This is a genomic window from Leuconostoc palmae, assembly GCF_019656075.1.
Lineage (GTDB): Bacteria > Bacillota > Bacilli > Lactobacillales > Lactobacillaceae > Leuconostoc > Leuconostoc palmae.
In genome coordinates, this window is record NZ_BPKZ01000008.1 from 57,672 (window position 1) to 103,021 (window position 45,350).

42 protein-coding genes and 1 tRNA gene (1 of these 43 only partly in view) are annotated in these 45,350 nt (G+C 36.1%); 38 read left to right on the forward strand and 5 right to left on the reverse strand.

Annotated features, from left to right (window positions below; translation table 11 throughout):
• From polA to thmT, 5 genes are all read left to right on the forward strand, one after another.
• Positions 1-1,997 carry the 3' portion of a DNA polymerase I gene (gene polA, locus K5Q12_RS05485; protein WP_220742703.1) on the forward strand. 685 nt of this gene lie to the left of the window's left edge, so 1,997 of the gene's 2,682 nt are visible here — the last part of the coding sequence; its start codon lies off the left edge, out of view; its stop codon occupies positions 1,995-1,997.
• Positions 1,998-2,112: 115 nt separating this feature from the next.
• Positions 2,113-2,448: a MerR family transcriptional regulator gene (locus K5Q12_RS05490; protein WP_220742704.1), complete on the forward strand. Its 336-nt coding sequence runs from the start codon at positions 2,113-2,115 to the stop codon at positions 2,446-2,448.
• Between the two features lie 45 nt (positions 2,449-2,493).
• A complete protein-coding gene (gene glnA, locus K5Q12_RS05495; protein ID WP_220742705.1) occupies positions 2,494-3,840 on the forward strand; it encodes a type I glutamate--ammonia ligase in 1,347 nt (448 codons plus the stop codon).
• Between the two features lie 112 nt (positions 3,841-3,952).
• Positions 3,953-4,933, forward strand: a complete 981-nt coding sequence (locus K5Q12_RS05500) for a YitT family protein (protein WP_220742706.1) — start codon at positions 3,953-3,955, stop codon at positions 4,931-4,933.
• Between the two features lie 12 nt (positions 4,934-4,945).
• Positions 4,946-5,131, forward strand: a complete 186-nt coding sequence (gene thmT / locus K5Q12_RS05505; RefSeq protein WP_220742707.1) for a 2-hydroxymuconate tautomerase — start codon at positions 4,946-4,948, stop codon at positions 5,129-5,131.
• Positions 5,132-5,153: 22 nt separating this feature from the next.
• On the opposite strand, the gene K5Q12_RS05510 is transcribed toward thmT, so the two are convergent.
• Positions 5,154-6,128, reverse strand: a complete 975-nt coding sequence (locus K5Q12_RS05510) for a LacI family DNA-binding transcriptional regulator (RefSeq protein WP_220742708.1) — start codon at positions 6,126-6,128, stop codon at positions 5,154-5,156.
• A gap of 177 nt (positions 6,129-6,305) precedes the next feature.
• Between K5Q12_RS05510 and K5Q12_RS05515 the strand changes: the two genes are divergently transcribed.
• Positions 6,306-8,270 (forward strand): sucrose-specific PTS transporter subunit IIBC, encoded by a 1,965-nt coding sequence (locus K5Q12_RS05515; protein ID WP_220742709.1) that lies wholly within the window; start codon positions 6,306-6,308, stop codon positions 8,268-8,270.
• Positions 8,271-8,279: 9 nt separating this feature from the next.
• On the forward strand, positions 8,280-9,545 hold the full coding sequence (locus K5Q12_RS05520; RefSeq protein ID WP_220742710.1) for a glycoside hydrolase family 32 protein: 1,266 nt from the start codon (positions 8,280-8,282) through the stop codon (positions 9,543-9,545).
• A 51-nt stretch (positions 9,546-9,596) separates the two neighbouring features.
• On the opposite strand, the gene K5Q12_RS05525 is transcribed toward K5Q12_RS05520, so the two are convergent.
• On the reverse strand, positions 9,597-9,989 hold the full coding sequence (locus K5Q12_RS05525) for a ribonuclease HI family protein (RefSeq protein WP_220742711.1): 393 nt from the start codon (positions 9,987-9,989) through the stop codon (positions 9,597-9,599).
• 115 nt (positions 9,990-10,104) lie between these two features.
• On the opposite strand from K5Q12_RS05525, the gene K5Q12_RS05530 reads away from it, so the two are divergent.
• Genes K5Q12_RS05530 through K5Q12_RS05555 form a run of 6 tightly spaced genes read left to right on the forward strand, consistent with a single transcriptional unit; the run spans position 10,105 to position 15,901 of the window.
• Entirely contained in the window at positions 10,105-10,506 is a 402-nt protein-coding gene (locus tag K5Q12_RS05530; RefSeq protein ID WP_220742712.1) for an EbsA family protein, read from the forward strand.
• The gene (locus K5Q12_RS05535) at positions 10,484-11,413 is read left to right on the forward strand and encodes an RluA family pseudouridine synthase (RefSeq protein WP_220742713.1); all 930 of its coding nucleotides are present in this window, start codon (positions 10,484-10,486) and stop codon (positions 11,411-11,413) included. The genes K5Q12_RS05530 and K5Q12_RS05535 overlap by 23 nt, the downstream gene beginning before the upstream one ends.
• A 40-nt stretch (positions 11,414-11,453) precedes the next feature.
• Positions 11,454-11,981 (forward strand): bifunctional pyr operon transcriptional regulator/uracil phosphoribosyltransferase PyrR, encoded by a 528-nt coding sequence (gene pyrR / locus K5Q12_RS05540; RefSeq protein WP_220742714.1) that lies wholly within the window; start codon positions 11,454-11,456, stop codon positions 11,979-11,981.
• Between the two features lie 48 nt (positions 11,982-12,029).
• Complete coding sequence (locus K5Q12_RS05545; RefSeq protein WP_220742715.1) at positions 12,030-13,115, forward strand: carbamoyl phosphate synthase small subunit; 1,086 nt, start codon at positions 12,030-12,032, stop codon at positions 13,113-13,115.
• Positions 13,093-15,609, forward strand: a complete 2,517-nt coding sequence (locus K5Q12_RS05550) for a carbamoyl phosphate synthase preATP-grasp domain-containing protein (protein WP_220742716.1) — start codon at positions 13,093-13,095, stop codon at positions 15,607-15,609. The genes K5Q12_RS05545 and K5Q12_RS05550 overlap by 23 nt, the downstream gene beginning before the upstream one ends.
• Complete coding sequence (locus K5Q12_RS05555; protein WP_220742717.1) at positions 15,602-15,901, forward strand: DUF7671 family protein; 300 nt, start codon at positions 15,602-15,604, stop codon at positions 15,899-15,901. Before K5Q12_RS05550 ends, K5Q12_RS05555 begins: the two co-directional genes overlap by 8 nt.
• A 27-nt stretch (positions 15,902-15,928) precedes the next feature.
• Here the strand turns inward: K5Q12_RS05555 and K5Q12_RS05560 are convergent, their stop codons facing one another.
• Complete coding sequence (locus tag K5Q12_RS05560; protein ID WP_220742718.1) at positions 15,929-17,185, reverse strand: MFS transporter; 1,257 nt, start codon at positions 17,183-17,185, stop codon at positions 15,929-15,931.
• 214 nt (positions 17,186-17,399) lie between these two features.
• On the opposite strand from K5Q12_RS05560, the gene K5Q12_RS05565 reads away from it, so the two are divergent.
• On the forward strand, positions 17,400-19,637 hold the full coding sequence (locus K5Q12_RS05565; RefSeq protein ID WP_220742719.1) for a RelA/SpoT family protein: 2,238 nt from the start codon (positions 17,400-17,402) through the stop codon (positions 19,635-19,637).
• Between the two features lie 39 nt (positions 19,638-19,676).
• A complete protein-coding gene (gene dtd, locus K5Q12_RS05570) occupies positions 19,677-20,126 on the forward strand; it encodes a D-aminoacyl-tRNA deacylase (RefSeq protein WP_220742720.1) in 450 nt (149 codons plus the stop codon).
• Positions 20,127-20,148: 22 nt separating this feature from the next.
• Here the strand turns inward: dtd and plsY are convergent, their stop codons facing one another.
• A complete protein-coding gene (gene plsY / locus K5Q12_RS05575) occupies positions 20,149-20,757 on the reverse strand; it encodes a glycerol-3-phosphate 1-O-acyltransferase PlsY (protein ID WP_220742721.1) in 609 nt (202 codons plus the stop codon).
• 214 nt (positions 20,758-20,971) lie between these two features.
• Between plsY and parE the strand changes: the two genes are divergently transcribed.
• The 19 genes from parE to K5Q12_RS05670 all read left to right on the forward strand — a co-directional run bounded on the left by parE (position 20,972) and on the right by K5Q12_RS05670 (position 40,955).
• Positions 20,972-23,035: a DNA topoisomerase IV subunit B gene (parE, locus tag K5Q12_RS05580; RefSeq protein ID WP_220742722.1), complete on the forward strand. Its 2,064-nt coding sequence runs from the start codon at positions 20,972-20,974 to the stop codon at positions 23,033-23,035.
• A 128-nt stretch (positions 23,036-23,163) separates the two neighbouring features.
• Positions 23,164-25,602, forward strand: a complete 2,439-nt coding sequence (gene parC, locus K5Q12_RS05585; RefSeq protein ID WP_220742723.1) for a DNA topoisomerase IV subunit A — start codon at positions 23,164-23,166, stop codon at positions 25,600-25,602.
• Positions 25,603-25,649: 47 nt separating this feature from the next.
• Positions 25,650-26,555 carry a manganese-dependent inorganic pyrophosphatase gene (locus K5Q12_RS05590; RefSeq protein ID WP_220742724.1) on the forward strand — a complete coding sequence of 302 codons (906 nt, stop codon included), beginning with the start codon at positions 25,650-25,652 and terminating at the stop codon, positions 26,553-26,555.
• A gap of 147 nt (positions 26,556-26,702) precedes the next feature.
• Complete coding sequence (rpmG, locus tag K5Q12_RS05595) at positions 26,703-26,852, forward strand: 50S ribosomal protein L33 (RefSeq protein WP_002815032.1); 150 nt, start codon at positions 26,703-26,705, stop codon at positions 26,850-26,852.
• 1 nt (position 26,853) lies between these two features.
• Positions 26,854-27,123, forward strand: a complete 270-nt coding sequence (gene rpsN / locus K5Q12_RS05600) for a 30S ribosomal protein S14 (protein ID WP_004904725.1) — start codon at positions 26,854-26,856, stop codon at positions 27,121-27,123.
• A gap of 310 nt (positions 27,124-27,433) precedes the next feature.
• Positions 27,434-27,910 (forward strand): ribosome maturation factor RimP, encoded by a 477-nt coding sequence (gene rimP, locus K5Q12_RS05605; protein ID WP_220742725.1) that lies wholly within the window; start codon positions 27,434-27,436, stop codon positions 27,908-27,910.
• A gap of 43 nt (positions 27,911-27,953) precedes the next feature.
• Positions 27,954-29,036, forward strand: coding sequence for a transcription termination factor NusA (gene nusA, locus K5Q12_RS05610; protein ID WP_220742726.1), 1,083 nt, complete (start codon positions 27,954-27,956; stop codon positions 29,034-29,036).
• 53 nt (positions 29,037-29,089) lie between these two features.
• On the forward strand, positions 29,090-29,392 hold the full coding sequence (gene rnpM / locus K5Q12_RS05615; protein ID WP_220742727.1) for an RNase P modulator RnpM: 303 nt from the start codon (positions 29,090-29,092) through the stop codon (positions 29,390-29,392).
• Positions 29,376-29,699, forward strand: coding sequence for a L7Ae/L30e/S12e/Gadd45 family ribosomal protein (locus K5Q12_RS05620; protein ID WP_220742728.1), 324 nt, complete (start codon positions 29,376-29,378; stop codon positions 29,697-29,699). The genes rnpM and K5Q12_RS05620 overlap by 17 nt, the downstream gene beginning before the upstream one ends.
• Positions 29,700-32,219: a translation initiation factor IF-2 gene (gene infB, locus K5Q12_RS05625; protein ID WP_220742729.1), complete on the forward strand. Its 2,520-nt coding sequence runs from the start codon at positions 29,700-29,702 to the stop codon at positions 32,217-32,219.
• Positions 32,220-32,273: 54 nt separating this feature from the next.
• On the forward strand, positions 32,274-32,627 hold the full coding sequence (rbfA, locus tag K5Q12_RS05630) for a 30S ribosome-binding factor RbfA (protein ID WP_220742730.1): 354 nt from the start codon (positions 32,274-32,276) through the stop codon (positions 32,625-32,627).
• Positions 32,628-32,719: 92 nt separating this feature from the next.
• On the forward strand, positions 32,720-33,904 hold the full coding sequence (locus K5Q12_RS05635) for an aminotransferase class I/II-fold pyridoxal phosphate-dependent enzyme (protein ID WP_220742731.1): 1,185 nt from the start codon (positions 32,720-32,722) through the stop codon (positions 33,902-33,904).
• 10 nt (positions 33,905-33,914) lie between these two features.
• Positions 33,915-34,448, forward strand: coding sequence for a PTS sugar transporter subunit IIA (locus tag K5Q12_RS05640; protein ID WP_220742732.1), 534 nt, complete (start codon positions 33,915-33,917; stop codon positions 34,446-34,448).
• A complete protein-coding gene (truB, locus tag K5Q12_RS05645; protein WP_220742745.1) occupies positions 34,426-35,334 on the forward strand; it encodes a tRNA pseudouridine(55) synthase TruB in 909 nt (302 codons plus the stop codon). The genes K5Q12_RS05640 and truB overlap by 23 nt, the downstream gene beginning before the upstream one ends.
• A gap of 2 nt (positions 35,335-35,336) precedes the next feature.
• Positions 35,337-36,278: a riboflavin biosynthesis protein RibF gene (ribF, locus tag K5Q12_RS05650; protein WP_220742733.1), complete on the forward strand. Its 942-nt coding sequence runs from the start codon at positions 35,337-35,339 to the stop codon at positions 36,276-36,278.
• Positions 36,279-36,406: 128 nt separating this feature from the next.
• Positions 36,407-37,435 (forward strand): heat-inducible transcriptional repressor HrcA, encoded by a 1,029-nt coding sequence (gene hrcA / locus K5Q12_RS05655; RefSeq protein ID WP_220742734.1) that lies wholly within the window; start codon positions 36,407-36,409, stop codon positions 37,433-37,435.
• A gap of 17 nt (positions 37,436-37,452) precedes the next feature.
• Entirely contained in the window at positions 37,453-38,025 is a 573-nt protein-coding gene (gene grpE, locus K5Q12_RS05660) for a nucleotide exchange factor GrpE (protein WP_220742735.1), read from the forward strand.
• 98 nt (positions 38,026-38,123) lie between these two features.
• On the forward strand, positions 38,124-39,968 hold the full coding sequence (dnaK, locus tag K5Q12_RS05665) for a molecular chaperone DnaK (RefSeq protein WP_220742736.1): 1,845 nt from the start codon (positions 38,124-38,126) through the stop codon (positions 39,966-39,968).
• An 84-nt stretch (positions 39,969-40,052) separates the two neighbouring features.
• Positions 40,053-40,955 (forward strand): DnaJ C-terminal domain-containing protein, encoded by a 903-nt coding sequence (locus K5Q12_RS05670; protein ID WP_220742737.1) that lies wholly within the window; start codon positions 40,053-40,055, stop codon positions 40,953-40,955.
• A gap of 148 nt (positions 40,956-41,103) precedes the next feature.
• Here K5Q12_RS05670 and def read toward each other — a convergent pair whose 3' ends face one another.
• Positions 41,104-41,682 (reverse strand): peptide deformylase, encoded by a 579-nt coding sequence (def, locus tag K5Q12_RS05675; protein WP_220742738.1) that lies wholly within the window; start codon positions 41,680-41,682, stop codon positions 41,104-41,106.
• Positions 41,683-41,737: 55 nt separating this feature from the next.
• Here def and K5Q12_RS05680 point away from each other — a divergent pair, with 55 nt between their 5' ends.
• From K5Q12_RS05680 to K5Q12_RS05695, 4 genes are all read left to right on the forward strand, one after another.
• Complete coding sequence (locus tag K5Q12_RS05680) at positions 41,738-42,010, forward strand: UPF0223 family protein (RefSeq protein WP_220742739.1); 273 nt, start codon at positions 41,738-41,740, stop codon at positions 42,008-42,010.
• Positions 42,007-42,795, forward strand: a complete 789-nt coding sequence (locus K5Q12_RS05685) for an inositol monophosphatase family protein (RefSeq protein WP_220742740.1) — start codon at positions 42,007-42,009, stop codon at positions 42,793-42,795. The genes K5Q12_RS05680 and K5Q12_RS05685 overlap by 4 nt, the downstream gene beginning before the upstream one ends.
• 64 nt (positions 42,796-42,859) lie before the next feature.
• Entirely contained in the window at positions 42,860-44,701 is a 1,842-nt protein-coding gene (gene typA, locus K5Q12_RS05690; protein WP_220742741.1) for a translational GTPase TypA, read from the forward strand.
• A gap of 37 nt (positions 44,702-44,738) precedes the next feature.
• Positions 44,739-44,827: transfer RNA gene (locus K5Q12_RS05695), tRNA-Ser, on the forward strand.
• Positions 44,828-45,350: the final 523 nt, after the last annotated feature.

Sequence of the window (45,350 nt, forward strand, 5' to 3'; positions counted from 1 at the left end):
AGTCAAAGTTAAAAGAAAATTTGATTAATGATAAGGATTCTGCCTATATGGCTAAGCAATTAGCAGAAATAAAGACAGATGCTGTTCTTGAATTGGCCTTAGATGAAATTGAATTTCGCGGTATTGATTTTGATAAATTGGTAGATTTTTATCAAGAAATAGATTTTAAAAAGCAGTTGGCAAAAATTAAAGCCTTGCAAAAATCTGGACAACTCACAAGTAATAAAGAGGATGCCGAAGAAATTATTAACGTTACTGTCTTAGGCGAAAATCATTTAGATATTTTAGAGACACTGACTGGTAAACTCACTGTCCACATTGAACTAGCAGGGTCAAATTATCATACAGATGAAATGATTGGTTTTGTCATTGGTAATGACGAAGTAGGCTATTTTGGCAGTCGCGATACTAAGTTGTTACAGCATGAGACATTAAAATCAATCATTGAGGATAATTCAATTACTAAAAACGTATTCAATGTTAAGGAACAACTTATTTTGTTTAAACGTTTGGGAATTAACTTAGTAGGCGTTAATTTTGACTTTCTATTAGTAGCGTATTTATTGGACACAACAGATAATGACAATGAACTAGCTACATTAGCACAGCGATTTGATGTATATTTGAGTTCTGATGAAGACTTCTATGGTAAAGGTACTAAATTTCTTATACCATCAGATGATAGCGTATTATTACAGCATTTAGCGCATAAGGCTGATACGATTATGAAAGTAGAAGAACCAGCAATAACCGCGTTAAAATTACATCAGCAAACACATTTATACACAGAAATAGAATTACCTTTAGCGCATGTATTAGCAAATATGGAGTACGAAGGTATCAAAATTAATCAAGAGAAATTACTATCAATAGGGAACAGTCTTGAAAAACGGATTACTGAGATAGAATCAAAAATATACGAAGAATCGGGTGAAAAATTCAATATTAATTCACCAAAACAACTCGGCATATTATTGTTTGAAAAGATGGGACTGCCAGTCATCAAAAAAACTAAAACAGGTTATTCAACAGCAGTGGGCGTTTTGGAAAAATTAGCTGATGAATCACCTATCGTTGAGCATATTCTAGAATATCGTCAACTGGCTAAAATAAAGTCTACTTATGTTGTGGGGCTTCTTTCAGTTGTTAATAAAAATGACAGTAAGATTCATACTCGTTTTTTGCAAACCTTAACGCAAACTGGACGGTTATCTTCAGTTGATCCAAACCTTCAAAATATTCCTATGCGATCAGAAGATGGGCGACAAATAAGAAAAGCTTTTGTACCAAGTCAAAAAGATTGGCAAATATTTGGAGCAGATTACTCGCAAATCGAGTTGCGAGTACTAGCACATATTACAGGTGACGAAAATATGCAACGAGCTTTCAAAAATGGCGAAGATATTCATGCAGAAACAGCGCGAGCAGTTTTTGGATTGTCAGATGATGCCATTATTGACTCTCAAATGAGACGTACAGCAAAAGCAGTTAATTTTGGTATTGTTTATGGTATTTCTGATTTTGGTCTAGCTAATAATCTTGGTATTAGTCGTTTTGAAGCAAAGCGATTTATTGATACGTATTTTAAAGAATTTCCTAAGATTCATGAGTGGATGTCAGAAATCAAAGCATCAGCACATGAACAAGGATATGTCGAAACAATTGCTAAGAGAAGACGATATTTGCCCGACATTCAATCAAAAAACTTTAATTTGAGAAGTTTTGCTGAGCGTACTGCTATGAATTCACCAATTCAAGGATCAGCTGCTGATATTATTAAAATAGCTATGATCAAGGTTGCCGAAGCACTCAGATTAAATGGTATGTCAGCCCGCATGTTACTACAAGTACATGATGAACTGATATTTGAAGCACCAAAAGCAGAAATTAATTTATTAAAAGAGATTGTAACTAGTGTGATGGATTCAGCAGTTGCCCTCGATGTCCCTTTACAAGTCGATAGCCACTTTGGCAATACTTGGTATGATGCTAAATAAGCGTGCGAATAGCATGCTTTTTTTCTACGATTAATTTAATGTTAGAAAAGCTGACATTTATTTACAAAAATATGTGATTTAAATTAAAATATAGATATGCTAGCGGAGGTGTTAAATGAGTGAACGTGAACTGAGAAGAAATTTAGCAATTTTACCAATTGGTACAGTTCGCGAACTGACATTGCTGACAGATCGCCAAATTCGTTATTATGAGCAAAATAATTTAATTTCGCCTAATCGTGGTAAAGGTGGGCAGAGACGTTTTTCATTAAATGACGTTGATCGTCTACTTGAAATTAAAGATTTTTTAGATGCAGGGGATTCAATTAGAGATATTCAGGAGATATTGGCTAAACAGCAACGCAAGGCATTGGAGAAACATGATTCGGAATCAGCACTACGTCGATCATTGCAAAAAGAATTTGCTCAAATTGGTCGGTTTGGTCGTTGATTGTTAACGTTTTTACTACTAAGATTGGAATAAGAAAGGGATACCATGGCACGAAAGTCATTCACTAAAGAAGAAATTAAGCAAATTGTTGCTGATGAGAATGTTGAGTTTATTCGCGTAACGTTTACTGATGTTTTGGGGGCAATTAAAAACGTTGAGGTCCCAACTTCACAATTGGATAAAGTGTTAGATAATAATCTGATGTTTGATGGTTCATCCATTGAAGGATTTGTGCGTATTAATGAATCGGATATGTATCTTTATCCAGATTTATCAACTTTCATGATTTTTCCATGGGCCACTGATAGTCATGGCGGTAAAGTAGCGCGATTGATTGCTGATATTTATACAGCTGATCGTGAACCTTTTGCTGGTGACCCACGATATGCTTTACGAAAAGTATTGGCGCAAGCTAAAGAAGCTGGTTTTTCTGCTTTCAATGTTGGTACTGAACCCGAATTTTTCCTTTTTAAATTAGATAATAATGGGAACCCAACAACAGAATTAAATGATAAAGGCGGTTATTTTGATTTAGCACCGCTAGACATGGGTGAAAATGTTAGACGTGAAATTGTGTTGACGCTTGAGAAGATGGGCTTTGAGATTGAAGCTGCTCATCACGAAGTTGCTGAAGGACAACATGAAGTTGACTTTAAGTATGCTTCAGCCTTGGAGGCTGCTGATAATATTCAGACTTTCAAGTTAGTGGTTAAAACAATTGCTCGAAAAAATGGTTATTTTGCTACATTCATGCCTAAACCAGTCGCAGGTATCAATGGCTCTGGTATGCACACTAACATGTCTTTGTTCAGAGATAGTAATAATGCTTTTGAAGATACAGCCGATGAAATGGGTCTATCTAAGACAGCCTATAATTTCCTAGGTGGGTTATTGACACATGCAACAGCATTTACAGCACTTGCTAATCCAACTGTTAATTCTTATAAGAGATTAACACCAGGATTTGAAGCGCCAGTATATGTTGCTTGGTCTGCATCAAATCGTTCACCAATGGTTAGAGTACCTGCTTCAAGAGGCAAGTCAACTCGCTTAGAATTAAGGTCAGTTGATCCAACGGCTAATCCTTATACAACATTGGCGGCCATTTTAGCAGCTGGTTTAGATGGTATCAAAAATGAACTTGAACCATTGGCTTCTGTAGACAAGAATATTTATTTAATGGATGAAACAGAACGTTCAAAGGCTGGTATTACTGATCTACCAGATACACTTTTGGCTGCTGTTCGCGAATTAGCGATGGACGATATTATTATTTCAGCTATTGGAAGTCATATTGCTGATAAATTTATTGAAGCTAAAAAGATCGAATATACATCTTATAGGCAGTTTGTTTCAGAATGGGAAACAGATGCTTATCTTGAAAATTACTGAGCAAACTATCTGAAATAATGTTTGTAATAATTAGCTTGAAAGCCACGACAATCGTTGGCTTTTTTGTTATGATAAATGGGGTTGTTGAATAGTTTAGGAGCGTGTTGTGAACATGAAAAAAATCACCATTAATTGGCGTAAAGTTATGCTAATCAGTATTATGTTTTTAGCTAGTGCCATTGTACAAGTACTAGCTTTGAATGCGTTTTTAATCCCAAATAAAGTTTTTTCAGGTGGATTTAACGGTATAGCTCAGTTACTTTCTCTATTTTGTATACAATTTTTTCATATTGATATTCAAACTGGTTTGTTTATTATGATTTTTAACATTCCAATTGGTATTATCGGTTGGAAAATGATAGGTGGACAATTTACAATATTAAGTTTTTTAAATTCAATATTTGTTTCCATCTTACAAATCGTAACTCCCACTCAAGCATTAACACATGAGCCATTGTTAGCATCTTTATTTGGTGGATTGTTAATTGGTGTTGCCATTGGATTAGCCATGAGATATGGTTTTTCAACTGGTGGATTGGATATTGTTGCTATGGTTGTACAAAAGCGTACCGGAAAATCAATTGGTGCGCTGATGAATGTCATTAATTTTTTTGTTGTTGTCATCGCAGGAGCCTTTATTGGTTGGCAAAATGCATTGTTTACTTTGATTGGTATTTACGCCACGGGGCGTGCTGTAGATGCAATATATACTGGTTATCAAAAGTTAACAGCCATGATTGTGACATCTAAAGGTGATGAAGTGATTACCGAATTACATAAAGATCTTATTCGCGGAATAACTATCTTACCATCGAAAGGAGCTTATACAAAACGTGATTCAACCACATTAATGATGGTTTTATCGAGATATGAATTAGTTGAAATGCAAGAGATTGTTCATCGAGCTGACCCGAAAGCTTTTATCAATTTAATGAGTACAGTCAGTGTTTCAGGAGAGTTTTTTGATGCTGATCGTCAATTACAAATGAAAAAAGCCGTTACGGTTCCGAAGATGGAAACAATCAATGCTCAAATCGAAGCTGAGCAACAGTTAGAAGCACAATTAGAAAAAATAGAAGAAAAAAGTAAATAAGGGAGCAAAATTATGCCAATCGTACAAGTTGAACTATTAGAAGGTCGTACTCACGAACAATTAGCTAAAATGGTTAAAGATATCACAGATGTTATTGTCCAAGATGCAGGTGCTTCTCGGGAAGCGGTACATGTTATTTTACGTGAAATGCCAAAAGACCATTATGCTGTTGGTGGTGTATTAAAAAGTGATCAGTAATAAAAAAGTAATCATTGAGAATTCAATGATTACTTTTTTTGGTTGATTCGCGTATGATGAGTTGTCCATTGATAACCTGACGTTGAACTGTTTTTGGTTTGTGATCACGAACTTTTACAAATAAACGATAAAGTGCTTTACCTGTTTCAAAGAAATCAAATTCAAAACTGGTTAAGTTAGGAGAAACCGTTTCACTAAAAAATGATTGACCAAAACCAATAAATTTTGGATGCTGTTTCAGAGCAAAGGCTGACTGCATTGCACCAACAACAATTCTGTCAGTAGCACCTACAACCAGATCAAATTGCTGTTTAGACATTGCTTTATATGAATCCTTTTTTGTTAGGTGTAATTTGAAATCAGTTATAATTTCTTGATGAGGAATATGAGTTAAAGATTCTTTTATACCAAGAAAACGATCATGACCAACGGCATAGTCAATATTACTATCAACATTAAGCAATAAAACGCGCTGAGGCGATAACGTTTTGATATATTGTCCAACAATGAGACCAGCTTCAATATCATTCATAATGACACGATGAAAATTAGGTTCATCTTGTCCTTGAATAACTATTGGCAAAGGAGATGATGTTAAAGCTTGTCTAATTTCATCTGTTAAATTTGCTGTTAAAAGTATAATGCCACCAACATTTTGCGAGTGCAACTTTTCAATAGCAGCCAACACACGATTTGAATCTTGATAGGTATTGATGATTAAAAATGTATCTTCTTTATTAAGTTCATCGAGGCCACGTAGCATATCGGATTGAGCAATTGAGTCTAAACGTGGAACGATGACACCAACAGTATGATTTGTCTGCTGCTTGAGACTCTGTGCGAAAGTGTTAGGTGTATAGTTATATTTTTCAACGATACGATCAATTTTTAGACGCGTATGTTCACTGACTGATCCACCATTCAGATAGCGAGATACTGTACTTTTGGCAACATTTGCCATACTAGCTATATCGTTTATCGTGACTTTTTTATTCATACTGTTAATCATAGCAGAAAATTAAAAAAATTTTTCACAATTTTGTAACAAAAAAAAGTATTGCAAAATAACATGTAAGCGTTTACAATAAAAGTGCATTAAAGAACCGGTTCCACAATAACAAAAATCAACCCAAATAGCTGTTTGGGTTGATTGAGTAGAGTAGAGGATATTGTTATGAAGCATAATGAAGTTGCTAGGCGAGTTGCAGATGCTGTTAAGCAGGATAATATTATTGCTGCTGCGCATTGTGCAACACGCTTGAGGTTAGTTGTTAAAGATGTTAAAAAAATTGATCAAAAAGCATTAGATGATGATCCTGATTTGAAAGGAACATTTAATGCCAATGGTCAATATCAAATTATCGTTGGACCTGGTGATGTCAACCCAGTTTACGATGAATTTGTTAAATTAACTGGTGTTAAACAAGCATCTACAGACGATTTGAAACAAATCGCTGCAAAATCAGGTAAGCAGAATCCATTAATGGCTTTAATTAAGGTTTTGTCTGATATATTTGTACCGTTGATTCCCGCACTGGTTGCTGGTGGTTTGTTGATGGCTTTGAATAATATTTTGACTGGTGCAGGGATGTTTGGACCAAAGTCACTTGTTGAAATGTTTCCTCAAATTACAGGATTAGCTGAGATGGTTAACCTAATGGCATCAGCACCGTTTGCTTTCCTACCAATCTTAATTGGTATTACAGCAACACGTCGATTTGGTGGTAGTGAAATTCTTGGTGCAGCCGCAGGTATGATGCTAGTAATGCCAAGTTTGATTAATGGTTACGCTGTTGCACAAACTGTTGCAAGTGGCAAAATGCCAACATGGGACTTATTTGGGTTACATGTTGCTCAGGCAGGATATCAAGGACAAGTGTTGCCAATTATTGGTGTTGCTTTTATTCTTGCTAATTTAGAAAAGTTTTTCCATAAGCGTTTAAAAGGTGCAATTGACTTTACGTTTACACCAATGTTATCAATTTTGATTACAGGGTTCTTGACTTTTATTGTTGTGGGTCCCGTTCTAAGAATTATTTCAAATGGTATTACAGATGGTTTGACATGGTTGGTAACAACTTTTGGATTTATTGGATATGGTGTCTTTGGATCATTCTATTCAGCAATTGTTATTACTGGATTGCACCAAAGTTTCCCAGCCATAGAAACACAGTTGTTAGCTAATATCTCTAAAACTGGAGGTGACTTTATTTTCCCAATTGCAGCAGCAGCAAACGTTGCTCAGGGTGCTGCAACATTCGCTATTTACTTCTTGGCAAAAGGAAATTCAAAGTTACGCGCCCTATCATCTTCTGCTGGTGCTTCAGCAATGTTAGGGATTACAGAACCAGCATTATTCGGTGTCAATTTAAAATATAAGTTCCCATTCTTTATTGCATTAGGATCATCAGGTGTTGCTAGTTTGATTATGGGGTTGTTCCATGTTATGTCATCTTCACTTGGACCTGCTGGTTTAATTGGATTTATCGCTATTCCTGCTAATAAGTGGTTAGGATTCTTTATTGCAATTATCATTAGTTTTGTACTATCATTCACTGTAACGCTTGTGTATGGTAAGTCACATATGCCAGAAGTTAAGACAGATGTAACACCTACAGATGCTAACGTACCAGAACACGAAGCTGGTTTTGAAATTGATGCACCTGTTGCAGGTCAATTAGTTGACATTACAACAGTGAATGATGCAGTATTTTCTAGTGGTATGATGGGAAATGGTGTTGCAATTGAACCATCAGATAACAAAATTTTTGCTCCTGCAGATGGTGAAATTACCGTTGCTTACGCTACAAAACATGCTTATGGTATAAAAACAACAGATGGCGTTGAAGTATTGATTCATATTGGTATTGATACTGTTAACCTAGAAGGAAAAGGCTTTGAAAGTCAAGTAACTCAAGGTCAAAAAGTTAAGAAGGGTGAATTGTTAGGAACTTTTGATAAGCAGATCATTAAAGATGCTGGTTATCCTGTTACAACAATGGTTATTGTTACGAATATAACTGAATTTTCTGAGGTTGTACGTGATGAACCATTTGGGGCGGAAATCGTTCCTGACAATGTTATTATGACAGCTATACCGGCACTAGAAGATAAAAAAGCTCAAGCTGTTGAAGCTTAAGGAGATTAAATGTTAGTTACCAATGATAAAATTGCTTTTGAAAAATATCATCTTTATCCTACAGAGGGATTATTAAATGATCCTAATGGATTAGTTTATTTTAATGGGCAATATCATGTTTTTTATCAATGGAATCCTAAAGGGTGTGATCATAAATATAAAGTATGGGGACACTTTATCTCAAAAGATTTAACAACTTGGGAACGTGTTGAAACGGCTTTAGAACCATCGTTGGAAAACTTAGATAGTGCAGGAATATATTCTGGGGCAGCATATGTTCATGACAATCGTTTGTATGTTTTCTATACTGGTAATGTTCGTAATGAACTAGGTCAAAGTGTGAAATCTTCTCAAATGTGGGCAGTGAGTGATGATGGTATTCATTTTGAAAAGCTTGGTGAATTGTTTCCACATCCCAAAGGTTTTACAAAAGATGTCCGTGATCCGATGGTTTGGCAAGGTAAAAATGGTCATTATTTCTTAATACTTGGTGCACAACATGATAATCAAGTTGGCGATATTATTGCTTATGAATCAACTGATTTCAAAAACTGGACGTTTCGTGGTTCTATTTTGGGCAACCAATTGCAGAATGTACGAGGGTACATGTTAGAATGTCCTGGTTTCATTGAAGTAGATGGTAAGCAGGTTCTAATGTTTTCACCACAAGGGCTAACACCTGATACTGATAATCATCGATACGAAAACATTCATAACACTGGTTATGTTGTTGGAAAATTCGATGAGAGCAGTGCTACGTTTAATGTTATGACTGATTTTGAAGAGGTTGATAAAGGATTTGAATTCTATGCACCCCAAACCATGATTGCTCCAGATGGTCGTCGTATTATGTGGGGATGGGCAGGAATGATGACACCAGACAGGGAAGGAAGTGTACCAACAATAGCTGCTAATAATTGGGTACATGTGCTTAGCTTACCTAGAGAGTTACATGTTAATAACCAAAATAAATTGTTACAGCGGCCTATTTCTGAAATTTTAGAAGTAAAACAGTTAACGAACTTTGACCATGTTTCAGTTGGAAAGTACGCTATTGATACTAACACAAATTGGGAAATTGTTCTCTCTGACTCTTCAAAGTTACGTCGTATGGACAATAAAATTATTTTTGAAAGAAAACAGTGGGAATCAGGTCAAGTAGAGACACGTCAAATAACAGGAAATGTTAATCAAGTGATCTTGATTATTGACAATGATGTTCTTGAATTGTATACAGAAGACGGGCTGGAAAGTATGACAAGTCGATGGTTTTAATAATAACTAATGACTAATTAACAATGACAAAATAAAAGACGACACAATAGTTCAGTAAGTTGTGTGGTCTTTTTTTAGTGCTTGCAAAGCCAAATTATGCGCACCACGATTTTCTTTTTCTGGAATCCATTGTATCAGAACTAAATTATAAGATTGAAGTAACAAGCAAAGTTTGTCGACAAATGGCTGGTAATGTTTGGCATATTTTTTTTCTAATGCATCAGTCATAATTTTCGAATCACTATAAATTTTAATGATACTATCAGATGATGGTAGGTGCCTTAATGCCCATGATAAAGCCATGAATTCAGCTTGATGGTTATCATTTGTTTTAAAAATAGGGGATTTGATTTGATATTGTTTTTTTTCTATTGAAATAACAGCACCTGCGGCACTAAATCCGGTAGTTACGTTTCTTGCCGCATCGACAAACAAAGTGATCATAATTTTTTCTCCATATTGATTTATTTAAAGTATACATTTTTTTGTGTTAATGCGGATCAATGCAGAGTTGAATTCATGTTAAAATAGAATGTGTTAGATTAAATTGAGGTGAAGTATGATACCAAAAAGAGGATTTTTTCAACCAATAGACACCAATGGAAAAATTGGATGGGTATGGTGGAGTATATTTTTAATGATTGGCATAATTGCATGGAGTGAGATATTATTTAAAATTGATATTGTCATTATCTGTTATCTTTTAATTATTTTAGGTATTGGGGTAATTATGATTTTTAGGCGTCGAGTGTATATTGCTGGATCTCAAATATTTTTAGGTAGATTATTTATAAGTGACTATGAAAAAATATCATTATCTTCGTTAAATAACTGGCGTTTAAATGGTAAGTTATTATCTTTTGAGCGCGCTGGTCGAGTTAGAAAATATTGGTTAAGTAAAAATATTGCAACACAAATTAAGGAATATATGGATACCCATGACAGAAAAGATAACAGTTAATATTGAAAATGAGACAGGGCGCATTGATTCTGTGCTATCAAAGAAAAATTTACCGTATTCTAGAACAGTAATTGCAGATTGGCTAAAAGCAGGCTACATTTTAGTCAATCAACAAATGGTGAAACAATCATATAAAGTGAATCAGAATGATGTGATTACAATCGAACCACCGATGGTTAAGTCAGTTGAAATTCAGGCTGAAAACATACCGCTTGATATTGTTTACGAAGATGATGACTTGATTGTTGTTAATAAGCCACAAGGAATGGTGGTTCATCCTGCAGCTGGACATATCAGTCAAACATTAGTTAATGCATTGATGTATTACTCACCTTTATCGACTATTAATGGAGAATATCGTCCAGGTATTGTGCATCGAATTGACCGTGATACAAGTGGTTTGTTAATGGTCGCAAAAAATGATCATGCACACCAAGTCTTATCAGAACAACTTAAAGCTCATAAAAATAAGCGTATTTATTATGCCTTGGTCAAAGGGGAATTTTCTGAAAATAGTGGGACTATTAATGCGCCTATTGCCAGACACAAAGTTGATCGAAAAAAACAAGCTGTTCAAGAAGATGGTAGGGAAGCGATTACACATTTTGAAGTATTGGAGCGCTTTGTAGGTTACACTTTGGTCAAGGCTATACTTGAAACGGGTCGAACGCACCAAATACGTGTGCATATGACATATATTGGACATCCTATTGTTGGAGATCCTGTGTATGGTTCAGCACAAAAAATGGCTGGTCAACATTTAAATGGGCAGTTGCTTCATGCTAAAACATTGTCACTGATGCAGCCAACTACTGGTGAAGAGTTATTATTTGATAGTCCGTTACCAGATTATTTTACAAATGCGATAAAATCATTAACACCAATTATTTCATCAACACAAGATTAAGAAAGGACACTTTTTGGTTTAACCAAGGAGCAGTAAAATTATGCTAAATAAAGAAGTTTTAGATAACGCCTCATTGCAAAGAGCATTGACGCGCATTACATATGAGATTATTGAACGCAATAAAGGTGGTCAAGATTTAGTACTTGTTGGTATCAAGACGCGTGGAGAATTTCTTGCACATAGAATTGCGAATCGACTAGAACAGTTAGAAGGAGTTAAAATTCCTGTAATGGCAATTGACATTACTAACTTCAGAGATGACGTATTAAACCGCGAAGATAGTTTAGGATTAAATGAAGAAGAAATGACGAATATTGCCGATAAAAACATTGTTTTGATAGATGATGTCTTGTTCACTGGGCGAACAATTAGAGCGGCATTGGATGCATTGATTCATATCGGTCGGCCTAATACAATTGCATTGGCAGTATTAGTTGATAGAGGACATCGTGAATTACCAATCAGAGCAGACTTTGTCGGTAAAAATATTCCCACAGCTCAAAATGAAAAAATAAAGGTTTTGGTACAAGAAATTGACGGTCGAGATGCTGTTGAAATTGTACATTAATGAAAGAAAGCTAAATTAGCTTAAGCTAGTTTTGTGGTAAATGAACTTATGACAGAACGTCACTTAATACTTGAAGATGGTACTATATTTAAAGGGTTGGGATTTGGTGCACCAGCGACTACATTTGGAGAAATTATTTTTCATACAGCCATGACAGGTTATCAAGAAATCATTACAGATCCAATTTATGATGGTCAAATGATTGTTTTTGCCATGCCGGTTGTTGGGGCTTCAGGCATTCATGCGGAAGCTTATGAATCAGTTAAGCCAACAATTCGAGGTATGATTGTGCATGATTTAGCTGAGGTATCAGTTAACCGACAAAGGCGTATGAACCTGGATCGTTTTTTAAAACAGCACAACATTCCTGGTCTATATCAAGTAGATACAAGACAACTTATTAGACACTTACGAGAAACTGGACCACAGAAAGCAACAATTGTTGATTATGCCGATGAGCATGCTGTTGATCAGCTAGTAGCAACTGTTTTAACTAATAAACAGGTTCAAAATACTGCAACACCAAAACCTTATGCCAATCCTGGTAGAGGTCGACATATTGTTGTCATTGATTTCGGTTTAAAACATGGTATTTTAAGAATGCTTGGAGACTACGATGCTAATGTTTCTGTATTGCCGTACACAACAAACGTAGAAGAAGTTTTGACACTAGATCCTGACGGTATTATTTTATCAACTGGGCCAGGTGATCCGCGTACGCTACCAGAAAGCGTTTTGACGCTCATTAGAGTATTGCAGACTAAGGTGCCGATGTTAGGTATTGGATTAGGACATGAATTATTTGCTTTATCAAATGGTGCTGAACTAATGCCGTTACCTTCTGAGCACCATGGAATGAACCATCCCATACAAGAAATAATATCTAGACAAATTTTTTATGCCATGCAGGGTCAAGGTTATGCAGTTAATGCGGAAACAATTGATCGAAAAAAATTATTTGTGACGTATCGTGATTTAGTAGATGGTGCTGTACAAGGATTACGACATCGTGAGTATCCGGCATTTAGTGTTCAATTTTTTCCAGATGCTGCTCCTGGACCTCTCGAAGCAACAGAAGTATTTGCAGATTTTTTTGAAACGGTAGAAGATTATGTCGAACATTTTAACCAATAAAACAATTAAAAAGTTACTCTTTATTGGTTCTGGCGTTAATGATTTTGGTAAGGAAGCTGAACATGATTCAGCAATTTACCAAGTAATGCCGGAATTAACTAGGCGAGGCATTGAAGTCTTCGTTATTGATGAAAATCCATATACGTTATCGCTAGAAAGCCTTTCAGCAACAACGTTTTGGCAACCATTGACGGTGAAGAATCTTAAATCTGTGATTTTGGAAAATAAAATTGATACTGTTGTTCCTCTATTTGGTGGTGAGTCATCGTTGAGATTGTGGTCAGAAGTTGTTCAAAGCTGGAATTATGGTGACGGTACAATGCCTAATACTTTAGGACTAAGTATTGATATGATCCTTAAGGTCAATAACTTACCTATTTTGACACAGATGATGGCTCAAAATGGCTTGCCTGTCATCAATAACTATGTTTTAAAAGCTCAAGATGAAGCTAATGAATTATTGCGTCAAGTACAATTACCTTTAATGGTACGTGCATTACATCCTATTCAAAATAATACACGTCATATTGTTGACCGGTTAGATGATTTTGAATCAGCAATCAAAGCGGCAAAATCGCAATCAGTTACGCAAGAGGTTATTATATCAAAAGCAATAAATGGACTTAAAGAAATTAGTTTAGAAGTATTAAGAGATTCTCGGGGCAACAAGTTACAGATAGGTGCCAGTGAAGACATGGATCCTATTGGTATCCACACACAGGATTCGTTAAGTATTTCACCAATTTTGACGGTTCAGGATCAACTAATTAGTAAAATGAGATCGTATGCTTTCAAAATTGCTGATATGTTACACCTTGAAGGTGTTTTACATGTCCGATTTGCTGTTAATGATGATTCACATGAAATCTTTGTGATTAAGGTGTCGCCTTACATTGATCAAATGGCAACACGAACTGCTTTGTGTACAGGGTATCCGACAATGCTTGTAGCAATGAATCTTGCTATTGGCGTACCCCTTGAAGAAATTGTGTTACCAAGAAACTTTGGTGCAAACGCAGCTATGATGGAACCAATGATGGATCATGTCGTTGTAAAATTACCGATTTTTCCTTTTGGTGAGCTTGCCGAAGCAGGGATTAGTGTCAATAGAAAGCTAAATAGTGTGCAGAAGTCAGTTGGCACAACATTGGGATTTGGTAGAACATTTATTGAGGCGTTGGAAAAGGCAATTCGTTCAGCTCATTTTAACAATACTAGTTTTTCACCAACAAATATGGCGACTATTAATGATGACTCTTTGATTCAACAGTTAATTCATTCAGAAGATAATCGTGTTTTACTTTTAATAGAAGCTATTAAAAGAGGTTATGAAATTGATGAATTAGCTGAGTTGACTAATATCGATGAATTTTTCTTTCATCAATTAGTTCATTTACATGAAATAGAATCACAAATTGAACAAGATATTGATAGTATCAGTTCGTTAAGACGGGGCAAAAAGTACGGATTATCTGACGGATTACTTGCACGTTTTTGGCATACAGATTTTAATATTATTCGTGCGTTGGCAAAAGAAAATGGTATTGATGCAACGTACAAGGCAGTGGAACCTTCTGCTGGAGAATTTCCCGAAAATGCAAGGCAATATTATGCTACCTATGAATCTGAAAATGAATCGGCTCCAATTAGCTCAGAGTCAATTCTGGTTATTGGTTCTGGAGCTTTTCGTATGGGGGATGCAGCATCTGGCGGTTATGCAACGTCAGTAACCTTGTCTGAATTAAAAAGGTTACAATATCAAACTATCATTATGAACAATAATCCCAATGATGCAACGCTGTTACCACACTTAGCAGATAAGCAATATTTGGAACCGCTAGAAATTTCTGATGTTATGAAAGTCGTGGAATTAGAATCACCACAAACGATTATTGTGCCTGGCAACAGAAAAAAATTGATTGACGCATTAAAAGTATTAGGTCAAAAAGTTGTAATTTTACCAAAAGAAAAACACATGCCGATAGGACCAAATGAAAAGCAGTCCGAATTTGCAATTAATTTGTTTTTTGATGGAGAGAAAATTTACCCAATTAATTTGACACAGCATATGGCTGGAGAAATGCGTATTATACCGCAGATGATTGAAACAATAGATGGTATTGATGTATTATCACTTAAAAATCCAGGTGTGTATCAATTTATTTGGTATCAAGAAACTATAAAGTGGCAGGAAACAATTCGAGCAAGTTCTTTTGGAAAAGATGGTTCGTGGGTTAGACCAATGCCATTTGGTCAAATAGCCTATTTAACTAAAGTGATGGACGTACCTTTAATGCGGATGATAGTGCGCGCTGGTTTAGGCAGATTGACAGATCAAGATTTTGAGCTTTTAAACACATTGGGAAAGCGAGTAACCCACAATAAGTTGAGTCTGGTTGCTGGCGATATAAATTATGGTTTACATTTACAACCAAATCAAGTCATTGATGGTACGAGATTTGAAATTGGCGTAGGAGTTGATGATCATGGCTGATAGCAAAAAATATGAAACAAATTTATTTACAGGGATTGTTGTTGTAGAAGATGTTTCTGGTAAATACATACCTAAACAGGATTCAAGACCGAATTTTTGGCGTACTGGAAAGCATACACGTGGTCAATTTAAGAAAATTGGACAAGTTTTTTTAACTGAAAACAATCTAATGATTGCTGTATTAAGCAAAGAAAAATTGGCTTTTAATAAGCGTCATAATTTTACTGCGTTACAAAGATGGACAGATAGACAGGTTGATTTAGCATTATTATCAGAATGGTTGCCACAATAAAAAGACTGATGTTTGTCATCAGTCTTTTTATTGTTCAAGGCTACTGTTATTTTTTTGTTTGGCTCTGGCAATAACAAAATTAAATAAGATGTAATTAATAACTATAATAATAGCACTAAAAATAAAAATCCCACGGTAATCAAAAAAGCTAGCAATTAATGCGCCAGCCATCGGTCCAATGACAGATCCAAGCGAATAAAAACTTTGATTATAACTAAACATACGGCTGGTCATTTCTGAAGGAGAGTTTTTTGATATTAATGTTTGAATAGCTGGTAGCATGGTGGCGTCACTAATACCAACAATAAATCTGAATAGCATGAGTAGTGTGATACTGCTTATAAATGCAGTAGGCACAAAGCCAATAATTGCAATCATAAACCCAATTTTAATCATACGTTCAGTACCAATTTGATCGCCAATTCTACCAAAAGGTGGTGCAGCCAGAACTGTCGCTATACCAGGCATGGCCGCAACGATACCTGCAATAAAAGTAGTGTTATTAGCGTTGTGCAACAATTCTTGGACAAACAAACTTATAATTGGATTAATTGAAGTATTAACTGTTTGAACTAACATTGTTGTTACAAATAATCCCAAAATAAATGTTTTATTTGGCAGCGCTTGCCATAAGGTTTTTTGAGAATCTGAAGAATTCTTTATTGTTACAGTTAATGCATGTGTATCTTCTTTAACTAAAAATAAAGTTAAGAGAAAGACAACAAATAAAATAATACCTGTAATATGAAAGGCAGTCCGATAACTAAATATACTTGAAAGAGCACCGCCAAATAGTGGTCCAATCAAGTTACCAGCAGTCATTCCGGTAACGATAATACCTAATGCTTTTCCAGCGTGCTGTTTTGGTGTCTGTGTTGCTATAAGTGCATTTGCATTGGATATGAAACCACCCATAGCACCTTGTAGTGCACGTAAAATGAATAATTCCCAAACGTTTGTGACATTACCCATTAAAAATAAAATAATAGACATACCAAATGCTGCTCTGAGGAGCATGATTTTACGACCACGTCGATCAGCAATTTTACCCCAAATAGGAGAAACAATAGCTGTAACTAAAAATGAAATGGCGAAAACGGCACCAGAGTAAAAACTTAATTCATTGCGATTAAATCTGCCTAATGTTCCGATATAAAGAGATAGGAATGGCATTACTTCACTCAGAGCCACACCAGTCATAAAAACTCCAAACCATAGTACAAACAAATTACGTTGCCATAGACTTTTTCTACCAGGCACATCATCACTATTTATTTTTTTCATATTAAGTGCACCTTTCTTGGATTTTTATATTAATAGTGTAAGCTTAATTTAACTAATTTGCACGCATACAGTGCTCAGGTTGTGAAAATATTATATTTTTATTATAATTATACTACGTAAAGCTACGTCATAAGGCATATTGTGGTTTTAAAACAATGATATGTCTTCCGGAGTGATCATGAAGGGAAAAGTGCGTTAAAGCACGTTTGTAAATATGGCAAAAACGAAAATATATTCTGGTCCAGAAGTCATTGATATGGTTAACAGTTACATGAGTGAGACAGATGCACTCAAAGTAAAAGAGGCTTACGATTGGGCTACAGAGTTGCATTGTGAGCAAGTAAGAAAATCGGGAGAACCTTATATTATCCATCCTATTCAAGTTGCTGGTATTCTGGCTGAATTAAAAATGGATACGGCAACAGTAATTTCTGGTTATCTACATGATGTTGTCGAGGACACGACAGCTGAACTAGTAGATGTTGAACACAAATTTGGCCCCATAATAGCTGGCATTATTGATGGTGTTACAAAGATCAGTAAAATTCAATATCAGAGTTCTCAAGAACAATTAGCAGAAAATCATCGTAAGCTATTGTTGGCAATGTCTAAAGATATACGTGTTATCATTGTTAAACTAGCAGATCGCTTGCACAATATGAGAACTTTGAGTGCGCTACGTCAAGAAAAACAGCGTAGAATTGCTAATGAAACTTTGGAAATTTATGCACCACTAGCTGATCGTTTGGGAATTAGCACAATTAAGTGGGAACTAGAAGATTTATCTTTAAGTTATTTAGAGCCAGAAAAATATCATAGTATTGCCTCTCAAATGAATATGAAACGTGATGAACGTATTCAATATGTTGAAACAGCTGTAGTGGAAATTAAGGAAGCCATACAGGGTCTTGAATTATCAAACGTTGATGTTTATGGTCGACCTAAGCATATTTATTCAATTTATCGTAAAATGACTGATAAACACAAGGCATTTGAAGAAATATATGATTTGTCGGCTGTACGAATCTTGACAGACACAATCCCAGACACTTATGCGGTTTTGGGTGCCATTCATTCAAAGTGGATGCCACTGCCAGGACGATTTAAGGATTATATTGCTCTACCTAAAGCTAATGGTTATCAAAGCCTACATACAAGCGTAGTTGGACCGGGTGGCAGACCTTTAGAAGTTCAAATTCGAACACACCACATGCATGAAGTGGCAGAATTTGGTGTTGCTGCACATTGGGCTTATAAAAAAAATAAAGGTTCTAATAAAGAAGCGAAAGTTAATGATCAAAATGAACAAACACTGAATGTTATTCAGGGAATTTTAGAACTGCAAGAAGATGCCAAAAATGCAGAAGATTTTATGGATGGTGTTCAGGGTGACTTATTTAGTGATCGCGTTTATGCTTTTACTCCAAAAGGTGACGTTTTTGAGTTGGCTAAAGGGGCAGGTCCACTAGATATGGCTTTTTCTATCCACACTAATGTTGGTATTAAAACAATAGGGGCTAAAATTAATGGTCGTATTGTACCATTGGATTATAAAATTAAAACCGGTGATATTATTGAAATTATTACTAGTAGCACAGCAAAGCCAAGTAGAGATTGGTTGGATCTCGTTTCAACAAGACGTGCACGTAATAAAATCAAGCAATACTTTAAGCAACTTAATCGCAATGACAATATTGAAGCGGGAAAGGATTTGCTTACAAGAAGTCTTCATGAAATGGGCTTTGAAGCTAATGAGATTTTAGTTACGGAAAAGCTAGTTAAGACTTCAGAAGTTTTGCATTATAATTCTTATGAAGATATGTTAGCTGCCATAGGTTACGGTGACGTTGCTGCCCCCGGTGTTGCTAATAAATTAACCGAAGATATTCGTGAAGCTCAAGAAGCAGCTAAAACAGCTGAGCTACAGCGTGAGATGCTTGAAGAAGGCCATGAAATCAAGCGTGTTGAAACAGCATTAACCCAACGTCAAAAATCTTCTGCTGATGACATTGTTATTGCTGGTGTTGATAACTTACTTGTTCGCTTAGGACGTTGTTGTACACCGGTACCAGGTGATCAAGTAAAAGGCTATATTACTAAGGGACGAGGTATTTCTGTTCATCGTGTTGGATGCCCAAATATCAGAGCAGCTGAAAATCAAGGTCAAAGATTAGTTGATGTAGAATGGGAAGATGAAAATGGCCTAAAACCTAACTATGATGCGGATTTAACTGTTCATGGAGAAAACAGAAATGGCCTGTTAAATGATGTACTGAGATCAATTAATACACGAACAAAGTATGTTAATTCCGTTAATGGGCACGCAACTAAAAATGGTATGGCGCAAGTGTCGCTTTCAATTGGCGTTAAAAACACAGAACAATTGACGGCCATAATGGATGCGTTGAATAACTTACCAGCGGTTTATGATGTGGAACGTACTTTTCATTAATTTGTTAGTTGTAATTTAATTTTGATAAGGAGTGAGTTTTTGAAAGTTGTTCTACAGCGAGTTAAACATGCTCAAGTCTCGGTTGATCAGAAAATGATTGGTGCTATTAATAAAGGCTTTTTGCTTTTCGTTGGTGTAGCAGATGAAGACACACAGGAAGATATTGATTATCTGGTTAAGAAAATTTCACAATTGCGTATTTTTGAAGATGACAACGGTAGAATGAATTTAAGTATTCAGGATATCAAAGGTAGTTTATTATCTATTTCGCAGTTTACTTTGTTTGCCGATACAAAAAAAGGCAATCGGCCAAGTTTTACAAAGGCAGGGCATCCTGATTTTGCAAGTAAAATGTATGATTTATTTAATCAACAGTTAGTAGAGAAAACTGGTTTAATCGTTGAAACTGGTGAGTTTGCTGCTGAAATGCAAGTTTCGTTGATTAATGATGGACCGGTGACAATTATGTTTGACACAACACAAAAATAAAAAGCAACCAATTGGTTGCTTTTTATTTTTTATGTAACATATAATACAATCCGAATGGAATCGTACTTTCTGTACCATTGAGAATTCGTTTAATGTTGGATCTATGCCTGTAAAAAACAAAACCTGTTAAGGTAATCGCAACTATTATTAAAATAATATCCTTATAGTAGAAAGAAATGATTACAGCTACTGTGAAACCAATCATTGAACTTACTGATACCATAGATGTTAACAATAACATAAGTATAAATACGACGACAATTATGAAAAAAAATTGAGGATTATAAGCTAATAGGACACCTGCTGATGTTGCTACTGCTTTACCACCCTTGAACTTAATCCAGATTGAGAAAGTATGACCAATGATAGCTGCTATACCGATAATCATTGGATTAATATTGCTATGGAAAATTAGTGGTAATAATCCGGCAACTGTACCTTTAAGTAAATCGAGTAATAATGTGATGGTACCCGGTACAGGACCTAAAACTCGAAATGAATTTGTTGTACCAATATTACCAGATCCCTCATCACGAATATCTTTATGATAAAATATTTTTCCTATCCAAAAACCTGGAACCATAGCTCCTAATAAATAAGATAAAATAAACATAATTATAATTAAAATCATTTTTTAAACTCCTCATTATCATGCGTAAACGCAAAGACAATTTTATCATAAAAAATAATGGTAAAGGTGGTGAACTTAACTAATTATTAGATTTAATACTTGTCAGAAGTCTAATTTTAATCTATGATAATATAGATTAGCGCTATGCATCCAGTCAGTTAACTGATGCATAGTGTATTAAATGTTTTAAATTTAGAAAGATAAAGAGTTATTCATGGCAGAAAAAAATCACTATGATTCAGATTCAATTAAAATATTAGAAGGTTTAGAAGCTGTACGTAAGCGTCCGGGGATGTATATTGGTTCAACAGACGGACGTGGATTGCATCATCTAGTTTATGAAATAGTAGATAATGCTGTTGATGAGGCATTAGGTGGTTATGGTAAAGATATTCGTGTAACAATTCATAAAAACAATGCCATAACTGTTCAAGATTTTGGACGTGGTATGCCAGTTGGTATGCATGAATCTGGCAAACCAACGCCAGAAGTTATTTTAACAGTACTTCACGCCGGTGGAAAATTTGGACAGGGTGGATACGCCACTTCTGGTGGACTTCATGGTGTAGGATCATCAGTTGTCAATGCACTTTCTGAAAGCCTTCAAGTTACCATTGTTCGCGATGGGCATAAGTGGCAAGAAGACTTTATTCAAGGTGGACAACCAGTTGGTACATTGAATGATTTGGGTGTAACTAAAGAGCACTCTGGTACTACTGTTACATTTAAACCAGATGCTTCTATATTTAGTGCGACAGTTTATAAATATGATACACTGTCAGAACGCCTAAGAGAATCAGCTTTTCTAATGTCTGGTGTTAAGTTTACATTAACTGATGAACGGGTTTCACCTAAACGTGTTGAAACTTATCACTATGAAAAAGGCCTTGAATCTTTTGTAAACTTTTTAAATGAAGATAAAGAAACTATTGGTCCTGTTATGAACTTTGAAGGACAACAAGAAGGGCTAATTGTTGATGTTGCAGCACAATACAACGATGGTTATTCTGAGACATTATTATCTTTTGTTAATAATGTTAGAACACAAGATGGTGGAACACACGAGGTAGGATTTAGAACAGCTTGGACAAAGGCATTTAATGAATATGCCAGAAAAATAAGTTTGTTAAAAGATAAAGATAAAAATCTTGAAGGTAGTGATGTTCGAGAGGGCTTGTCGGCAGTTATTTCATTACGCGTGCCAGAGCAGTTTTTACAATTCGAAGGACAAACAAAAGATAAATTAGGAACTCCTGAGGCACGTGGTATCGTTGATTCAGTAGTCAACGAAACACTTGGACGCTTTTTAATGGAAAATGGCGATTTTGGTCAAAATATTATTAGAAAAGCTATCCGTGCCCGTGAAGCTCGCGAAGCCGCTCGTAAAGCTCGTGATGAGAGCCGCACAGGTAAAACAAAAGGTCAAAAAGATCGACTTTTATCTGGCAAATTAGCACCAGCACAGTCTAAAAATGCTGAACGAAATGAACTTTTTTTGGTTGAGGGGGACTCGGCTGGTGGTTCAGCCAAACAAGGTAGAGATCGTAAATTCCAAGCAATATTGCCTTTGCGAGGAAAAGTATTAAATACCGAAAAAGCTAAGTTAGCAGATATTTTGAAAAATGAAGAAATTTCTACGCTTATCTATGCTATTGGCGGTGGTGTAGGCCCTGATTTCAAAGTCGAAGATACAGCATTTAATAAAATTATTATTATGACTGATGCCGATGATGATGGCGCGCATATTCAAACACTATTATTGACTTTCTTTTATAAATATATGCGTGCTTTAATCGAAGCGGGACGAGTATACATTGCACTACCACCGCTTTATCGTGTAAAGTACACGTCTAAAAAAATTGAGGATCAATTTGCTTGGACCAATGATGAGCTTGAAACTATTACTAGTCAAAATGATTCTAGATATGAATTGACTCGTTTTAAAGGGTTAGGTGAGATGAATGCACCTTTACTATGGGAAACGACGATGAATCCAGAGACTAGAACATTAATACGTGTGCGTATAGATGATGCTGTACTAGCTGAGAAACGTGTTACTACGTTAATGGGTGATAAGGTTGAGCCAAGGCGTGAGTGGATAGAAGCTAATGTACATTTTACGCTTGATGAAGCTGGATCAATTTTGGATACTGTAGATGGTGAGACACGTAATGCTAGTGCAGTTTTTGAAAAGGTGCGCCAAAAAGAAAAAAATATTGACAAGATACCTAAAACATCCGAGCCAATGATTACTAATTGGCAAGATAAAGAAGACTGAGTCTATTGTACTAGTTGACTAATGACGTAAATACCGTGTACAATTGTGCACGGTATTTACGTCATTAATTTAATTTATTTGAGAGGAAAGCTATTCACTAGCATTAGCTTATGTGAGCAATAAAATATATGGTAGATCGTATAACTGAACTATCACTAGAAACAGTGATGGGTGAACGCTTTGGGCGTTATTCAAAATATATTATTCAAGAACGTGCATTACCTGATATTCGAGATGGATTGAAGCCTGTGCAACGTCGTATTTTATTTGCAATGGATCAAGATGGCAATACTTATGATCATCCTTATCGTAAGTCTGCAAAATCTGTTGGAAATGTTATGGGAAATTTTCATCCCCATGGCGATTCATCCATTTATGAAGCGATGGTACGTTTATCTCAAAACTGGAAAGTTAGAGAACCGCTGATTGATATGAATGGAAACAATGGGTCAATTGATAATGATCCGGCGGCAGCAATGCGATATACAGAAGCGCGTCTGTCAAAAATAGCTGGTGAAATGATGTCTGATTTAGGTCAAGATACTGTTGATATGGTCTTGAACTTTGATGACACGACTTATGAACCAACTGTCCTACCATCTCGAATCCCTAGTTTATTAATCAATGGTGCAACAGGTATTTCTGCTGGCTATGCTACTGAAATTCCACCACATAATTTAAAAGAAATTAACTCAGCACTTGTTTACTTGTTAGATCATCCAGATGCAACTCAATCTGTACTTATGCGATATATCAAAGGACCAGATTTTCCTACCGGAGGTATTATACAAGGACTAGATGGTATAAAAAAAGCTTATAAGACTGGTCGTGGTAAAATAGTTGTACGTGCAAAAACGACAATTTCAGATCTTAAGGGTGGCAAGAAGAAAATTGAGATAACTGAACTTCCTTATGAAGTTGTGAAGTCAACTTTAGTGTCTAAAATGGATGCTATTCGCTTAAATAAAGAAGTTGCTGGTATCACAGAAGTACGTGATGAATCAGATCGTGAAGGTATGTCAATTGTTATTGAGTTGAGTAAAGATTCTAATGCCGAGGGGATCCTAACTTACTTATTCAAAAAAACAGACTTACAAATTTCTTATAACTTTAATATGGTGGCGATTCATGATCAACGCCCTGTGCATGTGAGTTTAAAGCAAGCACTTGAAGCATTTATTGATTTTAGAAAAGATATTGTTTTGAAACGCTCCGCATATGAGCTTGCTAAAGCACAATCTAGACAGCATATTGTTGAAGGCTTAATTCGTATGCTATCTATTTTAGACGAAGTTGTGGCAACGATTCGTGCCTCAAAAAATCGTAAAGATGCAACGCAAAATTTGATTGATCAGTACCATTTTACTCAACCACAAGCTGAAGCTATTGTTACTTTACAGCTTTATAGGCTGACAAACACTGATGTTACGCAATTAGAAGAAGAATTTGCTTTATTAAGTGAGAAAATAAAACATTTGCTTCGTGTGATTAATGAAGAGGAGGCATTAAAAGATGTTATCCGTGAAGAGATTTTACTCATTACACAAAAATATAGTTCGGCAAGGCGTTCAGAAATTGAAGCAGAAGTAGAAGACTTAGTAATTGATAAAGCTGTAACAATTGCTGAAGAAGATGTTCAAGTTTTGGTATCAAGAAATGGTTATTACAAACGAGCATCTATCAGATCGTACAAGGCTTCTGATTCAGACAATGGTTTGGCTGAAGACGACTTATCAGTATTTGAAGGGCAATTAAATACAACCCAACACTTGTTTATGTTTACTAACAAGGGAAATATGATATATCGTCCAGTTTATGAATTACCAGATTCAAAATGGAAAGATACGGGAGAACACTTTTCCCAACAATTATCTAATTGGCGAAGTGATGAATTTGTTATTAAAGTAATACCTATAAGCGATATTAATCAAGGCGGTGCGTTCACCATTATTACCAATGATGGATTTATTAAACAAACTGCGTTGCTTGATATGGTACCAAAAGCCTATAGGAAAAAGACAGCGATGGCAATAAAGTTAAAAAGTGATGCAAGTTATGTCGTTAATGTTGGTTACTTTGGGGCTGAAACCAAGTCAGAAATATTACTATTATCACATCATGGTGTAGGATTGAGGTTTAATATAAAAGAGGTTCCTGAAATTGGACCACGAACTTCTGGTGTTAAAGCAATGGATTTACGTAATGACGATACAGTTAAAGTAGCCATCTTTATTACTGATCCAAGTCAACAAGTTGCAATTGTTGCAGAAAACGGAGCATTTAAATATATGCCAGTTTCTGAAATTAATTTATCTAAGCGTGCTAATAAAGGGTTGTTAATTTTTACTCAGAAAAAAACGGCGCCATACAGGGTAGCAACTGGTACAATATTTGATACGAATACATTAGCTCTAGAAATATTAACCAAGAGATGGCAAACACAAGAATTACAATTAAGTGATTATAAACCATCTCAGAGAGTAGGAAATGGTCAATATGTTGTGGATATTAATAAAATCGGTGAACCTTGGATGATTAAACCAGTATCTATGATTACTGTAAAGTAAATAAATTTGATAAAATAAAAGTATAATTAACTAGGAGATATAAAATAATGGCAAAGACGCTAGTTTTTGGACACAAAAATCCTGATACAGATACAATTGCTTCAGCAATTGCTGCAAGTTACTTGTTAAATAAAACAGGACACGACACTGAAGCTGTGGCTCAAGGTGAACCTAACCTTGAAACCCAATTTGCGTTAAAACGTTTTTCATTTGATGCACCTCGTGTGGTTACTGAAGCAGATACGCAAACCGTTGTACTTGTTGATCATAATGAACAAGCACAGTCAGTTGATAATATAGCCGATGTGACAGTTGAACGTATTTATGATCATCATAAATTTGCTTTTAGTAATTCAACTCCGTTATACATTACTGCAAAGCCATGGGGATCTGTTGCTACTATTTTGTATTATGAATTTAAATTAGCTGACGTTGACATTCCAGCTAATATTGCGGGTATGATGGCTTCAGCGATTATATCTGATACGTTACTTCTCAAAAGTCCGACTACAACATCATTTGACAAGCCTGCTCTTGAGGCATTAGCAGCTATTGCTGGATTAGATGATTATAATAGTTACGGATTAGAACTACTCAAAGCTGGTACGGATTTATCATCACGTACAGATAAAGAATTAATTGACGGTGATGCTAAATCATTTGATATGGGTGGACATCATTTCAGAATAGGGCAAGTCAACACAGTTGATATTGACGAAGTATTGAGCCGTCAATCAGGAATTGAATCAGCAATGAACTCAGAAAATTACGAAGATTTTCTATTTGTTATCACAGATATTTTGAATTCAAATTCAAAAGCCATTTATTTAGGAGATGCACCTAAAGTAGTAGAAGCTGCTTTTGGTAGTATTTTAGTTAATAATGTTATTGATCTTCCTGGAGTGGTGTCCCGTAAAAAGCAGGTTGTGCCACCTTTGGAACAAAATTTTTAAATTATTTTCAAAGGTAAAGTAGTTTAAGTCATTAAAATAATCAATTGAATGACTTAAACTACTTTACACTCACAATATGTTCATGTATAATAAACAATTGTATTGACAAGCAAATAACTTTAACAAACCACACTAAGGAGTATGAATATGCGTATTCACGTTGTTCTAGGAAATGATGAAACTGGAGAACGTATTTACTTGACGTCTAAAAATCGTCGTAATACACCAGATCGTCTTGAGTTGAAGAAGTACTCACCAAAACTTCGTAAAGTTGTAACATTTAAGGAGATTAAGTAACATGGCAAAAAAGTCAAAAATTGCTAAGGCGCAAAAGCGTGAAGCTTTAGTTGCAAAGTACGCTGACAAGCGTGCGGCATTGAAGGCTGCTGGAGATTTTATTGGTTTGGCTGCTTTGCCAAAGGATTCATCTCCCGTACGTATGCACAATCGTGACTTAATTGATGGACGTCCTCATGCTTACATGCGTGAATTTGGTATGTCACGTTTGAACTTCCGTCAATTGGCACATAAGGGTCAAATCCCTGGTGTTCGCAAGGCTTCTTGGTAATCTTAAATTACTATTAGCGTTAAGTGGGCGCGTTAAAAGTCAATTATTATAGCAATAGCTAAATACAGTGACTGCCTCAATGAGCATAAGCGAATGAGGTCATAAAGGTTCACATTCTAGTTAAGACCACGTTATAGTGGTCTTTTTGTTTGTCTTGATTTGCAATTAACTATTATTTACGTTATAATTTTAATTGTTAATTTACATAGTTTGTAAATGAGCGGGTCCATTTAAAGCGACCGGCTCATTTTTTATGGGATTGGCGCGTGTTTGCAATACACCCTAAATTAATTAATAGAAGGGAGTTATCATGGCTAATAAGGTTGAACAACAAATTATTGATATTATTACCCCAATTATAGCTAAGCAAGAGCTTTTGTTGTGGGATATCAGTTATGGTAAAGAAGGTGGTCAAAAAATACTCCGTATTTTAGTAGATAAACAAGATCATCAATTTATCACAATGGCAGAAATTACAGTCTTTACCCAAGAAGTTAATGAATTACTGGATACAGTAGAACCTGATCCAATTCCTGAAGCTTATATGCTAGATATTTCATCACCAGGTTCTGATAGGCCATTGTCTCAACCTTGGCACTTTAATTGGGCCAAAGAAAGCAATGATCCAGTGTTAGTTTCTTTTTTCACAAATAAAGAAGGGCAAAAGAAGTGGCGAGGTAAAATTCAAATGGTAAATGATGATGATTTTGTTATTATTACTGAGTCTGGTGAATTATTGTGTCGCTTTGATGAAGTTGCAAAAGCAATGTTGGATGTTCAATTTTAACATCAACGTTTGAATTTTTCTAAAATATAATGAGGATAGGCGAATGAGTAAAGAATTAGTTGATGCACTCGATGCTCTTGAAGCTGAGCGTGGTATCGAGCGAGCAATCGTAATTGAGGCGCTAGAAGATGCCTTAAGAGCTGCATACAAGAAACAATACAATGCAGAACAAAATGTCGAAGCAATCTTTGACACAAAAAAGGGTAATGTTAAGATTAAGCAAGTAAAAAATGTTGTTTTAGATGAAGACTTCGAAAATGATGATACTGAGATTAGCTTAACGGACGCTTTGACAATAAATCGTGCGTACGAGCCAGGAGATGAAATTCGTTTTGACGTTACACCGAAAGATTTTGGGCGTATGGCTGCGCAAGCAGCAAAACAAGTAATCATGCAAAAGATTAGAGAAGCTGGTCGTGAAGCTATCTATAATAAATTTGCTGATTATCAAGATGAAATCATTACTGGTGAGGTTGATCGTCAAGATTCTCGTTTCTTGTACTTAACATTGCCAGGACATCAAGAAGCTGCTATGGCACCTAACGATCAAATGCCTAATGAGCATTATCGTATGGGAGATCGCATAAAAGTTTTAGTTAATAAAGTCGAAAATAATGCAAAAGGGCCACAAATTTTTGTTTCACGCACAGCACCGGATCTTGTAAAACGTTTGTTTGAACAAGAAGTGCCAGAAGTTTATGATGGTACGGTGGAAATTATGAGTATTTCTCGTGAGGCGGGAGACCGTTCAAAAATCGCGGTTTATACGCATGATGCCGATTTAGATCCTGTGGGTGCAATGGTTGGTCAAAGAGGTGCTAGAGTTCAATCAGTAGTTAATGAACTCGGCGGTGAAAATATGGATATTGTCGAGTGGGTAGAAGATGAAGCACAGTACATTGCCAACGCACTTAATCCTTCTGAAGTAACAGATGTTATTTTCGATACAGAAAATGAGCGCGCAGTAACAGTCATTGTTCCTGATAACCAGCTATCGCTTGCAATAGGTAAAAAAGGACAAAATGCTCGTTTGGCCGCTAGGTTGACCGGATTTAAAATTGATATCAAATCCGAAAGTGAAGCATCAAACGAATTGACTGCCGATATATCTTCAAATAACGAATAATTTTTAGGAGAAAGGTATAGTTTTTTTAATCATTAATTATACTCACTATTAACATGAAACCTAGAAAAATACCAATGCGTAAAGATATTGTGACTGGAAACATGTATCCAAAAAAAGAATTGGTGCGTGTTGTCAGAAACAAAGAAGGCGTTGTCAGTTTAGACCCTACTTCAAAGGCAAATGGTCGCGGTGCTTATATCAGTTTAAACCGTGAAATAGCCAAAGAAGCAAAACAACGTCGAATTTTTGATAAAATTTTTGAAGTGAAAGTGTTAGATGAATTTTACGACGAGTTAATTGCTTACGTTGATCATCAACAAGCACGTAAGGAGCTCTTCGGTGACAACAACTCATAATGATCAAATTTTAAATTTGATTGGTCTAGCTATGAAAGCTGGCAAGCTGGTTTTAGGTTCTGAACCAACATTGACGGCTATACGTGCTAATAAGGTTCAGTTGGCTTTTTTTCCTAGTGATGGAGGGGCCAGCCAATCTAAAAAATTTGCTGATAAAGCAAAATTTTATCATGTTACTTTAATACAAGACTATACAAAACAGGAACTAATTAATGCAATTGGTGTAAACCGTAGTGTTTTTGCAGTTTCTGATCATGGATTTAGTCGTAAACTTAAACAATTAATTTCAGAAAAGGAGCGGAACTAAATGACAGAAGAAAAGAAATTCTCAAGTTCAAACCGTCCTGCAAGAAAACAGGCAGTACCAGAACGTAAGGAGTTGCCAGCTTCACAACGGCGTCATGCTGCTAAATTAGCTGACGGCGCTCAGCAGGCAACTAGTGGTGGTTCTCAATCACGAACAAACAAGCCCACACGTACCCCACAAGGTGGTCAAAATCGCCATGTAAATAGTTCACGTGGTAATAATCAAAATGCTTCAAGAACAAGTACGAATGGTGGAAAGCCAACTTCTAATAATGCACAAACCCGTTCGCAACAACATCGTCCTGGTTCAAGAATGCAACCTTCAGAAGGGCGACCAATGATTCGTGAAAAGAAAAATTGGTCAACAAAGCCACGTGAAGGGCAAATTGATTATTCAAAGAAAACAGACAACAGCTTAAAACAATATGTCAGTGAAAATCAAAAACGCAAAGAAGCTGCCACTTCAAAAACAACTAAAAAACCTGCAGAACAACCTAAGAATACTAATACACTAACCAAGCCATCAACAGAGACAAAGGTAGTCGAAAGTTCTACAAATCAATCGGGTTCAGGTAAGTTTGGAGGGGCGTTGGCTTCAGGAAACAATTCTGCACGCAATAACTCTCGTAAACGTAATACGTCAGGAACAGGGCAACAGACGCCTCGCCGTAATGACAAGCCACGTGGTTCTAAAAAATCACGTCGAATTGCAGCTAAAAAAACTCCTGTTGCACCTGTAACAGAACGTAAGGAACAGCCACTACCATCAGTATTAGAATATCGTGTTGGTATGAATGTTCAAGATTTAGCGAAGTTACTTCATCGTGACTCCGCTGAAATTATCAAAAAATTATTTTTGTTAGGTATTGTAACTAATCAGAATCAGTCTTTGGATTCCGATACAATTGAAATTTTGGCAGCAGATTATGGTATTGACTCGAAACTAAAAGAAGAAGAAGACGTTGCTGATATTGATAAGTTCTTTGATGATGAGAATTTTGATGAAAGCCAATTAGAGTCACGCCCACCAGTTGTTACTATTATGGGACACGTTGATCATGGAAAAACAACGTTGTTAGATTACTTACGTAATTCTAATGTTACAGAGGGCGAAGCGGGCGGAATTACCCAACATATTGGTGCTTATCAAACTAAGTTGAATGGTAAAACAATAACTTTCTTAGATACACCTGGCCACGCTGCATTCACAGAAATGAGAGCACGTGGTGCAAACGTTACTGATTTAACTATTTTAGTTGTTGCGGCTGATGATGGTGTGATGCCACAAACAATCGAAGCAATTAACCATGCTAAGGCAGCAAAAACACCAATTATTGTTGCAGTCAATAAAATCGATAAGCCCGGTGCTAATCCCGATGATGTGATGAATCAATTAATGGCTTATGATTTGGTACCAGAAGAATATGGTGGCGATACCATATTTGTTAAGATTTCAGCCAAGTTTGGTCAAAATGTTGACGAATTACTCGAGATGATATTGTTACAAGCTGAAGTGCTTGAATTAAAAGCAAATGCTAACATGACTGCTCGTGGTTCTGTTGTTGAAGCTCGACTAGACAAGGGACGAGGACCTGTTGCAACTGTATTGGTACAACAAGGAACAATGCGTGTTGGAGACCCAATTGTTGTTGGAAATACTTACGGACGTGTAAGAACTATGACTAACGAACGTGGTATCGAATTAGCTGAAGCATTACCTGCGACACCAGTTCAAATTACAGGTTTGAATGATGTACCGCAAGCAGGAGATCGCTTCATTGTTATGGCTGATGAAAAAACAGCACGCGCTGCTGGTGAAGAGCGTGCAAAGCGTGCGCAAGAAGCAGTTCGTAATTCAGGATCAATTGTTACGCTAGATACCTTGTTTAGTACAATGTCTGAAAAGGCTATGAAGACTGTTCCTGTAATTGTTAAAGCTGATGTTCAAGGATCTGTTGAAGCGCTATCAGGTTCTTTGAAAAAGATTGAAGTCGATGGTGTTCGTGTAGATATTATTCATACAGCTGTTGGCGCAATTAATGAGTCTGATGTGACATTGGCATCAGCTTCAGGAGCAATTATTATTGGTTTCAATGTCAGAGCAACCCCATTGGCAAAATCACAAGCAGATAGCGATAAAGTCGACATTCGATTCTACAATGTGATCTATAATGCGATTGATGATGTTGAAGCTGCAATGAAGGGCCAACTTGAACCAGTATTTGAAGAAAAAGTTATCGGTACAGTTGTTGTCAAAGAATTGTTTAAGTTCTCTAAGGTTGGTATCATTGCAGGTGCAATGGTTGAAGAAGGTAAGATAACTAAAGACTCAAAGGTTCGTATTATTCGTGATAACGTTGTCGTTTATGATGGCGAAGTTGCTTCATTACAACGCGGTAAAGATTCAGTTAACGAAGTTAAGATGGGTTATGAATTTGGATTTACAGTCGCTAAATATAATGATATAAGAGTCGGAGATACTGTTGAAGCTTACGTCATGGAAGAAGTAAAAGTAAAATAACATAACACGCTTGATGTGTTAAATGTAATCTTTAAAAGAAATGAGGCACGGGTTATGGCTAATCCACAACGTGCAGGTCGTCTGGCACAAGAAATTCAACGTGATATTAGCGACTTATTATTGAAGCGTATTAATGATCCTCGTATACAGGATGTCACAATTACTAGTGTTGAACTATCAGGTGATTTGCAAATTGCAACAATTTACTATTCTATATTGTCAGACTTGGCTAGTGCAGGCCAAAAAGCGCAAGCTGGTCTAGAAGCAGCTAGTGGGCTAATAAGAAAAGAATTAGGATCAAGATTAACAGTCTATAAGATACCTGAACTTAAATTTATTAGAGATGAATCAGTGCAATATGGTAATCATATTGAAGACTTGATTCGTAAATTACATTCTGAAAAGTAATGAATTGTTAATAAAAACGCTACCTTTAAAGGGGTAGCGTTTTTTGTGTTAAAATGTAACTATCTTAGTTTAGATAAAATAAGGAACTTAAAATGACTAATTCTAATCAACCGTTAAATTCGATTATTACATCAATGGCACCAGATAAATTATTAAGTTTTCAAAAAACGATAAGTGAAATCCCTGGTATACTCAAATTAACGTTTGGAGAACCTGGCTTTTCTGTTGATGAGCGTATAAAAATAGCTGCAAAAAAAGCAATAGATGAAAATAGATCGCATTATGCAGATAGTCAAGGTGAAGTTGATCTTAGAAGAGCTGCTGTTGATTATTTCAATGATACCTATCATTTGAATTATGATGACGAGAATAATGTCATTATTACATTAGGGGTAAGTGAAGCCATAAATGTTGTTTTTCAGTCTTTGTTAGGTGAAAAAGATGGATTGCTTGTACCTGAACCAGCTTATGGTCCTTATTTTACTTCATTAGATTTGGCCCATGGTACTAGATTAACAATTGATACAACAAAAAATCAGTTTAAGTTGACTCCTCAGATGGTTGAAGAAGCTATCAAAAACTCAAAAGTTCCGGTACGAGCTATTCTTATGAATTATCCTACAAATCCAACTGGGGTCACTTATTCAAAAAATGAAATTGAATTGTTGGCCAAAACGTTTAAAAAGCATAAACTATGGGTAATCTCTGACGAAATATATTCAGTATTAACTTATGATCAGCAACATGTATCCTTTGCAGAAATAATCCCTGAACAAACGATATACATTAATGGTTTATCAAAGTCGCATGCTATGACAGGGTACCGCGTTGGTTTTATTTTGTCTTCTAAAAAAATCATTTCAGAAATGCAAAAAGTTCATGGGGCATTGACGTTCGCCATTCCGACTTTTATTCAAGATGCTGCAATTGTAGCTTTAAAAGTAGTCAAAGATACACCAATCAAAATGAAACTAGCCTATCAAGAGCGACGTGATCGTATATTACCACAATTAGAACAATTGGGATTTGACGTAGTTAAACCTGAAGGGGCTTTCTATTTGTTTGCTAAATTACCAGCTGATTTAGGTAGTGATGGCGATCAGTTTGCGCTTGATTTGGCAAAGAAAGGTAAAGTAGCAGTTATTCCAGGATCAGGCTTTAGTGAGTTTGCTAAATCCTACATACGTATATCGTATGCTGCATCTGATACTGATTTAGATGAGGGTATGAAAAGAATAAGCGCTTATGTTAGAGAAAGACGTGAAAATAAAAAGTAAGAGGTTAGTTATGAATTGGTGGAAAAATGTATTTAATCCACACAAAATACATCAAAAATTGAGAACAATTGGTCAAATTAATGCAACTCATATTGCAAAAAATTCTGAGTTGCCAGTTATTGCTGCACCTGTTACAGGACAGCTACAACAAAATATTGATGATTATGAACCAGTTCGTGGAAAAAATGGATTCATGATGACACCAAATGGTAATAGCATTGTTTCTCCAGTTGCGGGTATAGTAGTTGAATCAGATCAACAAATACTAGTTATTCAGAGTGTACACAATGATACAATTTCTATTTATTTAAAAACTGATGACTTTACGAAATCACATTTGGCCATCTATAATGTTGGCCAGCAATTACATGCAGGTGACTTGGTTGGTATAACTAGAGGTGATAATCAAAAGAATAGTATCTATATTATTTTTGATAGAAATAAAGTGTATCAATTCAAAACTGGATCAGTCTATGCAGGGCAAAACATATTACAGCAAAGTAGTGATGAGGATGATAATGTTGCAACAGAACGAACCAATTAATGGCATTATAGTTATTAATAAACCTTCTGGCATCACTTCTTTTGATGTTGTTGCTAAAGTGAGAAAAGCATTTGGTCAAAAAAAAGTGGGGCATGCTGGAACATTAGATCCTGATGTATCAGGTGTTTTAGTTGTGGCTTTAGGAAAAGCTACAAAATTGATTGATGAACTACAAGCTAGACCAAAAAAATATGAGGGTGAAATTACCTTAGGCTTTTCAACTGAAACCGAAGATGCAAGTGGTGCCATTGTTGAAAATAAACCAATAATAGAACCTTTTGCAGATGCAGAAATTGATCAAGCCATAAGAGACCTAAATGGCAATATTAAGCAAGTACCACCTATGTTTTCTGCGGTTAAGGTTAATGGTAAACGATTGTATGAATATGCACGTGCTGGTGAAACAGTGACGCGTCCAGTGCGTGATGCCATTATTTATAACTATCAAAGAACATCAGATATTACGTATAGTCAACAAAGGCAGATATTTAATTTTGAAGCGACTGTCTCAAAAGGAACATACATTAGAACACTTGCTGTGGATACGGGTAAAAAACTGCAAATCCCTGCTACCATGACAAAATTAAAACGTATCATGGGTAGTGGGATGACTTTAGATAAAGCTTGTGATTTTGATGCTATTGTTACCGGTAATCGAGACAGTCTGTTAAATTTAGTTATTCCAATTCCAGATATATTAACTTGGCCTAGTAAAGAATTAAGTGCAGATGAATGGTTTGCAGTTAAAAATGGGCAAAAAATCGCCTCTTTTGATGAAGAAAGTGATTTAATTCAACTAACCTACAAGGGTGAACTTAAAGCAGTATATGCTTATCATGCAGAAAGTAATGACTGGCAATCACGCTATGTCTTTTCAAATAATTAATTATGAACAAAATAATCAAATTACATTATCCGTTGACGGATATTATACAGCCTGCTCAACAAGTTGTTGTTATGGGCTTTTTTGATGGTGTGCATTTAGGGCATAAAGCAGTGATTTTAAAAGGGAAGCAGTTAGCAGACGATTTGGGGTTAGAGTTGGCTGTTTTAACCTACCAACCACATCCAAGTGTAGTTTTTAAAATGTTAAGCGAACCTTTAAAATACATAACAACAAGTGATAAAAAAGCGCAGATACTTTTTGACTTAGGTGTATCAAAAATATACAATATGCAATTTACTTCTTTGTTAGCAGCATTGCAACCACAAGAATTTGTTGATGAAGTATTAATGAAATTGAAGCCTGCAGTGGTTGTGGCTGGTTTTGATCATCTTTATGGTAGTGATCATCAATCTGCAAATATGTCATTATTAGACACTTATGCTAAAAAAAGATTTAAAGTTGAAATTGTGCCAGAAATATCTGACAAAAATGGCAAAATTGGTTCAACGTCAATTAAACGCTATCTATCTGAAGGCAATCTCACTGAAGTGAATAATCAACTGGGTCGCATTTATACGACTACTGGCATCGTTGTCCATGGTGAGGCAAGAGGAAGAAAACTAGGTTTTCCCACTGCGAATATTTTGACGCCTGAATTAGAACGGCTACCTGGTATTGGTATTTATTCAGTACGTATTAGTATTGCTGATCAATGGTATTTAGGTATGGCAAGTATTGGTCGCAATGTTACTTTTGGTGATAATCGGCCATTGACGGTTGAAATTAATATTTTAAATTTTGACTCAGTTATTTATGGAGAAGAAGTTATTATTGAATGGCATCATTACTTAAGAGGAGAAGTAAAGTATGATGGTGTGGATAGTTTAATTGCTCAATTAAAGAAAGATAAAATAGATACATATCATTATTTTAAAAACATTTGATCGATTATCAAATGTTTTTTAGCACTTGAATAAAAAGAGTGCTAAAAAGGGTTGCTTTTTATGAAAAATAGTGTAATATAATAAATGTTAGCAGTTAAAAATTTGAGTGCTAAATCGGAGGTGATGGAATGCTAACTGAAAGACAAAAATTGATCTTAAGCGCCATTATCTGCGAGTATACAGAAACTTCAAAGGCAGTTGGTTCTAAAAGTTTACAAGAGCAACTTAGCATCAAAGTTAGTTCTGCGACCATTCGCAATGAAATGGCAGCACTTGAAGCTGAATCATTAATTAAGAAGTTACACACCTCTGCAGGTCGCGTACCATCACGGCAAGGGTATCGATATTATCTTGATCATTTAATGATGACTAGAGTTGTCACTCAGCAAGATGTTAAGATGGTTATGCAATCCTTCAGAGGTAATTTCCATGAAATTGATGATTTATTAGAAGAGTTAGCACGTACTTTATCTGATTTCACGAATGTAACAGCTCTAATCTTAAAACCAAAGCGTTTAAATATTAAAGTCTCGGGATTCAGATTAGTGCCTTTAGAAAATCAGCAACTAATTGCAGTACTTGTAACAAGTGATGGAAAGGTGACTAGTCAAACGTTTAAACTACCTAAAGATCGGTCTTTGTCTTCATTGAATAGTATGGTTAGATATATTAATGATCAGATGATAGGTCATTCTGTCCTTGAAGTTTTGCACATGATGCAATCTGATGATTTACCTACAAAAATGAGCAGAATTATTGAAACCCCTACTGCGTTTCTTCAATTGTTTGGTGATGTACTTGCAAGATCTGTTGGTGACAATGTTCATATTGGTGGTAGGTTAAATGTCCTTGATTTTGATGAAATTACGAATCAGGATTTTGACGTAAAACGTTTATTACAATTTTTAGAGTCACCTTCAGAAATTCGGCGCGTAGCTAAAACATCAGGTAATCATACCGTTGTCAAAATTGGTAAAGAAATTCAAGAACCATTACTCGCATCGTTTAGTCTCATTACGCGTTCATTTCATATACCCCATCAAGGGGATGGCATTATTGCACTTTTAGGGCCAATTAGGACTGCGTATTCACGAAATGTATTATTAATTGATGCTTATGGGGAAGCCCTAACTCAAAAAATGATCGAATATACATAAATTAGGAGGTCACTCACGTGACAGAAAAGTTAAATGAAGAATTAGATGAACAAGTAGTAGCAGAGAATGATGAAGTTGTTACGGAACAAATTGAAAAAGATGCTAACGTACTGCAAGAAGATGTTACTATTGATCCGCATGAAAAAAAGTTAGAAGATTTAAAAGGAAAAGTAACTGAATTAGAAGATAAATTGTTGCGTTCTCAAGCTGAAACGCAAAATATACAACAGCGTCATGCCCGAGAAATACAGAGCATTAGAAAATACGAAGGGCAAAAATTAGCTGCTGCTATCTTACCCGCTGTAGACAATTTGGAAAGAGCATTAGCAGTTGAATCAGATGATGCTGTTACTCAACAAATCAAAACTGGTGTGGAAATGACACTAAAAACTCTTGTTCAAGCATTACATGACAATGGTATTAGTGCAACTGGTGAAGTAGGTGAAACTTTTGATCCAACAAAGCATCAAGCAATTCAAAGTGTCGATTCTGACGCTGTAGCATCAGATGAGATTGCTAGTGTGTTGCAAAAAGGATATATGATACAAGATCGTGTACTAAGACCAGCAATGGTGGCAGTAGCTAAGTAATTTGTGAGAACAAAGTTACGTTATGGTGATTCAGCGTTAGCACTACACCTTAAAAAGATAATAAATTTAATTACATAAACTAAAAGGGAGAACAATTCATGTCAAAGATTATTGGAATTGACTTAGGAACAACAAACTCTGCAGTAGCCGTGCTTGAAGGTGGCGAACCAAAAATTATTACAAATCCAGATGGTGGTCGTACAACACCTTCTGTTGTATCTTTCAAAAATGGTGAAAGTCAAGTGGGTGATGTTGCTAAGCGTCAAGCCATTACTAACCCAGAAACTATTATTTCAATCAAGTCACACATGGGTGAAGCGGGATATAAAGTAAATGCTGGTGGTAAAGATTACACACCACAAGAAATTTCAGCAATGATCTTGCAATATATCAAAGGCTATGCTGAAGATTATTTAGGTGAAAAAGTTGAAAAAGCAGTTATTACTGTTCCTGCATACTTTAATGATGCCCAACGTCAAGCAACTAAGGATGCGGGTAAGATTGCTGGTTTGGAAGTTGAACGTATTATTAACGAACCAACAGCCGCAGCTTTGGCTTATGGTTTGGATAAGTTAGACAAGGATGAAAAGATTCTTGTTTATGATTTGGGTGGTGGTACATTTGATGTGTCTATCCTTGAATTAGGTGATGGTGTCTTTGAAGTTTTGTCAACAAATGGTGACACCCACCTTGGTGGTGATGACTTTGATAACAAGATCATTGATTATTTAGCTGCGCAATTTAAGGCAGACAATGGCATTGACTTGAAAGATGATAAACTCGCATTGCAACGTTTGAAAGATGCTGCTGAATCAGCTAAGAAGACATTGTCTTCAGCTAACGAAGCACAAATCGATTTGCCATTTATCGCTTCTGGTGATCAAGGACCATTACATTTGCAAACATCTTTGTCACGTGCAAAGTTTAATGAATTGACGGCTGATTTGATTAAGCGAGCTGAACAACCTGTTTTGAATGCCTTGAAGGATGCAGGTTTGTCATTCTCAGACATCGATGAAGTCATCTTGAATGGTGGTTCAACACGTATCCCTGCCGTACAAGAATCTGTCAAGAAGTTGACTGGTAAGGAACCTAACCATTCAATCAACCCTGATGAAGCAGTTGCTCTTGGTGCTGCTGTACAAGGTGGTGTGATCACTGGTGATGTGAAGGATGTTGTCTTGTTGGACGTGACACCTTTGTCATTGGGTATCGAAACAATGGGTGGTGTCTTCACTAAGTTGATCGATCGTAATACAACGATCCCAACATCAAAGTCACAAGTCTTCTCAACAGCCGCAGATAACCAACCAGCTGTCGACATTCATGTCTTGCAAGGTGAGCGTTCAATGGCTGCCGACAACAAGACTTTGGGTCGTTTCCAATTGTCAGATATTCCTGCTGCAAAGCGTGGTGTGCCACAAATTGAAGTGACATTTGATATTGACCGTAACGGTATTGTATCTGTTTCTGCCAAGGATTTGGGTACACAAAAGGAACAAAAGATTACCATTCAAGCCGCTGGTGGTTTGACAGACGAAGAAATCGAACAAATGATGAACGATGCTAAGGCAAACGAAGAAGCCGATGCAAAGAAAAAAGAAGCTGTTGATACACGCAACGAAGCTGACCAATTGATCTTCTCAACAGAAGCAACACTTGAAGAAGTTGGTGACAAGCTAGGTGATGACGACAAGAAGGCAACGCAAGAAGCCCTTGAAGCATTGAAAAAGGCCAAGGAAGAGGCTGCTGCCGATGATGCTGATTTGACTGATTTGAAGACTAAATCAGAAGAATTGGCGAAGGCTGCACAAGAGTTGGCAATGAAGTTGTACCAACAAGCAGCACCTCAAGAAGGCGCCGAAGGCGAAGCAAAACCTAAAGACGACAATACCGTTGATGGTGATTTTGAAGAAGTTGACCCTTCTAAGAAGAAAGATTAATTAATTTATACAGTACATCATTAAAAACAAACCGCATTCGTTTGAGTGCGGTTTGTGTACATAATATGTTAGAGGAGTAGATCATTGAACAATACAGAATATTATGATCGTCTTGGAGTAGATAAAAGCGCAAGTCAAGATGACATTAAAAAAGCTTATCGCAAATTATCTAAGAAATATCACCCAGATATCAACCATGAGCCTGGTGCAGAAGCTAAGTATAAAGAAATTCAAGAAGCTTTTGAAACACTCGGTGATGAACAGAAAAGAGCACAATATGATCAGTTTGGTCCTGCGGGTGCTGCGGGACAAGGTGGCTTTGGTGGTTACCAGCAGAGTGGTTTTGGTGACTTTTCAGATTTAGGTGATATCTTTAGCCAAATGTTTGGCGGAGGCTTCGATCCTAATCGTCCTCGCAAAGGGCAAGATTTACAATATCGTATGCGCTTAAGTTTTGAAGAAGCTATCTTTGGTAAAGAAGAAGTTATCAAATTTAATCGTGGCGATGGGCCTCATGAAATTAAAGTAACGGTACCAGCGGGTGTTGAAACTGGGCAACAAATGCGTTTGGCTGGTCAAGGTGAAGATGGGATTAATGGTGGTCCACGTGGTGATTTGTTTGTTGTATTTCAAGTTGCACCTTCAAAAGATGGATTTGAGCGTGATGGCGCTGACATTTATTTAGAGCAGAAGATTAATTTTGTCACTGCTACTTTAGGAGATGAAATACAAGTAAAATCAGTACACGGTGATGTTAACCTAAAAATACCAGCTGGTACACAAACAGGTACTCGGTTCCGTTTGCGTGGTAAAGGGGCACCTAGATTAAGAGGGACTGGTAACGGGGATCAATATGTTGTAGTTAAAATTGATGTACCGACTAAACTTAACCGTGATCAGAAAAAAGCTTTGGAAGCCTTTCAAGAAGCTACTACTGGAAAAAAGAAAAAAAGTTTTTTTGATAAGTTAGAAGAACTAACTGATTAAATAAAAAGCACGTACTTGTACGTGCTTTTTATTTATGATGATAATATAACTAATGCAATGAGGCGAATACTTTTCTCACTATTGCATTAGTTAAGATATTGAGAAAAGTAATAGAAAAAGCCACAGTATTTTCTGTGACTTTCAATGTTTAATCAATATATTTTGTATCGTTGTCTACTTCCCAAGGTGCTGTTAAATCAATGTGATCATAATACAAATGACCATGTAAATGATCTATTTCATGCTGAAAAACAATTGCAGGGTAATCTCGAAGCTTAATTGTTTTGGTATTGCCATCTTCATCTTGATAACGCACAGTGATGCGATTAGCACGTGGTACAAATCCGGGAACATCTTCATCAACAGATAAGCAACCCTCACCAACGTTTAGCGCTGAACGTTTTACAGATTCAGAAATGATAACAGGATTGAAAATCGTACCTTTAAAATAAGGGGTATCATCATGTTCATGTGGGTCAATTGAAGGAATTAATACAGAAGCCATATTTAAAGAATAGCCAACTTGTGGAGCAGCTAATCCAACTCCTGGTCGTAAACCATATTTTTCGTTTTTGTCTTCATCTTGAGAAATAACAAGATAAGTCATCATATCTTTTGCCAATTGAGCATGCTCTTCAATTAAAGGAAAAGAAACATCATTTGCAATTTGGCGTAAAACTGGATCACCATCACGAGTTATTTTATCCATAGTAAATCTAATTGTCATCTATTTTCACCTCATTAATAGTATATCAAAGTACACTACATGTTAAAATATAGTCATGGATAAAAATTATACTTTACCAATCGATGGAAATTGGTCAGTCGAAGATATTGTTACAGTGAGTACTTTAGTTGACAGTGTTTTGAAAGTTTATGAAAATGGCGTCAAAAAAGAGATTTTAATGAACAATTATCGTAACTTTTTAGCTGTCATACCTTCAAAAAGCGAGCAAAAACAATTTGATAAGGATTTTGAAAAGCAAACGGGATATAGCATTTATCGCACAATGAAGTTTGCTAGTCAAACAGTAAAAGACAAGGTTAAACAATGAATGATTTAAGCTTGATTGAACAACAAGAAATAGATCAAATGGTACTTTTATGGCTAAATGAAGTTAGAAAAAAAACCATTGCAGCTATGCAGCAACAACTGAATGTTTACACTAAAAATGATCAAAGAGATTTAGTGACGAATGTTGATCGTGAAAATGAACGTTTTTTAACTGATAAAATTCGACATTATGATACGAGTGCACATATTATAAGTGAAGAAGGTTTTGGTGATCGTCAATTAACGATGGCAGGAAATATGTGGTTTGTAGATCCTATCGATGGTACCATGAATTTTGTCAAGCAACAATCAGATTTTGCAATTATGATAGCGCTTTATAGAGAAAACAAACCAGTGTTAGCTTGGATTTTGGATGTTGTGAATAATATTGTTTATCATGGTGGGCCTGCAATTGGTGTGTTTGCTAATCAATTAAAACTGGCTCCGCCAAATAATGAGTCTTTATCAGAAGGTATTGTGTTATTAAGTGGTGCACGCCTATTATATGGTATGTTTGGTTATGATAGAATAGCTAAAGAAGCGCTTGGATATCGTGTTATCGGTGCTGCTGGGCCTTCATTTATACGTGTTATTTTAGGGCAAGCTGTAGGATATTCTTCTAAAATGATGCCTTGGGATTTTGCTGCTGGACGTATTTTAGCTGAATCACTTGGATTATTAGTTTCAGATATTGACGGTAAGCCACTAGATATGTTATCATCAAACATAGTATTAGTGGCTACTGATCGCGCGCATCGTGATATTTTAACGTTGCATAAAAGCTAGGGCACATTGGACCCTAGCTTTTACTATGAGATAAGTAGCATTAAATTAAAGGAGCACTAGGAAATTGGCAAATCGCGAAGATATTCGTAACATCGCTATCATCGCCCACGTCGATCATGGAAAGACGACGTTGGTTAACGAACTTTTGAAGCAATCGGACACATTGGATTCACGCAAGGAATTGGGTGACCGTGCGATGGATACAAACGATATTGAAAAAGAACGTGGTATTACTATCTTGTCAAAAAATACAGCTGTTAAAGTTGGAGACAAGCAAATCAACATTTTGGATACACCAGGTCACGCAGATTTTGGTGGTGAAGTTGAACGTATCATGGGAATGGTTGATGGTGTTTTGCTGGTTGTTGATGCCTTCGAAGGTACAATGCCACAGACTCGTTTCGTTTTGAAGAAAGCCTTCGAACAAAACTTGACACCAATCGTTGTTGTGAACAAGGTGGATCGTCCTGGTGCACGTCCAGAAGAAGTTGTCGATGAAGTTTTGGATTTGTTTATTGAACTTGGTGCTGATGAAGAAGATTTGGATTTCCCAGTAATTTTTGCTTCAGCAATGAATGGGACATCATCATTATCACCTGATGTTGCAGATCAAGAACACACAATGAAGCCAGTATTTGATAAGGTATTCGAAACAATTCCGGCGCCTATTGATAACTCTGACGAACCACTGCAATTCCAAGTGGCTATGTTAGACTATAACGATTTCGTTGGTCGTATAGGAATTGGTCGCGTTAAGCGTGGCACAATTAAAATTGGCGACAACGTTGAAGTGCTAAAGTTAGATGGTACGTCACAATCATTCCGTGTTACTAAGCTTTCAGGTTTCATTGGTCTTGATCAAGTTGAAATTCAAGAAGCGAAGGCGGGAGATTTGATTGCTGTTTCAGGTATGGAAGATATTTCTGTTGGTGAAACAGTTGCAGATCCTTCACACCCAGAAGCATTACCAATTTTACGTATTGATGAGCCTACTTTGCAAATGACTTTCCGTCAAAATGATAGTCCATTTGCAGGTAAAGAAGGTAAGTTTGTCACAGCACGTCAAATTGAAGACCGTTTGCGTCGCGAATTGCATACAGATGTGTCATTGCGTGTTGAAGATACTGATCAAGCAGGTGCATGGTTAGTGTCAGGACGTGGTGAATTGCATTTGTCAATTTTGATTGAAACAATGCGTCGTGAAGGTTTCGAATTGCAAGCCTCACGTCCACAAGTTATTTATCGTGATATTGACGGTGTACAATCAGAACCATATGAATCAGTTCAAATTGATACGCCTGATGAATACGCCTCAACAGTTATCGATTCATTGAACCAACGTAAAGGTGAAATGGAAAACATGGAATCTGTTGGTAACGGACAAACTCGTTTGACTTATATGGCGCCTTCACGTGGTTTAATTGGTTACTCAACAGAATTCATGTCAGCAACACGTGGATATGGTATCTTCAACCATACATATGCTGAATACCGTCCCGTTGTTCGTAATTGGGAACCAGGTCGTCGTAATGGTGCTTTAGTTTCAATTAACCAAGGTACAACTTCAAACTATGCTATCATGGGCGTTGAAGACCGTGGACAAATGTTTGTTGGCGCTGGTGTTGAAGTTTATGAAGGTATGATTGTTGGTATGAATGCACGTGACAACGATATTTCTGTCAACGTGACAAAATTGAAGCCACAATCAAACGTTCGTTCATCAAACAAGGATCAAACTGCATCAATTAAGACACCACGTGTCATGAATTTGGAAGCTAGTTTGGAATTCTTAAACGATGATGAATACGTTGAAGTAACACCTGAAAACGTTCGTATTCGAAAGGCAATTTTGAACACTGCTGAACGTGAAAAGGCTGCTAAGCGTCGTAAGGCTTCTTCAAAGTAATAGTTAAATTAAGAACACCTTTGTTGTTCTTTTTTATGGAGATATGGCACAATCTGGTACTGCAACGGACTCGAAATCCGTCGAGCCGCTTTTGGCGGTGTGCGGGTTCAAATCCCGCTATCTCCTTGTATATATTTCAAGAGATTTCATAAGGTGTTATGAACATTGATATAACAGCGTTTTATATGATTGATATTTCATAGAGTACTATTAGCTTTTACACATTCAGGTACTTTTTAGGTACAAAAATTAAATAAGCGAGTGAGCATGTAGCAGCAGAGATGCTGTTTTTTTATGCAAAAAATACATATTAGATTTATAAATATTCAACAGTACATATTCTCCACAAGTGGCGAAAATAGTTCCAAAATAGTTGGGAAATGATGCCCCAATTCAGGGCGTCTATTGAGTATTAAACTACACTCTCAATAAGGAGTGGGTCTAAAGTCGCAAAACATGACCTTTGAAAGGAGGCTGTCAAAACATATACCTAATGTAACGATTTGTTACTTTAGTATTGATGACAATTTGTAATCAGTGCCTTGTTTGTTGCAATTATTGCAAAAACTAAATGTGCTCAGAAGTCAATAAATTGGACTATTTTTATTCAGTTAATTAGGCGACATTTGAGATACGATTGCGATTATAA

What these genes read in the sequence shown, in the direction of transcription:
- K5Q12_RS05490 (WP_220742704.1), top strand. Translation starts at nt 2,113, where the DNA reads ATGAGTGAACGTGAACTGAGAAGAAATTTAGCAATTTTACCAATTGGT.
- glnA (WP_220742705.1), top strand. Translation starts at nt 2,494, where the DNA reads ATGGCACGAAAGTCATTCACTAAAGAAGAAATTAAGCAAATTGTTGCT.
- K5Q12_RS05500 (WP_220742706.1), top strand. Translation starts at nt 3,953, where the DNA reads ATGAAAAAAATCACCATTAATTGGCGTAAAGTTATGCTAATCAGTATT.
- thmT (WP_220742707.1), top strand. Translation starts at nt 4,946, where the DNA reads ATGCCAATCGTACAAGTTGAACTATTAGAAGGTCGTACTCACGAACAA.
- K5Q12_RS05510 (WP_220742708.1), bottom strand. Translation starts at nt 6,128, where the DNA reads ATGAATAAAAAAGTCACGATAAACGATATAGCTAGTATGGCAAATGTT.
- K5Q12_RS05515 (WP_220742709.1), top strand. Translation starts at nt 6,306, where the DNA reads ATGAAGCATAATGAAGTTGCTAGGCGAGTTGCAGATGCTGTTAAGCAG.
- K5Q12_RS05520 (WP_220742710.1), top strand. Translation starts at nt 8,280, where the DNA reads ATGTTAGTTACCAATGATAAAATTGCTTTTGAAAAATATCATCTTTAT.
- K5Q12_RS05525 (WP_220742711.1), bottom strand. Translation starts at nt 9,989, where the DNA reads ATGATCACTTTGTTTGTCGATGCGGCAAGAAACGTAACTACCGGATTT.
- K5Q12_RS05530 (WP_220742712.1), top strand. Translation starts at nt 10,105, where the DNA reads ATGATACCAAAAAGAGGATTTTTTCAACCAATAGACACCAATGGAAAA.
- K5Q12_RS05535 (WP_220742713.1), top strand. Translation starts at nt 10,484, where the DNA reads ATGACAGAAAAGATAACAGTTAATATTGAAAATGAGACAGGGCGCATT.
- pyrR (WP_220742714.1), top strand. Translation starts at nt 11,454, where the DNA reads ATGCTAAATAAAGAAGTTTTAGATAACGCCTCATTGCAAAGAGCATTG.
- K5Q12_RS05545 (WP_220742715.1), top strand. Translation starts at nt 12,030, where the DNA reads ATGACAGAACGTCACTTAATACTTGAAGATGGTACTATATTTAAAGGG.
- K5Q12_RS05550 (WP_220742716.1), top strand. Translation starts at nt 13,093, where the DNA reads ATGTCGAACATTTTAACCAATAAAACAATTAAAAAGTTACTCTTTATT.
- K5Q12_RS05555 (WP_220742717.1), top strand. Translation starts at nt 15,602, where the DNA reads ATGGCTGATAGCAAAAAATATGAAACAAATTTATTTACAGGGATTGTT.
- K5Q12_RS05560 (WP_220742718.1), bottom strand. Translation starts at nt 17,185, where the DNA reads ATGAAAAAAATAAATAGTGATGATGTGCCTGGTAGAAAAAGTCTATGG.
- K5Q12_RS05565 (WP_220742719.1), top strand. Translation starts at nt 17,400, where the DNA reads ATGGCAAAAACGAAAATATATTCTGGTCCAGAAGTCATTGATATGGTT.
- plsY (WP_220742721.1), bottom strand. Translation starts at nt 20,757, where the DNA reads ATGATTTTAATTATAATTATGTTTATTTTATCTTATTTATTAGGAGCT.
- parE (WP_220742722.1), top strand. Translation starts at nt 20,972, where the DNA reads ATGGCAGAAAAAAATCACTATGATTCAGATTCAATTAAAATATTAGAA.
- parC (WP_220742723.1), top strand. Translation starts at nt 23,164, where the DNA reads ATGGTAGATCGTATAACTGAACTATCACTAGAAACAGTGATGGGTGAA.
- K5Q12_RS05590 (WP_220742724.1), top strand. Translation starts at nt 25,650, where the DNA reads ATGGCAAAGACGCTAGTTTTTGGACACAAAAATCCTGATACAGATACA.
- rpmG (WP_002815032.1), top strand. Translation starts at nt 26,703, where the DNA reads ATGCGTATTCACGTTGTTCTAGGAAATGATGAAACTGGAGAACGTATT.
- rpsN (WP_004904725.1), top strand. Translation starts at nt 26,854, where the DNA reads ATGGCAAAAAAGTCAAAAATTGCTAAGGCGCAAAAGCGTGAAGCTTTA.
- rimP (WP_220742725.1), top strand. Translation starts at nt 27,434, where the DNA reads ATGGCTAATAAGGTTGAACAACAAATTATTGATATTATTACCCCAATT.
- nusA (WP_220742726.1), top strand. Translation starts at nt 27,954, where the DNA reads ATGAGTAAAGAATTAGTTGATGCACTCGATGCTCTTGAAGCTGAGCGT.
- rnpM (WP_220742727.1), top strand. Translation starts at nt 29,090, where the DNA reads ATGAAACCTAGAAAAATACCAATGCGTAAAGATATTGTGACTGGAAAC.
- infB (WP_220742729.1), top strand. Translation starts at nt 29,700, where the DNA reads ATGACAGAAGAAAAGAAATTCTCAAGTTCAAACCGTCCTGCAAGAAAA.
- rbfA (WP_220742730.1), top strand. Translation starts at nt 32,274, where the DNA reads ATGGCTAATCCACAACGTGCAGGTCGTCTGGCACAAGAAATTCAACGT.
- K5Q12_RS05635 (WP_220742731.1), top strand. Translation starts at nt 32,720, where the DNA reads ATGACTAATTCTAATCAACCGTTAAATTCGATTATTACATCAATGGCA.
- K5Q12_RS05640 (WP_220742732.1), top strand. Translation starts at nt 33,915, where the DNA reads ATGAATTGGTGGAAAAATGTATTTAATCCACACAAAATACATCAAAAA.
- ribF (WP_220742733.1), top strand. Translation starts at nt 35,337, where the DNA reads ATGAACAAAATAATCAAATTACATTATCCGTTGACGGATATTATACAG.
- hrcA (WP_220742734.1), top strand. Translation starts at nt 36,407, where the DNA reads ATGCTAACTGAAAGACAAAAATTGATCTTAAGCGCCATTATCTGCGAG.
- dnaK (WP_220742736.1), top strand. Translation starts at nt 38,124, where the DNA reads ATGTCAAAGATTATTGGAATTGACTTAGGAACAACAAACTCTGCAGTA.
- def (WP_220742738.1), bottom strand. Translation starts at nt 41,682, where the DNA reads ATGACAATTAGATTTACTATGGATAAAATAACTCGTGATGGTGATCCA.
- K5Q12_RS05680 (WP_220742739.1), top strand. Translation starts at nt 41,738, where the DNA reads ATGGATAAAAATTATACTTTACCAATCGATGGAAATTGGTCAGTCGAA.
- K5Q12_RS05685 (WP_220742740.1), top strand. Translation starts at nt 42,007, where the DNA reads ATGAATGATTTAAGCTTGATTGAACAACAAGAAATAGATCAAATGGTA.